Origin of the sequence: Clostridium nigeriense (assembly GCF_050585265.1) — a bacterium.
GTDB lineage: Bacteria > Bacillota > Clostridia > Clostridiales > Clostridiaceae > Clostridium > Clostridium nigeriense_B.
The window spans coordinates 57672-115342 of sequence record NZ_JBNOOE010000002.1 but is presented as its reverse complement, the minus strand read 5'-3'; the positions used below and the strand labels follow the sequence as shown (position 1 = coordinate 115342).

47 protein-coding genes, 8 tRNA genes and 2 riboswitches (2 of these 57 cut by a window edge) are annotated in these 57671 nt (G+C 28.1%); of the genes, 9 read left to right on the top strand and 46 right to left on the bottom strand.

The genetic code is table 11. From position 1 onward, the window contains the following. From ACQPVP_RS02245 to rpsA, 6 genes are all read right to left on the bottom strand, one after another. Positions 1-1371, bottom strand: partial view of a DUF4118 domain-containing protein gene (locus ACQPVP_RS02245; RefSeq protein WP_430846825.1) — the 5' portion only. It extends 1332 nt beyond the left edge of the window; the window shows 1371 of its 2703 coding nt (coding positions 1-1371); its start codon is at positions 1369-1371; the stop codon falls past the left edge of the window. Positions 1372-1386: 15 nt separating this feature from the next. After that, positions 1387-1980: a potassium-transporting ATPase subunit KdpC gene (gene kdpC, locus ACQPVP_RS02240; RefSeq protein ID WP_430846823.1), complete on the bottom strand. Its 594-nt coding sequence runs from the start codon at positions 1978-1980 to the stop codon at positions 1387-1389. Between the two features lie 11 nt (positions 1981-1991). Beyond that, complete coding sequence (gene kdpB, locus ACQPVP_RS02235) at positions 1992-4058, bottom strand: potassium-transporting ATPase subunit KdpB (RefSeq protein ID WP_430846821.1); 2067 nt, start codon at positions 4056-4058, stop codon at positions 1992-1994. Positions 4059-4072: 14 nt separating this feature from the next. Next, a complete protein-coding gene (gene kdpA, locus ACQPVP_RS02230; protein ID WP_430846819.1) occupies positions 4073-5812 on the bottom strand; it encodes a potassium-transporting ATPase subunit KdpA in 1740 nt (579 codons plus the stop codon). Positions 5813-6084: 272 nt separating this feature from the next. Then, a complete protein-coding gene (locus tag ACQPVP_RS02225) occupies positions 6085-6828 on the bottom strand; it encodes a hypothetical protein (protein ID WP_430846817.1) in 744 nt (247 codons plus the stop codon). 199 nt (positions 6829-7027) lie between these two features. Next, positions 7028-8170, bottom strand: coding sequence for a 30S ribosomal protein S1 (gene rpsA, locus ACQPVP_RS02220; protein ID WP_430846815.1), 1143 nt, complete (start codon positions 8168-8170; stop codon positions 7028-7030). A 329-nt stretch (positions 8171-8499) separates the two neighbouring features. Between rpsA and ACQPVP_RS02215 the strand changes: the two genes are divergently transcribed. From ACQPVP_RS02215 to ACQPVP_RS02205, 3 genes are read left to right on the top strand one after another with little or no spacing between them, the layout of a single operon-like run. Then, a complete protein-coding gene (locus tag ACQPVP_RS02215; protein WP_430846813.1) occupies positions 8500-9204 on the top strand; it encodes a hypothetical protein in 705 nt (234 codons plus the stop codon). Between the two features lie 17 nt (positions 9205-9221). Continuing rightward, complete coding sequence (locus ACQPVP_RS02210; RefSeq protein ID WP_430846811.1) at positions 9222-9884, top strand: PspA/IM30 family protein; 663 nt, start codon at positions 9222-9224, stop codon at positions 9882-9884. Positions 9885-9892: 8 nt separating this feature from the next. Then, positions 9893-10540, top strand: coding sequence for a DUF1292 domain-containing protein (locus tag ACQPVP_RS02205; protein ID WP_430846809.1), 648 nt, complete (start codon positions 9893-9895; stop codon positions 10538-10540). An 81-nt stretch (positions 10541-10621) separates the two neighbouring features. Here the strand turns inward: ACQPVP_RS02205 and yaaA are convergent, their stop codons facing one another. The 19 genes from yaaA to ACQPVP_RS02110 form a co-directional block, all read right to left on the bottom strand. Further along, positions 10622-11389 (bottom strand): peroxide stress protein YaaA, encoded by a 768-nt coding sequence (gene yaaA, locus ACQPVP_RS02200; protein ID WP_430846807.1) that lies wholly within the window; start codon positions 11387-11389, stop codon positions 10622-10624. Positions 11390-11414: 25 nt separating this feature from the next. Further along, on the bottom strand, positions 11415-11831 hold the full coding sequence (locus ACQPVP_RS02195; protein ID WP_430846805.1) for a CBS domain-containing protein: 417 nt from the start codon (positions 11829-11831) through the stop codon (positions 11415-11417). A gap of 91 nt (positions 11832-11922) precedes the next feature. Next, positions 11923-12840, bottom strand: a complete 918-nt coding sequence (locus ACQPVP_RS02190) for an exonuclease domain-containing protein (protein ID WP_430846803.1) — start codon at positions 12838-12840, stop codon at positions 11923-11925. A gap of 104 nt (positions 12841-12944) precedes the next feature. Next, positions 12945-14759, bottom strand: a complete 1815-nt coding sequence (locus ACQPVP_RS02185) for a MutS-related protein (protein WP_430846801.1) — start codon at positions 14757-14759, stop codon at positions 12945-12947. A 164-nt stretch (positions 14760-14923) separates the two neighbouring features. Next, positions 14924-15883 carry a metal ABC transporter solute-binding protein, Zn/Mn family gene (locus ACQPVP_RS02180; RefSeq protein WP_430846799.1) on the bottom strand — a complete coding sequence of 320 codons (960 nt, stop codon included), beginning with the start codon at positions 15881-15883 and terminating at the stop codon, positions 14924-14926. A gap of 92 nt (positions 15884-15975) precedes the next feature. Next, positions 15976-18711 (bottom strand): AAA family ATPase, encoded by a 2736-nt coding sequence (locus ACQPVP_RS02175; protein ID WP_430846797.1) that lies wholly within the window; start codon positions 18709-18711, stop codon positions 15976-15978. Continuing rightward, complete coding sequence (locus ACQPVP_RS02170; protein WP_430846795.1) at positions 18698-19828, bottom strand: metallophosphoesterase family protein; 1131 nt, start codon at positions 19826-19828, stop codon at positions 18698-18700. Before ACQPVP_RS02170 ends, ACQPVP_RS02175 begins: the two co-directional genes overlap by 14 nt. 251 nt (positions 19829-20079) lie before the next feature. After that, positions 20080-20904 carry a DUF4097 family beta strand repeat-containing protein gene (locus tag ACQPVP_RS02165; RefSeq protein ID WP_430846793.1) on the bottom strand — a complete coding sequence of 275 codons (825 nt, stop codon included), beginning with the start codon at positions 20902-20904 and terminating at the stop codon, positions 20080-20082. A gap of 11 nt (positions 20905-20915) precedes the next feature. Then, entirely contained in the window at positions 20916-21614 is a 699-nt protein-coding gene (locus tag ACQPVP_RS02160; RefSeq protein WP_430846792.1) for a hypothetical protein, read from the bottom strand. Positions 21615-21631: 17 nt separating this feature from the next. Then, positions 21632-22330 carry an ABC transporter ATP-binding protein gene (locus ACQPVP_RS02155; protein WP_430846790.1) on the bottom strand — a complete coding sequence of 233 codons (699 nt, stop codon included), beginning with the start codon at positions 22328-22330 and terminating at the stop codon, positions 21632-21634. After that, complete coding sequence (locus tag ACQPVP_RS02150; RefSeq protein WP_430846788.1) at positions 22323-22697, bottom strand: GntR family transcriptional regulator; 375 nt, start codon at positions 22695-22697, stop codon at positions 22323-22325. The genes ACQPVP_RS02155 and ACQPVP_RS02150 overlap by 8 nt, the downstream gene beginning before the upstream one ends. A gap of 323 nt (positions 22698-23020) precedes the next feature. Further along, positions 23021-23203, bottom strand: coding sequence for an alpha/beta-type small acid-soluble spore protein (locus ACQPVP_RS02145; protein WP_430841636.1), 183 nt, complete (start codon positions 23201-23203; stop codon positions 23021-23023). Positions 23204-23359: 156 nt separating this feature from the next. Next, on the bottom strand, positions 23360-23974 hold the full coding sequence (gene trhA, locus ACQPVP_RS02140) for a PAQR family membrane homeostasis protein TrhA (protein WP_430847304.1): 615 nt from the start codon (positions 23972-23974) through the stop codon (positions 23360-23362). A gap of 103 nt (positions 23975-24077) precedes the next feature. Beyond that, positions 24078-26126 carry a glucose-specific PTS transporter subunit IIBC gene (gene ptsG, locus ACQPVP_RS02135; RefSeq protein ID WP_430846786.1) on the bottom strand — a complete coding sequence of 683 codons (2049 nt, stop codon included), beginning with the start codon at positions 26124-26126 and terminating at the stop codon, positions 24078-24080. 83 nt (positions 26127-26209) lie between these two features. After that, positions 26210-27061 carry a BglG family transcription antiterminator LicT gene (licT, locus tag ACQPVP_RS02130; RefSeq protein ID WP_430846784.1) on the bottom strand — a complete coding sequence of 284 codons (852 nt, stop codon included), beginning with the start codon at positions 27059-27061 and terminating at the stop codon, positions 26210-26212. Between the two features lie 294 nt (positions 27062-27355). After that, positions 27356-30586 (bottom strand): ligand-binding sensor domain-containing protein, encoded by a 3231-nt coding sequence (locus ACQPVP_RS02125; protein ID WP_430846782.1) that lies wholly within the window; start codon positions 30584-30586, stop codon positions 27356-27358. 155 nt (positions 30587-30741) lie between these two features. Then, positions 30742-30817 (bottom strand) — tRNA-Trp (locus ACQPVP_RS02120). A 269-nt stretch (positions 30818-31086) separates the two neighbouring features. Next, positions 31087-31162 (bottom strand) — tRNA-Trp (locus ACQPVP_RS02115). A 39-nt stretch (positions 31163-31201) separates the two neighbouring features. Continuing rightward, positions 31202-32077 (bottom strand): metal ABC transporter substrate-binding protein, encoded by an 876-nt coding sequence (locus ACQPVP_RS02110; protein ID WP_430846780.1) that lies wholly within the window; start codon positions 32075-32077, stop codon positions 31202-31204. A gap of 188 nt (positions 32078-32265) precedes the next feature. On the opposite strand from ACQPVP_RS02110, the gene tsaE reads away from it, so the two are divergent. From tsaE to rimI, 3 genes are read left to right on the top strand one after another with little or no spacing between them, the layout of a single operon-like run. Continuing rightward, the gene (gene tsaE / locus ACQPVP_RS02105; protein WP_430846778.1) at positions 32266-32727 is read left to right on the top strand and encodes a tRNA (adenosine(37)-N6)-threonylcarbamoyltransferase complex ATPase subunit type 1 TsaE; all 462 of its coding nucleotides are present in this window, start codon (positions 32266-32268) and stop codon (positions 32725-32727) included. Then, a complete protein-coding gene (gene tsaB / locus ACQPVP_RS02100; protein WP_430846776.1) occupies positions 32724-33440 on the top strand; it encodes a tRNA (adenosine(37)-N6)-threonylcarbamoyltransferase complex dimerization subunit type 1 TsaB in 717 nt (238 codons plus the stop codon). Before tsaE ends, tsaB begins: the two co-directional genes overlap by 4 nt. Further along, a complete protein-coding gene (gene rimI / locus ACQPVP_RS02095; protein ID WP_430846774.1) occupies positions 33424-33870 on the top strand; it encodes a ribosomal protein S18-alanine N-acetyltransferase in 447 nt (148 codons plus the stop codon). Before tsaB ends, rimI begins: the two co-directional genes overlap by 17 nt. Positions 33871-33981: 111 nt before the next feature. On the opposite strand, the gene ACQPVP_RS02090 is transcribed toward rimI, so the two are convergent. Continuing rightward, positions 33982-34584, bottom strand: a complete 603-nt coding sequence (locus ACQPVP_RS02090) for an ECF transporter S component (RefSeq protein ID WP_430846772.1) — start codon at positions 34582-34584, stop codon at positions 33982-33984. Positions 34585-34785: 201 nt separating this feature from the next. Next, positions 34786-34904: riboswitch (FMN riboswitch) on the bottom strand. Positions 34905-34954: 50 nt separating this feature from the next. Further along, a complete protein-coding gene (locus ACQPVP_RS02085) occupies positions 34955-37129 on the bottom strand; it encodes a Tex family protein (RefSeq protein ID WP_430846770.1) in 2175 nt (724 codons plus the stop codon). Between the two features lie 557 nt (positions 37130-37686). Here ACQPVP_RS02085 and ACQPVP_RS02080 point away from each other — a divergent pair. After that, positions 37687-39042: a M28 family metallopeptidase gene (locus tag ACQPVP_RS02080; RefSeq protein ID WP_430846768.1), complete on the top strand. Its 1356-nt coding sequence runs from the start codon at positions 37687-37689 to the stop codon at positions 39040-39042. 179 nt (positions 39043-39221) lie between these two features. Here the strand turns inward: ACQPVP_RS02080 and prfB are convergent. The 6 genes from prfB to recD2 form a co-directional block, all read right to left on the bottom strand. Then, positions 39222-40323 (bottom strand): peptide chain release factor 2 gene (gene prfB, locus ACQPVP_RS02075; RefSeq protein ID WP_430846766.1). Its coding sequence is split into 2 segments (ribosomal slippage): positions 39222-40256 and positions 40258-40323, totalling 1101 coding nucleotides; the frame shifts between segments, so codons are not numbered across the junction. A 231-nt stretch (positions 40324-40554) separates the two neighbouring features. Beyond that, on the bottom strand, positions 40555-43068 hold the full coding sequence (gene secA, locus ACQPVP_RS02070; RefSeq protein ID WP_430846764.1) for a preprotein translocase subunit SecA: 2514 nt from the start codon (positions 43066-43068) through the stop codon (positions 40555-40557). 380 nt (positions 43069-43448) lie between these two features. Then, a complete protein-coding gene (gene hpf, locus ACQPVP_RS02065) occupies positions 43449-43994 on the bottom strand; it encodes a ribosome hibernation-promoting factor, HPF/YfiA family (protein WP_430846762.1) in 546 nt (181 codons plus the stop codon). Between the two features lie 427 nt (positions 43995-44421). Continuing rightward, positions 44422-45066: a ComF family protein gene (locus tag ACQPVP_RS02060; RefSeq protein ID WP_430846760.1), complete on the bottom strand. Its 645-nt coding sequence runs from the start codon at positions 45064-45066 to the stop codon at positions 44422-44424. Beyond that, positions 45039-46061, bottom strand: coding sequence for a hypothetical protein (locus ACQPVP_RS02055; RefSeq protein ID WP_430846758.1), 1023 nt, complete (start codon positions 46059-46061; stop codon positions 45039-45041). The genes ACQPVP_RS02060 and ACQPVP_RS02055 overlap by 28 nt, the downstream gene beginning before the upstream one ends. 10 nt (positions 46062-46071) lie before the next feature. Beyond that, positions 46072-48303 (bottom strand): SF1B family DNA helicase RecD2, encoded by a 2232-nt coding sequence (recD2, locus tag ACQPVP_RS02050; protein ID WP_430846756.1) that lies wholly within the window; start codon positions 48301-48303, stop codon positions 46072-46074. A gap of 152 nt (positions 48304-48455) precedes the next feature. On the opposite strand from recD2, the gene nagA reads away from it, so the two are divergent. Beyond that, on the top strand, positions 48456-49586 hold the full coding sequence (gene nagA / locus ACQPVP_RS02045) for an N-acetylglucosamine-6-phosphate deacetylase (protein ID WP_430846754.1): 1131 nt from the start codon (positions 48456-48458) through the stop codon (positions 49584-49586). A 179-nt stretch (positions 49587-49765) separates the two neighbouring features. Here nagA and metK read toward each other — a convergent pair whose 3' ends face one another. From metK to ACQPVP_RS02005, 8 genes are all read right to left on the bottom strand, one after another. Continuing rightward, complete coding sequence (gene metK, locus ACQPVP_RS02040) at positions 49766-50941, bottom strand: methionine adenosyltransferase (protein ID WP_430846752.1); 1176 nt, start codon at positions 50939-50941, stop codon at positions 49766-49768. 97 nt (positions 50942-51038) lie between these two features. Beyond that, positions 51039-51146, bottom strand: a riboswitch (SAM riboswitch). Between the two features lie 138 nt (positions 51147-51284). Further along, a tRNA-Tyr gene (locus ACQPVP_RS02035) sits at positions 51285-51369 on the bottom strand. 5 nt (positions 51370-51374) lie between these two features. Continuing rightward, positions 51375-51449, bottom strand: a tRNA-Thr gene (locus ACQPVP_RS02030). A 6-nt stretch (positions 51450-51455) separates the two neighbouring features. After that, positions 51456-51531, bottom strand: a tRNA-Val gene (locus ACQPVP_RS02025). Positions 51532-51555: 24 nt separating this feature from the next. Next, positions 51556-51640: transfer RNA gene (locus tag ACQPVP_RS02020), tRNA-Tyr, on the bottom strand. Positions 51641-51646: 6 nt separating this feature from the next. Then, positions 51647-51721 (bottom strand) — tRNA-Thr (locus ACQPVP_RS02015). A gap of 23 nt (positions 51722-51744) precedes the next feature. Next, positions 51745-51829, bottom strand: a tRNA-Tyr gene (locus tag ACQPVP_RS02010). A 215-nt stretch (positions 51830-52044) separates the two neighbouring features. Further along, the gene (locus ACQPVP_RS02005) at positions 52045-52473 is read right to left on the bottom strand and encodes a hypothetical protein (protein ID WP_430846750.1); all 429 of its coding nucleotides are present in this window, start codon (positions 52471-52473) and stop codon (positions 52045-52047) included. Between the two features lie 109 nt (positions 52474-52582). On the opposite strand from ACQPVP_RS02005, the gene yyaC reads away from it, so the two are divergent. Continuing rightward, positions 52583-53101: a spore protease YyaC gene (gene yyaC, locus ACQPVP_RS02000; RefSeq protein WP_430846748.1), complete on the top strand. Its 519-nt coding sequence runs from the start codon at positions 52583-52585 to the stop codon at positions 53099-53101. A gap of 49 nt (positions 53102-53150) precedes the next feature. Here the strand turns inward: yyaC and mreB are convergent, their stop codons facing one another. The 5 genes from mreB to murA form a co-directional block, all read right to left on the bottom strand. Continuing rightward, positions 53151-54185: a rod shape-determining protein MreB gene (gene mreB / locus ACQPVP_RS01995; protein WP_430846746.1), complete on the bottom strand. Its 1035-nt coding sequence runs from the start codon at positions 54183-54185 to the stop codon at positions 53151-53153. Positions 54186-54352: 167 nt separating this feature from the next. Continuing rightward, the gene (gene spoIIID, locus ACQPVP_RS01990) at positions 54353-54607 is read right to left on the bottom strand and encodes a sporulation transcriptional regulator SpoIIID (protein ID WP_430841657.1); all 255 of its coding nucleotides are present in this window, start codon (positions 54605-54607) and stop codon (positions 54353-54355) included. 215 nt (positions 54608-54822) lie between these two features. Beyond that, on the bottom strand, positions 54823-55554 hold the full coding sequence (locus ACQPVP_RS01985) for a peptidoglycan DD-metalloendopeptidase family protein (RefSeq protein ID WP_430846744.1): 732 nt from the start codon (positions 55552-55554) through the stop codon (positions 54823-54825). A gap of 202 nt (positions 55555-55756) precedes the next feature. Continuing rightward, positions 55757-56776, bottom strand: a complete 1020-nt coding sequence (gene spoIID, locus ACQPVP_RS01980) for a stage II sporulation protein D (RefSeq protein WP_430846742.1) — start codon at positions 56774-56776, stop codon at positions 55757-55759. Positions 56777-57051: 275 nt separating this feature from the next. Then, a protein-coding gene (murA, locus tag ACQPVP_RS01975) for a UDP-N-acetylglucosamine 1-carboxyvinyltransferase (protein ID WP_430846740.1) crosses the window boundary here: on the bottom strand, positions 57052-57671 show its end. The gene runs 640 nt beyond the window's last position; only the last 620 of its 1260 coding nucleotides appear in the window; the start codon falls outside the window, past its right edge; it ends in the stop codon at positions 57052-57054.

Here is a 57671-nt window from a genome sequence, read left to right as displayed (position 1 = left end):
ATTAAATAGTACTACACTAGCCAAGGAAGCAAAGCCACCATAAATATATCCACTAGTCTTATTTGATATTAATAATACGCCTAGTATAAATACTGTAATTATATTGGATTCACTAAATCCTAAGTTATATAATATTAAACCAATTATTACAGCTCCAAGTAATATACTTAAGGTTTTTATAGTATCTGAAACTGATATATTCATGAATTTCATTTCATATTTTCTTCTATCTATAGTATTTTCATTATCTGGTATAACATATATATCTATATCTGGCGTTAATTCCATAATTCTATCTACATAGCTAAGCTTAGATAATAAAAACTTTTTTCTTCTTTTTGTTCTACCAATTATAATCTTAGACACACCACTTAACTTGGAATATTCAGATACCTGATAAGGTACATCATCTCCATATACAGTTTCTATATTAGCTCCTAATTCCTCTGCTAGCTTCAAGTTTTTTCTTAAACTTTGAATGTTCTTTTCTCCTAAATCTTTAGATGATTTTGTTTCTACAAATAAAGCTGTAAACTTTGCACTAAATGCATCTGCCATTCTGGCAGCAGCTCTTATAACTCTGGCATTAGATGGAGCTGAACTTAAGCATACTAATATATGCTCATTAGTGTGATATATATTTTTACTATAAATCTTGTTAATATTCACTTCCTTATTAACTCTATCTGCAGTTTCTCTTAATGCTATTTCACGTAAAGCTACTAGATTTTCTCTAATAAAGAAGTTATCTAATGCTTTTTTAGCTTGTTCATTTTTATATATCTTTCCTAAATTTAATCTTTTCATTAAATCAGAAGGTTCAATATCTATAAGTTCAACTTGAGATGCATCATTAAAAATTCTATCTGGAACTCTTTCATTTACCACTACATGAGTAATTGATGCAACTATATCATTAAGGCTTTCTATATGCTGTACATTTACTGTTGTGTAAACATCAATACCTGCATTTAAAAGTTCTTCTATATCACTATATCGTTTTTTATGCCTTAGTCCATGAGCATTTGTATGTGCAAGCTCATCTACTAATATTAATTCTGGTTTTCTTTTTAAAGCTCCATCTAAATCAAATTCCTTTAAAACTATTCCTTTATATTCAACTTCTAAATTTCGTAAAACCTCTAATCCATTTAAAAGAGCTAATGTTTCTGGTCTTGCATGAGGTTCTATATATCCAACCACAACATCAATGCCTGCTTTTTTAGCTGAATGAGCAGCATCTAACATTGCATAAGTCTTCCCTACACCAGCAGCATAACCAAAGAATATTTTCAGTTTTCCTTTTTTGTTTTTTTCTTCATTTTCATTTATCTTTCTTAATAAATCATCAGGATTAGGACGATTTTCCATAAACTTAGCACCTCATTATTTTAATATCCCATCTAAAGCTAAATTAACTTCTAAAACATTAACAGTTTCTTCTCCAAATATACCAAAAGCTCTTCCTTTAGTATATTTATCAATAATATTCTCAACTTCTTCATTGCTTATATTACGACTTTTTGCTATTCTATCTACTTGATATTCTGCTGCTTCTAATGAAATATGTGGATCAAGTCCACTTCCTGAAACTGTAACTAAATCTACTGGAATAGCATCATCTTTTTTATCAGGGTTTGACTCTTTAATTTTATTAACTCTTTTCTCCATTATCTTTTCATACTCATCACTTGCTGGACTTAAGTTTGATGGTGTTGAATACATTAGAATTTCTCCATCTTCATTTTTGTAAGTAGTAGTATCTATATTCATAACACGTCCCCACATATATTCATTTCCACTAAACTCTTGTGCTAGTAAAATACTTCCATAGGCTTTACCATCTATTTCTATAATACTACCATTTGCCTTATTCTTAAATAAAATTTGTGAAATTCCTGTTATAAAAATTGGATATATTAAACCACAAATTAAAGTAAAAACTAGTATAAACTTAAATGCCTTTCCAATTATTTTCATGACTATTCCTCCTACACTAAACCAATTGCAGTTATTATAATATCTATAAGTTTAATTGCTATAAATGGAGCTATTATTCCTCCTAATCCATATACTAATAAATTTCTTGATAATAATTTATTAGCTGGGACTTCTCTGTATTTTACACCCTTTAATGCTAGTGGTATAAGTGCTATTATAATTAACGCATTATAAATAACTGCTGATAATATTGCACTTTCAGGACTATTTAACCCCATTACATTTAACTTTTGTAATTCTGGATAAAGTCCAATAAATAAAGGTGGTATTATTGCAAAATATTTTGCTATATCATTCGCAATACTAAATGTAGTTAATGCGCCTCTTGTCATTAAAAGCTGTTTTCCTATTCTAACTATTTCAATAAGTTTAGTAGGTGATGAATCTAAATCTACCATATTACCAGCTTCTTTTGCTGCTTGTGTTCCTGTATTCATGGCAACAGCAACATCTGCTTGTGCTAAGGCTGGTGCATCATTCGTACCATCTCCAGTCATTGCAACTAAGTGACCTTTCTTTTGAAAATCTCTTATCATATTTAGTTTTCCTTCTGGAGTTGCCTCTGCTAAGAAGTCATCAACTCCAGCCTCTGCTGCTATTGCTGCTGCAGTCAACGGATTATCACCTGTAATCATTATTGTTTTAATTCCCATTTTTCTAAGATCTGCAAATTTTTCTTTTACACCCTTTTTAACTATATCCTTTAAATGTATTATCCCTAATACCTTATTATTTTTAGCAACCACTAATGGAGTTCCCCCAATTGTTGCAATTTCCTTAACTTTTTCTTCACATTCTTTAGAGAAATACCCTCCATTTTCTAAAATATAGTTTTTGACTGCATCTGAAGCTCCCTTTCTTATTCCATTACCGTTAAAATCTACTCCGCTCATTCTAGTTTTAGCAGTAAATTCAATAAATTTAGCATTTAAAGTACTCATATCTCTTGCCCTAATTCCAAATTGATTTTTTGCTAAAATTACTATACTTCTTCCCTCTGGAGTTTCATCTGCAATAGAAGATAATTGTGCTGCATCTGCTAATTCTTTTATATCGACTCCATCTACAGGTATAAATTCAGTAGCTTGTCTATTTCCAAGTGTTATAGTTCCTGTCTTATCTAACATTAATATATCTACATCACCAGCAGCCTCAATAGCTCTACCACTCATAGAAAGTACATTTGCTTGATTTAACCTACTCATTCCTGCAATTCCAATGGCAGATAATAACGCTCCTATGGTTGTTGGAGCTAAGCAAACTAATAAAGCTATTAATGAAGTTATAGATGTGCTATTTATCTTACCTGCCTCACTGGAAATAAATTCAGAATAAGTGTATAAGGAAACTGTTACTATAAGAAATATTATTGTCAGAGAAACTAAAAGTATTTCTAAGGCTTTTTCATTTGGTGTTTTCTTTCTAGCTGCCCCCTCTACCATAGCTATCATTTTATCCATAAAACTTTCACCAGGATCGTTGCTTACTTTAATAATTAACCAATCTGATATTACTGTAGTTCCGCCTGTAACTGCACTTCTATCACCACCGCTTTCACGAATAACTGGAGCTGATTCTCCTGTAATTGCACTTTCATCTACAGAAGCTGCTCCATCTATAACATCTCCATCAGCTGGAATTTGTTCTCCTGAAAAGACAATAATAATATCTCCTTTTTTAAGTTCAGTTGAATTTATTTTTTTTATATTTTCTCTTTCTCCTATAGATGGAATCTTATTTGCTAATACATCTTTTTTAGCTGAACGTAATGCATCAGCCTGAGCTTTTCCTCTTCCTTCAGCAATAGCTTCTGCAAAATTTGCAAATATAACTGTAAACCAAAGTAACACTGCTATTTCTAAAATAAAATTTGGTGAATTATCTTTAATTCCTAATAAAGCTAAAAGATATAAAATTGTTGTTAAGATAGAAGCTATATATACTATAAACATTACTGGATTTTCTTTTTGTGTTTTTGGATTTAATTTTATAAATGAATCTTTAATGGCTCTTTTTAATATTTTTTTATCAGATAAAAAACCTTTATTCTCTCTCATTTAACTTCCTCCTTCTATCCTATTGACTGAAAAAATTCTGCTATTGGTCCTAATGCAAGTGCTGGGAAAAAGCTTAAAGCACCTACTAAAAGAACAATAAATATTAATAACCCTATAAATAAAGCATTATGGGTTGGTAATGTTCCTACCCCAACTGCTACTTTTTTCTTTTGAACTAAAGATCCTGTAATAGCAAGAGTTCCTAACATAGGTACAAATCTTACAAATAACATCATTAAACCTAAACTAATATTTATAAAAACTGTATTTGCTTGAAATCCTGCAAAGGATGAACCATTATTTCCACCTGCTGATGAATATGCATACAACATTTCTGAAAAACCATGAGCTCCACTATTAGTAAGGCTATTAGCTACACTTGGTACTAACGAAGCAATTCCACTACCTATTAATGTAGCTATTGGTGTTGCAAGACAAACTAACATAGCCATTTTCATTTCAAAAGGCTCTATTTTCTTTCCTAAATATTCTGGAGTTCTTCCAACCATAAGTCCTGCTATAAAAACTGCTATTATTGCAAAGGCTAACATTCCATACAGTCCACATCCAACTCCCCCAAATATGACTTCTCCTAATTGCATTAATAACATAGTTACCATTCCCCCTAGAGGTGTATAGCTATCATGCATAGAATTAACTGATCCATTAGAAGCTGCAGTTGTAAAGGCTGCCCAAGTTGATGAAGAGGCTATACCAAATCTAGCTTCCTTCCCTTCCATATTACCACCAGCTTGATTTATTGATGATATATTTACAGCTCCATTTTGAGCAAGCTGTGGTGTTCCTTTTGATTCATTTACTGCTATCACTCCAAGTGCTATAATCAGCATTAAAAACATAGAAATAAATATTGCTCTTCCTTGTCTTTTATCCTTTATATTTCTTCCAAAAGTAAAACATAACGCTGCTGGTATTAATAAAATAGATATCATTTCTACTAAATTACTAAAAGGTGTTGGATTTTCAAAAGGATGAGCTGAGTTTACACCAAAAAATCCCCCTCCATTAGTTCCTAATTGTTTAATTGCAATTTGGCTAGCTGCTGGCCCCTGTGGTATAACTTGTTTGGTTATTACTGTTCCATCTTCAAGAGTTATAGGTTGTAATAAATCTACTTCTTTATATGATGAAAAATTTTGCACGACTCCCTGAGAAACTATTAATAATGAAACCACTATTGATAAAGGCATTAAAATATGAACTATACTTCTGGTTGCGTCCACCCAAAAATTACCTATAGTCTTTTCTTTTACTCTAGTAAACCCTCTTATAAGTGCAAATAAAACTGCTATGCCTGTTGCTGCAGATACAAAGTTTTGAACAGTTAATCCAATCATTTGAGTAAGATAACTTAATTGACTTTCTCCTGAATAAGCTTGCCAATTGGTATTACTTACAAAACTAGATGCTGTATTAAAACTTAAATCTAAGCTCATTCCATTAACACCTTCTGGATTTAAAGGAAGAATTCCTTGAAGTATTTGCAATAAAAATAAAATTATAAATCCTATTAAGCTAAAAGCTAATACAGATTTCGCATATTTTTTCCAATCCATCTCTTCATTCTTATCGATATTAATTGTTTTATATATAAAACTTTCTACAGGATTTAATATCCTACTTAAAAATGTTTTCTCACCATTCATTACTTTTCCAATATAATTTCCTAATGGAATAGCTAATATAATTAATATCCCTAAATATAGTGAATACTGTATTATTGAGTTAATCATTCCTTTTCACCTCTTAACAAAATATAAGTTAAATAAACAAATAATGATAAAGCTACTAAACCTATAAGAATAATAATTACTGACATCTTTGTCCCCCCTTATGCCTTAAATTATATTAGGATTAATATTAAGATGGTGTTAGGATTAATTATGATGACATTAAGATTGTATAAAGATTTGAAAAAGTAACTATTATAAAAAGACTCTTTATAATAAAACTATTACAAAGAGCCTTTAAAAGATTTCAAAGTTTGTTTACTCTGAAATATAAATTATTTATTTTTTGAATTATTAGATGATGATTCTTTACTTTTATTATCCAGTATTGAATTCTCAATAATAGTATAAAAAATAACATCTTCTTCATCTATATTTTCATTATTAACTTTAGTTATATTGAATTTTGAAGTTAAACTGAATATATTACCATCTATATCATAAACTTTATCTCCTTTGGAGTTAGTTATAGTATAATCCTTACAAAACATAAAAAATTTTTGTTTCCCACTACCTATCTTTCTTCCTGTTTCATCATAAAAGTACTGCCTACGATTTAATTTCCAAAAATCACTTAGTTTTTCTTCTCCAATATATCCAGTAACATTACCATTAGAATCACTAACTTCAGCCAGCCTATCTAAAGAAATATTAAATAAATTTCCATAAGTAGGTCCTAATCTTTTTATTTGATACTCACTTTTTATTACATTTCCTTTTGAATCTAATAATTCAAGTTTATCTCCAAAAGGAGTGAAAAATCTTCCTCTTACTTCTCCAACCACTACATTATCCACGCTTACATAGTAATGCTTTCTAAAGGAAAAAATTTTTCTCTGTATTTTAATCTCTTTTGCTTCATCTAAAATTTCCTCTAAACTTTGATTTTCTATATCAAATAAATCACTAGATGTCTTTCTAAATAAGCTAAACATTTGTAATGAGTATGCTACTACAATTAAACAAATTATAGAAGTAATAAATTTAAAAAATCTCCTAGGTCTATTACTCCCCCTCATAATAATCCCCCTCATAAATAATATATCAAACTTCATTATGAGTTATATAATACTATATTTTATCATTAATATCAACTTTAATTTAAAAATTTCTATATTCATAAAATATATTTGTAATAATAAAAATATAAGGAACTCAGCATAAAGTGAGTTCCTTAAATAATTCTATATTTAAATTTTTTCATTACTGATTTTTTTCTTAGAATAATCCTTTAAATAAGTCTCCTAATGATACTCCTTCATCTGTATCATTGTATTGTAAATATTCTTTAGATTTCTCTTCAGCATCTTTTATAGTTAATGATATTTTCTTATTAGTCTTATCAACATCTAATACCTTAACTTTTACATTTTGTCCTAAAGTTAATACATCTGATGGCTTTGCTATGTTCTCTTCTGAGATTTCATTTATATGAACTAACCCTTCAACTCCAGGGAATAATTCTACAAAGGCACCAAACTTTAAGAAGTTAACTACCTTTCCATCTAAAACTCCCCCAAGCTTTAAGGCATCTCCATATTTAGTCCAAGGATCTTCATTAATATCTTTTAAGATTAAAGATACTCTTTCATTTTTAGTATCTACTTCTCCAACGAATACTTCAACCTTATCCCCTTCTTTAACTACATCTTCAGCTCTATGAACTCTTCCCCAAGCTAAGTCATTTAAGTGAATTAATCCAGTTACTCCCCCAATATCAACTAGTGCACCAGCTCTAATAATCTTTTTAACAATACCTGATCTCTTTTCACCAGACTTAATTGATTTCCATGATTCTTTTTTATTATTTTCAAATATTTCATCTTCAATTACTCTTCTTGAAGCTACTATTTTTCTTGATTTAAAATCTAATTCAATTATTTTAACTTCTAATTCTTTTCCAATTAAATCAGATAAATTAATTCTTTCTCTTGAAGATAAAGAAGCTGGTATAAATACTCTAATATTTCCATAGTAAGCAACTAATCCACCTTTAACTTCTTCCTTTATATAAACCGTAATAACTTCTTCATTATTAAAAGCCTTTTTAATATCTTCTTTTTCAGTAACCTCTAAAGCTTTTACTCTTGATAATTGAACATATCCTTCTCCGTCATTTGGCGATAAAACATAAACCTTAATTTTATCTCCTATATTAACAACTTCTCTAGGGTCTTTATCCATATTTGTTAGTTCTTCTTTTTCAATAAGTCCATCAAAGGCATAATTAATATTAACCATAACTTCTTTATCATTAACATCAATAACTTCTCCGTCTAATATATCTCCAGTTCTTATTCTCTTAACATCAAAGTCCTTTAATAAGTCTCCCATAGTTCCTTCAAAATTCTGATTTGTCATGTATTTCACTCCTTAAAATATGTTGTGCTCTACTTTAATTTTAGTTGAATGTGATATTGATTACAAGTTTTTATAATATTAACTTTATATTAATTATTAGTAAAATTAATTGTGTTATAATTATTATATTAAATAGATACAAGATATGAGTTATATAATACCTTATTATAATGTAATTATAATAAGTAAATAAGAGATATATTACGATATGTATAGTAATTATTAGTTACTTATGTAATTTTTAATTTTTTTACTAACTTTTAACCATAAATGAATTTTGAATATTTTATATTTTTTATATAAAATAAATTTATAATCTTTTCTTGGAGGTGAACCTTATAAAAAGAAATAACAGTAAAAAAATAATATTTAGTGTATTTTTAACCTTTATTTTTTTAACTTCTAGTTTTCTTATAGATACAGTTCCTATTTTTGATACAATTACTCATGGTGAAACTATAGTATCAGCTAAAACTAAAACATCAAGTGGTTTTAAAAGTTCTAGCGGATTCAAGAGTTCTAGTAGTTCTAAAAGCTCTAGTAGCTTTAAATCAAGTGGTGGAAAATCAAATGTTTATAAGTCTTCTAGTAGTTTTAAAAGCGGATCCTATAGCAGTGGCAGCTCTAGTTCTTCAAATAGCTCTAGTAGTTCCAATAGCTCAAAGAGTCAAAGTAACTCTAGTAACTCTAGTAGTAATTCTGGAAGTTTTAAAAGTGGATCATATAGTAGTGATGTAGATAAAGGTAAATCTGGAACATCAAAGGGATTTTCTTCTGGTTCTTATAGCACTACAGATAAAAATAATACAACTCAAGATAAAGATTACAACAATGAACCAAATAGCTATGACAATTATGACAATAGTGGTGGATTCTCATTAGGAGATATCTTATATGGATTATCATCTATGCGAAGCTTTGGCTTTAGTATGGGGGGTGGAGGTATATCCTTTGGCTCCATATTAATAATGGCAATAGTATTTGTAATTATAATGGCTATAATAAAAATTTATTTGAAAAATAGAAAATATTAATTTAGGAGGATACTTATATGGGTATATTTACAAGAATGTCAAACATGTTAAAATCAAAAGTTAATTCAACTTTAGATGAAATGGAAAATCCAATAGAATTATTAGATCAAAAAATTAGAGATATGGAAAAGCAATTAAATTCTGCAAAATTAAACTCTGCTCAAATAATCGGGAATGCTCACGAAATAAAAAAGCAAATGGATGCTTGTGAAGTAGAAGTTAAGGATTTTGAAGATAAGGTAAAATTAGCTTTATCTAAAAATAATGAAGACCTAGCTAAAAGAGCTTTAGCAAGAAAAATAGAGTCTGAGAAGAAGTTAGAAAGCTTAAAGACTAGTTATGAAAATGCAAGACATCAAGCCGATACAATTAAGAAAAACCTTGCTGCTTTAGAAGCGGAAATAAATAAAACTAGAAGCTATAGAGATGAAGCTGCTGCTAGATACAGTAATGCTAAAGCTAGTCAAAAAGTGAACGAAGTTCTTGCAAATGTTCAAACTAAATCAAATTCTATTGAAATAGATAGTATAGAAAGAAAAATTCAAAAACACGAAGCTTTAGCTCATGGTTTAAACGAACTTAGAGATGTAAATACATTTGAAAGTGAATTTGAAGCTTTAGATACTGTTGATTTAGACTTAGAGCTTGAAAAGTATAAAAATAATAATAATAATAATTAGGTGATTAAATGTCTAATACTATAGATTTTATAAATACTGAAAGGGACACTATTGGAAAGACTTATACTGAAATTACTTATGCAATAAGTGAGGTTTCTCCCTTTCTTGATTCAAATATATTAAAAAGAAGAAAGTATTATTCGAAACTTCCTATATTAAAAAAATATATAGAAATGCTTAATGATGCTGAGTATTCTAGTAAAAATAAAAAATTTAATTTTTTTAAAAAAGATGATAGCATATTAAAGTTAGAACAATATAAAAGTGATAATTCAGAGGATTTTATTCAATTCGAAAATTGTTCCAAATGTTCTTGTCTTAATTGCATAAAAGAATGTGATTTTAAAAGTTGCAGCGGATGTAAAGTTAATTCATATATAAAATCTTGTGATAAATCTAAGTTAAATGTTCGTTTTCACAAAAACTTTATTTTAGATTTAACTAATAATAATACTGGAAAATCTAGCAGATATAAAGTGCTTGCAACACTTGAAAACTGTGTTGAAGATAAGCTTTATATAGCTCTTGAAAATTTACTAGATAGTAATGATAAGCTTCTTCTATACTATTATCCTGGAATTTCATCTGATGATTTTGGTGAAATTACAGACGAGGAAGAATTCAATCTTATAGTTGAAACTTATGAGCAAGCATAATGTGCTTCACACAATAGAAAATATATACTAGATAATTCATAAATAATAATAAAATGGTTGCCCCAAAAGGCAACCATTTTATTATTCCTTTATAAATACTAATTCCTTTTCTGTAGACATATCTTCATTAAATAAGTATCCATCTATATCTAGCTTCTTAATATCTTCAATATCTTCAATTTCATTTTGTATTATATATCTAGTCATAACCCCTCTAGCCTTTTTAGCATTGAAGGTTATAATCTTGTATTCTTCGCCTCTTAACTCTTTAAATATAGGAGTTACTACATTTACCTTATTACTTTTTATTAAACCTTCTATAGATTTAAAATATTCATATGATGCTAAATTAATTATGGTCTTATTTTTATGAGACTTTAATTCTTCTATTAAGCTTTCTTCTAATGTAGTATCCCAAAATTCATAAAGATCTTTTAATCCATTTACTTTTAACTTAGTTCCCATTTCAAGTCTGTATTCATTAATTCCATCAAAAGGTCTTAAAACTCCATATAATCCTGATAATATTCTTAAATGCTCGTTAGCATAGAAAAGTTCTGAATGTGATAAGCTTCCTACATCCATCCCCCTATAAACATCACCTCTAAAAGCAAGAATTGCTTGCTTTGAAGTATCTAGACTTTTAGTCCATTTTTGAAATCTATCTCTGTTTAATGTAGCTAATTTTGTACTTATTTTCATAAGCTTCTCTAAAGAATAACTATCGTAATTAACAATTTCATCTATTATTTCCTGCGACTTATCTAAGAATCTAGGTTCACTCATAGGTAAGTTACTATCTTTTTCTTCAAAATCTAATGTTTTTGCAGGAGAAATAACTACTAACATAATAATCCTCCTTTTATCTTATATTTTATACTATTTCTTTCTTTTTCATTTCACTATAACAATAATTAATTATATCACTTCTCTTAATTATTCCAATAAAAATTCCTTCATCATCTACAACCGGTACAAAATTTTGACTAGTAGCTAAAGATATTAAACTTTCAACGTCAGCACTTATTGAAACACTTTTATGCTTTCTTTTTCTTGATATATCATTTACTCTTACATTTTCAGTATTTCTAAAGTTTAAATCAGGAGTGTTTTTAAGCTTCCAAAGTAAATCTCCTTCAGTTAAAGTTCCAACATATTTACCGTCTTTATCTATTAATGGAATAGCTGTATATCCATGATGCTCCATTTTCTCAATAACTTGTCTCATAGTAGAATCTAGATATTCATATATCACCTCATTTTTAGGTGTTAAAAAAAATGCTATATTCATAATGTCTCTTTCCCCCATACTTCAATTATAAATCAAGTCACATCTATATTTTATCATATCTAGAATGTAATTGTTTTAGAATATAATAATTTTAATACTTAATTAATTTATTATCCATTTTTTTGATTTTATAACTATAATTCATATATTCTATTTCGTCTATTATGGTTGAAACTTCATTATATACTTCTTCTCCACTGAAAGTTTTCTTAACTATAACTTCATTTATTACTTTGTTATCACATTTTGGGCATTTACCAAGAGATAAAAATCTCCATTTCATTGGAATAAAACCGTATTCTAAATCTATTTTTATATTGCATTTTGGACATTTACAACTTATTTTTTCCTTATCCAATTTATATTCGCTTAAATTCTTAACTTCTACTGCTGGCATATTATATATATCCTTAATAATATAATTCTTTAATACTCTAGAATTATATATTCTCCTAAATACTTCTGCTGTATAAACTGCATCATTTAATGCATCATGTAACTTACTATTGTCAACTTTTATCTTTAATTCTTCTAATGCATTTTTTAAACTTAGAGATTTTTTCTTACCTAGAATCTTAGTAGAATATTCTTGTAAATCTAAATAATTTTTTAACCAGCTTAAATTTTCATATTTATGATATATTGCATTACTTATTATCTCAATAATATCGTCCTTTGCCCAAGAACATATTATATCACCATCATCAATAATCTTTGATAACTCATCCATACCTTCTGGAAATGGTAATCCATTTCCTAAATCCTGTTCTGTAATATTTGTTATTTCTGATATTTTAGGATTTAAAACTGGAATAACTGATGGCTTAATATACGTTTTAAATTCTTTTAATGGCTTCATGTAATTATCTAATTTTATAGCACCTATTTCTATTATTTCATTATCTAAATCAATACTTTCAAGGTTTGGATAATCCTTAAGTATATTAGGATAATATTTATGTATGCCTTCTAAATTATTAAACTCTAAATCAATTATTATAAATGACATTTCATACCTCTCACTACTTTATTCTCTTAAATATATTATGCCATTTTTTATGAAACTTTTCACTACTATTGTTGTAAATAATAGTCAAAAAGAAAAAAACTCCCCTAGGAGTTTTCATCAAAGTTTATTCCTGCAAGCTTCATTAAATGAACTGCATTTTGTGTTTTACTCTTTCCTTCTCTAAGTTTATAATCAAACTTAATCTTACCATCCTCATAGTATTCTTGGAAATTGTAGTTTTTAATCCAATGTCTACTTTGTTCTAAATCACAAAGCTCTAAATCATGGGTTGAAACTAATCCCATAGATCCATTCTTAACAAGCTGATTTATAAGAACCTTAGCACCTTCATGTCTATCTCTTGAATTAGTTCCTTTAAATATCTCATCTAATAAGAAAAATACCTTTTCTCCTTTTTTAGCAGCTTCAATTAATATTTTTATTCTCAAAATCTCCGCATAGAAAGATGAAATACTTTCTTCTAAATTATCTTTAGTTCTCATACATGTATAAATACTAAAAATACTACAACTAAAGCTTTTAGCACAAACTGGAGCCCCAATATAACTTAATAGTAAATTTATACCTATTGTTCTTAAAAAAGTGCTCTTACCTGACATATTTGATCCTGTAATTAAAGCTACCTTTCTTATAATTCCTTCTTTTTTATTTAATTCAAAACTATTGGAAACTGCCTTTATTCCAAGCATAGGATGGGCAACTTCTATTCCCTCTACCTTATCATCATTATATATTTCTGGATAGCACCAACTATCAAAATCAAATGCTAAATTAGAAATACTAGCTAAGGCTTCAATTTCTCCCATAACCTCAAGCCATCCTTTTAATTTACTCCCATTTAAGTTTCTCCATTCTTCTAGATTTCTTAAAATAAAAGTATCTGACAATATAGTTACATTTAAAAGTAAATAGTATGCATTTCCAGTACTATCTCCTAACCAATCTACTAATGACTTCAAAGCTTGCATTTCTTTAATAGCACTTTTATTACCATCTACAAGCTTTGCTTTTAAATCTTTTAATAATTCTGACTTGAATTCTTCTTCATTCATTAAGTTTAGTAAATTTGTATATGCCTCTATATCTTTTTTATGACTATCAAATAGTGAAATTACTTCTGATAAATCTTTAGTAAGAACTTTAACTACTACGTAATTAATCATAAATACTAATATTAAATATGTTATAGGTAAAATTCTAAGAGTAACTAATACTATTGATATAATAGTAAGAGCTATAAATAAATATGGAACAATTTTAAATATAGGTTTAATTTCTCCCTTAGAATTTGCCCACTCTAATAATTTATCTATATCCTTTAAACCGCTTTTCTTAAGTGTTGACTTTACTTCTAGTTCTTGTCTCCACTTAACTTTTTCTCCTAATTCCTTAATAGCTTCTTGCTTCTTTACTATTTCATCTTTACTAGGTATATCTTTTAAGGAAAGTATCTCACTTAACTTTTCTCTACCAAATTTAGTTTTAGTGGAATTTATCATTTGAAATAAGGAATTTCTACCAAATATGTCTAAGTCACTTGTAAATGGATGTTTTTCATCTAAAAACTCTTCTCCCTTATCTTCTACATTTTTAAAATTCCCATTAATTCTATCTATTCCTCTTTTGTTAATTGAAATAATTAATTGTGATTCTTTTTTATCTCTTATCTTTTTATTATGAAAAATAGCAATAATAAGAAAAAAAGCTAAACCTATTACTATAGATAAAATTAATAAAAGTATATTTTCTGTTTTAAAGAAATAATATCCCGTAGCTATAACTGCTAAAACTATTCCTAATCTTATAACTGAAATTATATTAATAATTTTATTTAAGTCTTTTATTCTATCTTCATTTTTAGAAATTTCATCTTCATAAAACTTTAATGACCTATTCATATACACACCACCTTACTTAGTTATTTTACCATTAAAACCAATAAAGAAATATACTATTTATTGCTAAAAAAAATTAAGAATGAAAATTTATTGTTAAAGTCTCATTATATTGAAAACTTCTATATAAATTTTTCATTCTTAACTTACAAAAATTATTTATTATTTTATTTACTTAACTCATTATAGATAGTTTCTAAGTTATACTTCATTCCATCTAAATAACTCATATTATCTTCCTTAGTTTCAAGACTATAAATTTTTACTACTTGTGCTCCAACTTCCTTAGCTAAAGTCTCTGCTTCCTTTTCACTTGCAGTAGATTCACTAAATACTGTTTTTACTCCATTTTCTTTACAATAGTTTATTAATGCTTCTAAATTTTTAGGTGTTAATTCTCCCTCACCGAAAACATCAGCTATACTTTTTTGAGTTAGTCCAAAATCTCTGCATAGGTATCCAAAGGCAGCATGTCCAGTAACAAAATCCTTATTAGTTAGATTTTTAAACTTATTTGCATATTCGTCGTATAAAGTATTAAAATCATTCTTTAATTCTTCAAAATTTGCTTCATAATAATCCTTATTATCTGGATCTACTTCAACCAAAGCATTTTTTATGTTTTCTGCTTCTATAATAGCATCAGTTAAGCTTAACCAAGTATGTGGATCTTTTCCTCCATGATTGTGATCATGGTCATCTTCTTCGTTATCATGGTCATCTTCTTCATGATCATGGTCATCAAGTTCTTCTTCTGACACGCTAATTGCATCTATGCCTTGACTTGCTTCTACGACCTTTACATCTTTTCCTTCAACAGTTCCTAAAACAGAATCTATCCATTCTTCCATCCCAAGTCCATTATAAACAAATATATCTGAACTTATTAAATTATTTAAATCCTTTGGCTTTGGATCAAAACTATGAGCATCACTACCATCAGGTATTATTGAAAATACATCTACTTTATCTCCACCTATAGCTTCTGCAAAATCCTTTAATGGACTAATAGTAACGCCTACTCTTAGTTTTTCTCCTTTCTCCTCTTCTGAATCCTTGCTTACACAACCTGAAAAAGATACTAATATACCTAATATAAGTCCAAGACTTATTAATTTTTTCTTCATTATTACACCTCGTTTTTGCAAATGATTTGCATTATTCATAGGTATTATTTTATAGTTTGTAATTTATCTTGTCAATACTATTATTAACATTATTACAAATTTATATAATTAAAATCTATATTTTTATTATTAAACATATTTTTTTCTCTTAATTGGCATGTAAAAATAAGCAGTTGCCTAAAATCACTTCTTATTAATAATTCCAAGGCTTTCTCTGTTCTAACATCATCATATTGAACAAATGCATCATCTAATATAACTGGAAACTCCATCCCCCTATAAATCATATTTATAAAAGCTAACCTTAAAGATAAATACAATTGATCATTTGCTCCATTACTTAATATAGCTCCAGGAAGAATCTCTTTTCCTTTCCTTACCTTCATATCATAAGAATCAGACACCATGACATCATCATATTCCTTATTAGTTAAATCTTTAAAATAATATATTACAGTTGAATTTAATATATTCCCAAAGTTTCCTCTAACTTCTCTAATAGCCTCATTCATATTATCTATAGCAATTTCTGTTGCCTTTAGAAGAAGTTCAAGTTTACTTATTTTTTCTTTAACAAATTCAATCTCCTCTTCTATTTGAGGAATAGTTCTCTTACCTATAAATCTATTATTTAAATGATTTTCTACATCTTTAATTTCTTTTTCAACTTCTATTAATTCATGAGACTTTAAAGAAACTTGATTATCTATTTCTTCTTCTGAGGAATAACTATAATTAATATTTTCATTAATTATATCTTTTAATTCTTCCTTTATAGCTTCTATATCTTTATCCTTAGTTAAAGCCTTATATGCTCCTTCTATATTTTCTAAAGTCTTTAGAATTTCATCTTTTTGCTTAATTTTTTCCTTAATCTCAAATAATTTTTCTTCTAATTCATAAAGATCAATATCCTGTAGACCTATAAATTCTAATTTTTCTCTTATCCTCCTTTCTCTAATTTTTAATTCATTATTTAACTTTTCTATAGATTTTTCTTCCTTTTCAATATCTATTTTTAAAGCTAAAACTTCATTATTAATTTCTTCATACCTTGAAAGCATTAATAAAACATTATTAATTTCTTCACTATTAGCTAAATTTAAAATCCTATTTATACATTCTTCATTAACCCTATAAGTTTCTTTAACTACATCAATATTTAAAAACTTTATTTGTGCTTCTTTTTCTGATATTTTCATATTCTGTTTATCTACATAACTATTAAAATCATCAAAAAGCTTTAATTTTCTTATAAAATCCTCATAAGATTTGGCTTCAACTAATTTAGTATGTTTAAATATTTCTTTTTCTATATTCCTTATTTCTTCCTCTAAATCTTCTATATTTATTGAAGATTTGCTTCCACTTCCTATTTCAATTTTTAATGATATAGTTTTATATGCTAATAAAAAAGCTACTGCTGCTACGACTGCAATCACCAGTAAAGCTTCTTTATATAATACAATTGATGCTAATAGTACAATGAAAGATATACTAGAAATAATGCTAAAGAACTTAAACTTCTTCTCTAATTCCTTAATTTCTATCTGAGATTTATTTGAATATCCTTCTGCTCTAAATTTTAGCTCCTTTAATTTATCTTCGTATTTTGTTAATAATATACCTATTTCTTCCCTTATATCTTTAAAATTTATTGCACTACCTATGAATTTCTCCTTTTTAGAAATATCATCTTTAATTAATGATATATCTCTAGTTAATCCCTCATAAGTATTGATTTTTTCAATTAAGCTTTCTCTTTCCATTACCGCTTTTATAAATCTATTTTTTTCTTCACTAGATAAATTTTCAATAAAAAGTAACTCCTCATAGTTTTCTCTTTTAGATAAGTAAATTTCCCTACTTTTATTTAAACTTTTTTCTTCTTCAGACTTCATATCTAAAAGACTAAAATAAAGTGAGTTTTCATCTTTAATATCATTTAATAAAACTTCATCTATAATTCCATTCCTTGAGGATATACTTTCTTCAATATACCTTTCCTTTTTCTTTAGCTCCTCCCTCTTTCTTAGATATTCAGTTATTTCTTCATATTCTTTTTGAAGCTTAGATTTCTTTAAATATTTTTTATAAATATCTAAGTTCTTAATTTCTGTTCTTAACTCACTACTCTTTTCTCTTAGGGATATTAAATCCTGTTCTTTATCTATATTTTCTTCTGATAATTTATATCCTTCATATCTTTCTTGATTTAAATCATCAAGTTTATTTATTAATATATCTAATTCTCCTGTCTTTCTAGGTGTAGTTATAGACTTTTTAATTCCTTCTAGTTTTTCTAAGGATTTCTGTATAGATACAGTTTCATTATCACTATTAAGAAGGTTCGCTGCCTTATCTATAATCTCTTCTTCCTTATCTTTAGATATTGCTACCCCTAGCTGGTTTATAAATAATGTCTTAAAAAATGTAGCTGCATTAACATTAAAAAAGTACCTTCCTGGTTCATCCTTAGGTATTTCTAATACTTCTTCTCCAGTTTCTGCATCCAAGATTTCTGACGTATCTTCCTTTCTAGTGGCTCCGAAACTTCTTCTAATTATATAACTTCTAGAATTATGAGTAACATAAAGCTCTCCCCTTATTTTTTCCCCATCTATTGGAGTAAATCTCAATCTATCATTACTCTTTATATCCTTAGTTCTCTTAGAACTCATGCCATATAGCCAGATTCTAATAAAGTTTTGTATTGTACTTTTACCTTTTTCATTTTCTCCATATATTAAATTAACTTTATCTTCTAATTCAATTACCTTATCCTTTAGACCTGCAAAGGAAATTATATTAATTTTATTTATAATCATTTAAATTCACTTCCTCGTAGGATAAACATTGTATTCCTAATTTTAAAGCCATTTTCAAAAGCTCTTTATTACAATCTTCCTCTTCCATTTTTTCTAATAGTTTTTTTGCATAAACCCCTTTAATTGAGTAATCCTTTGATATTTTATCAAAGTCTAATTTTACTTCTGTTTTATCAATAACCTTTACAAAATAGAAGTCATCTTTCACTTTATCTAAAATTACCTCTTCTTTAAGGTTTATAAAGGGCTCTATTTCTCCTTTTAATATGATCTTATATAAATTATTTTTTCTTTCTTCCTCATTGAGAGATGATATTATCTTTATTTTAATATCTTCATAACTTACTGAATTGCTTATATCTATTTCTTTTACATAATAATTTCTTTTTGAAGTTCTATGAAAACTTAAATCAACAGCACCTTTAGATATTTCCCCGATTATAATTCCTTTATTATCTAATTCATCAAATCCTCTTCCTTGTGGACAACCAGCATAAGCATAATATGTATTATTTTCTCTTAATATCCCACTAAAATTATGTCTATGACCAATAGCTATATAATCCAATCCACTACTACCTATATCTTTTAAAGTAATTGGATTATAATCATTTCCTTCATCAGTATTAGAAATGTCACCATGAATTGTCATAATATTAATATAATCAGTATTAGCAGTGATATTCTTTAACATACTCTTCCTTACATGATATTCATTAAAAGCTGCTCCAAATACTACTGTTTTTAATTCCTCTATAACTACAGATTCTAAATTTCCTTTAAAGATATAAACATTATCTGGCCAATTTATCATCTTATAAAAAGATTTTTCATTATAAGGATCATGATTTCCAGGTGATATAAATACTCTTATATTATTAATTCTCTCTAATTGATTCTTAATAAAAATTAAAGTCTTTTTATTAACAGTTAAATTGTCAAAGATATCCCCAGTTAATAATAATATATCAACAGAATTTTCCATAGCCATGTCTATTATCTTACTAAAAACCTCTAATAACTCTTCTTTGCTTATTAACGCTATATTTTTACTTAAATCTTTAAAAGGAGTATCAAAATGTAAATCTCCTGCTTGTAATATCTTAATTTTTTTCATATTATCACCTTTATCACTTTGCGAACTTTTGTTCTATTTTATCATTTTTCAATTGCTTATACAACAACAAAGTGTGATATGTAAGGTTGATTATTCCGTCACTTTGCCCCAAGTCATCTTCCCTTACATATCACACTTTAAAATTAGATTTCATAATTATTCATTTCATTCAGAATTATGAAATTTACTCTATTTATTTTTAATTCATTTAACTACCTTCTCTTTTCAAATCGCATTCTATACTGAAAAAATTAATTAGTAACTTCTATTGATCCCATACCTACTGTAATATCAAAATTATATTTTGTTTCACTTGCTGTTTTGGCACTTATCTTAGTATCTCCAAAGCCAGAATCAGAGTTTATATTTATTGGCGCATTAACAGGAATTTTTATAGTTGTACTTCCCATACCACCATCTAATTTTAAATTACCATTTATGTCTCCTAAAGCAATATTTATCTCACCCATTCCACCTTCTACAGTAATATCTCCTGTTTTCTTTTCAGTTTCTAAAGAAACTTCTCCAACTCCACTTTTTAAAACTAATTTATTAAAGGATACTTCTTCTAATGATAATGAACCAACTCCACCGTTTATTACTATATTATTCAATTCTAAGTCATGAATTTCACATTCAGCAACTCCAAAGTTAAACTCTAAATCTCCATTAAAATTTCTTGGAATCTTTATTTCTAATTCACTAGAATTATCACTATTTATATTTATATCTTGTTTTGAATCTTCATTTATTATAAGTTTTTCAGATCTTTTTTTTGTATTTATCCCTCTAGAATACTTACTCAACCACCCAGATATCTCTAAATTCTCTCCATCATAATACTCAATATCAACATTACTTACATCTATATTAATATCTAAACTTGTAATTCCATCTATTGATTCTGATATATTTACATTTTCTGAAGAATAACTGGAATCATTTGAATCATCATCATTATTAAAAATCCATGTTCCCCAATTATTATTTCTACTTTCAACTCCGAACTTTATACCACATCCTGAAAGCATAGTAGTTAGTGTTAAAGCCATTATTACCTTAAAAGTTTTTTTCATTTTATTCCCCCCTAAATTATATCTAATTTTCTCTCTAAATGATAAATCGCTATATATACAAGAAAAATAATCCACCCTAAGCTTAAAATAGAATAAATTATATCAAATTTCATAAAACTCCCTATTTGAATATAGAAATATGGAAAGAAATTAGTAACTAATTGAATAATTTGTTCTACTACCCCAGATATTACAGATCCACCAATTACAACTGCTACTAAGCTTAATGCTATATTTTTTATATAAGATACGAATATTACAATAAAAGATATTACTATAACATATGCAATTATAGTACCATACATAATTGTAGTAGATGATAGTCTTATTAACTCTACCAAAGAATTTCCTGAAAGTAATGAAAGTATATATGTGACAATAACTATAGCCCCTTGTATTATAATAAATTCTAAAATCTTAGCTATAAAAAACTCAGATGATTTAACTGGAAGTGTAAATAATAATCTTCCCTTTTCCTTAGAAATTTGTCTTACAAATCTTATTATTGATGCAATAAAATTTAGCCCTAAAAAAGTAGAAATAAAAGCTATATCTAATAATGACATAAGCTCACTTATCATTGGTATTCTAATAAAAGTTGCAAGAGTATTAATAACTAAAAGAGTAAATCCAATTATATATAATATCTTACTACTCCCTGTATGATATTTACCCAAATTATATTTTAAAATCTTAATAACATTATTCATAATTTTCCACCCCACTATTATTCAGCAAATATTTTTCTATATATTTCATCAATAGATGCACTATACTTTTCTCTTAATTCTTCAGCATCCCCAGACTCTATAACTTTACCATCACCTAAAAATAATACTTCATCAAATATTCTTTCAAGTTCACCTATATAATGAGTTGTTATAATCATTGAGCTATCTTCAGATAAATTTTCTAAAATTGCATCTAGTATCTTTTCTCTTGAAACAGGATCAACTCCTGAAATAGGTTCATCTAACAAGAAAAGTTTTGCTTTTCTACTTAATGTTAAAGATAAATTAAACTTCTCCATCATTCCCTTTGATAAATCTTTTATTTTTGAATCTCTATCTAAATTCATAAATTCTAAATAACTATCCATTTTATCTTTATCAAAATCCTTAAAAAAGTCAGAATATAGACTTATGGCATCTCTAATTCTCATAGACCTATGAAATATATTTATATCTTGTAAATAAGATATATCACCTTTAGTTACATATCCTATATTGCTTCCATCTAACTTTATTTCCCCATTATCTATTCTTAAAAATCCCTCTATAACATTTAATAAAGTAGTTTTTCCTTGTCCATTAGGCCCCATAATACCTAGAACTTTTCCCTTTTCTAAATTAAAACTTACTCCTCTTAATATCTCTTTTCCTTTTATACTTTTATATAGGTTTCTTACCTCTAATATATTATTCATTTTCCCCCTCCTTATATCTCTCTGATATAATTGCTAATATACTTTCTTTTTTAAAACCCAGTGCTTTTGAGTCCTCAATAAATTTATCTATAGTTTCATTAAACAATTCTTTTCTTAAAGCAGTAATTTTTTCTTCATCTTCTGTTACAAATTTTCCAATACCCCTTTGAGTATATATTAGCCCTTGATTTTCAAGTTCAGAGTAAACCTTTTGAATAGTATTCGGATTAACTTTTATCTCACTTGCACATTCTCTAACAGACAAAATCCTTTCTCCCCCTTTTAATTCTCCAGAAACTATTTTCTTTTTCATATACGCAATTATTTGAAGATATATAGGTTCCTTTGAATTTAATTCAATCCCCATAATTTTATCTCCTTTCTATACAGTACTAGTGTATTAATTAAATAGTACACTAGTGCATTTAAATTTGCTATTTTTATTTTTCTTTATTTATCTTTATTATCTCAAATTAAACTTATATTTCTTTACTTTCCTCAATAATACTTTTACTTATATGCTAATATGTTTATAAAATTCCCCCAAAGTAAAAAGAAAGAAACCCATTGAAATAAAAATTAAATTTTCATTTCAATTAGGTTTCTCCCTTTTTAGAACGGTGCAACTACTATATTCTTTGGCGGTATATCCATCCTGTTTGTCTTACCTTTAGTTGTTCGTTGCTGTGGCTACTTTATTGAATGTTCGTATTGTTCCACCATTCTTTTTACCATTTCGCCACCAACGGAACCACATTGTTTTGAAGTCAAGTTTCCATTATAATCACTAAATGGAACTCCTAACTCTGATGCAACCTCATTTTTAAATTTACTTAATCCATTTTTTGCTTCTGGAACTAATGTTTTTGCCATTTGTAATTCCTCCTTCGGCTGTTGGTTTTGTAAACTCGCTTTTAAATGGAACTCTCTCTCATTTTAAAGCTTTAATGTTTACACTATTATCTTAACCATAGCTGGTCTTTATATTCCTAGAAATTCATGGTTAAGTTACTACTTTTTTTTATTTTTTTAAGATATATAAAATATTCCTAATAATATTGCAACATAATGCAAAGCACTTCCAGCCATTACAAATAGATGCCAAATAAAATGATTATATGGCATTTTATCTACTGCAAAAAAAATACATCCCACAGTATATGCAATTCCTCCTAAAACCACAAACATTAATATATTTGAAGGTACTAAAAGTAATACTGTTTTTATATTTATTACAATTGCCCATCCTAATAATATATATAATATAGTTGAAAAAGCTCCGAACCTATCTACCCAAAAAGCTTTAAAAACCATCCCTAAAGCTGCAATTACCCAGATAGCTATAAGTATATTAATAGATTTTCTATCAGTATTCATCAAAATTAAAATTATAGGTGTATATGTTCCAGCTATCAATAAATAAATAGATGAATGATCTAGTATCCTTAATATTTTTTTTGCTAACTTTCCAGGAATACTATGATACAGTGTAGATCCTAAATATAATATTATTAATGAAATACAGTAAATCCAAACTCCTAAAATTGCATAATTATTTTTTGTTTTTGTTGCAGCTATAATTAAAAATATACTACCTATAATTGATAGTATGGCTCCTACTCCATGAGTTACAGCATTTGCAATTTCTTCTCCCTTAGTATAAAAATTATAAACTACTTCTTCCTTTTTAATACTAAATCACCTCCTGGTTGATTTCTGTAATAATTATTACTCTATCTTTATTATATTATTCTTTTAATACCTTGTGTATATTAACCTTATTTTTTTCGCCAGCCTCTACTTCTGTTTTATTCTCAAAGAATATATATTTATCCTTTTCTAACCCTTTAAATATAATTGGAGTTATTGGGGATTTAGCCTTTTCTCTTAAAACCTCTAAAGGAAATTCAATTAATAAATCCCCTTCATTTACTATATCTCCCTCTTCAACAAAGGATAAAAAACCTTCTCCTCTTAATTTAAGACTATCTATTCCAATATGCATTAAAATATCATAGCCCTCTAAGGTTCTAATAGTAATAGAATGTCTTTCTTTAGATAAAGTAAGTACCATTCCTTTTACTGGAGACCTCAACAATTTATCAGTTGGATTAATAGCAAATCCATCACCAATTAATTTCATAGAAAATATTTCATCTGGTACTTCTTCAAGTCTTAACAACTTACCTGAAATAGGTATGTCTATTGAATATTCAGTATTAATTCCCCTTGTTATTTCTTCAACTTTCTTTTTCTTCTTTAGTACTATTTCTTTTCCATCAATAATATGTTTAATTTGATCTTTAAGAATATCCGATTGTGGTCCAAATATAGCTTGAATATTATTCCCTATTATCATTAAATCAACAGCACCTAAATATTTTAATTTTTCTTTATTTACTTTTGAAAAATTTTTAACTGTTACTCTTAATCTAGTTATACAAGAATCTAAGTACTTAATATTTCTAGCACCACCAAAGGCATCTAAAATTTCGTAAGCAATATTCTCATTAGAAATGTCAATATCTATTTTAGCTTCTTCCCCTTCTCTTCCTGGTGTTTTCAAATCAAACTTTCTTATAAAATATCTAAATCCAAAGTAATATATTATAGAAAAGGCTATTCCTACTATAATAGCCCACCACCAGCTAGTTCTATTTGGTATAACTCCAAAGAGTATAAAATCTATTAATCCTCCTGAAAATGTTAATCCTACTTTCACATTTAAAATTTGCATTACCATAAATGATAAACCTGCAAAAATACAGTGAATACCAAATAAAACAGGAGCTACAAATAAAAACAAAAATTCAACTGGTTCTGTAATTCCAGTTAAGAAAGAAGTTAATGCACCTGAAAATAAAATACCGGCTACTAATTTCTTTTTGCCTTCATCTGCTTCATGATACATAGCAAGAGCTGCTGCTGGAACACCAAACATCATAAAAGGAAACTTTCCTGTCATGAATGTACCTGCAGTAAATGGAACTCCATCTTTAAGCTGAGAAAAGAATATTGATTGATCTCCTATTACTAATTGACCTGCTGAGTTAATATATTCTCCAAATTGATACCAAAATGGTGCATACCAAATATGATGCAATCCAAAAGGAACTAGCGCTCTCTCTATAGTACCAAATATAAATGCTGCTAAAGTTTCGCTTGTACTTATCATACTCCTTGAAAATTCTAATAAGAATTTTTGAATAAAAGGCCAAACTAAAGCCATTATAACTCCTAAAAAAACTCCAGATAAAGCTGCTACAATTGGAACAAATCTTTTTCCTGAAAAAAATCCTAAATATTCAGGAAGCTTTATATTATGAAATTTATCAAATATTATAGCTGATATAACCCCAATAAGAATTCCTCCAAAAACTCCAGTATGTAATGTTGGTATTCCAAGAACCATTGTATACATTGGATTTCTTTCAACTTGAGTTAAGTCTATGCCTACTATTACCCCTAATGTAATATTCATAATTAAGAAACCCACTATAGCAGCTAATGCGGCAACTCCATCTCCTGATGACATTCCAATAGCTACTCCTACAGCAAATAATAATGGTAAGTTATCAAATATAATACTTCCTGCGGAAGATACTATATTAGCTATTAATTGAAATCTTTCTCCAGCTAAAATAGGAAAAGTATTTAATATATCTTGGTTGCTAAATAGTGTTCCAAGCCCCATTAATAAACCGGCAACTGGTAATAATGCTATAGGTAATGTTAAAGCTTTACCTATTCTTTGTAAAACTCCAAAAGACTTTTTTAATAATGTACCGATATCCATTTGTCCTCCAATATCCTCAAAATAGGCTTTAATTTAAATAAAGACTTAAGCTAAATAAACTTAAGTCTAGTAAAAAAATACTTCTAGATTTTACTATTTCTTAATACAGAAATAACTCTATGAATATGCATAGTTAAGTAAACTATTTCATCTTTATTTACTATATAATCATAATTTCCTTCAATATATGACTTTACTCTTTGAGCACAATCATAAGCTTCTGGATAGCTTTTTTTAGCTAAATCTATAAATTCACTATCAGTACTTCTATTTTGATTGTTAGTTACTACTCTCTTTGCAAAATACTTTAAATGAGTTAATAATCTATCATAATTTAAATCTTCCTCATTAAATTCTACTGAGTAATAATATCTAATAATATTTAAAATACCCTTAATTATATTAGTTGCAATTACAGATTCTTTTGAAGTTTCTTGATAACTTGCATTTACTAAATGTAGTGCAATAAAAGCTGCTTCATCCTCCGGTAAATTTATCTTAAGCCGTTTATTTATATGTTCTACAGCCCATAAAGCTACAGAAAATTCTTCTCTATGTATCCTTCTAATTTCATCCAATAGATCATTTTTTATTTGAATATTATTTTTATACCTTTTTATTGCAAATGCTATATGATCAGCTAAAGAAATATATATTTGCTTATCTAGCTTTCTATTTAGCTTCTTAGATGCATAAGTGATGATTTCATGTGCTAATTGAAATATTCCATCTGGTATTTGATTTATTAGCTTTTTAAGCTTATTTCCCATCCCCTTATCATCTACAACAAATATTTTTTCAATTTTATCTTCCTCTATTTCCTGACCAACCTTCTTATTAAAGGCAATTCCTGACCCCATTATAATTACTTCTTTTTTAGTATTAGGATCTATTGATACAACTACATTATTGTTCAATACTTTTTCTACTATCATCTTAACAATTCTCCTTACCTTGGAAAATAAAAAAGTACTTCTATATAATTTTGCTTATTCCGTCGCTCCGCTCCAAGTCATCACAAAATTAATAGAAGCACTTCAAAGCTGATGGAAGGAAATTATAAAACGTTATTAACAGGGTAACATTTTTATAATTTCCTAAAGAATAAAAAACCTAAATTGGAGTAGATTATCTATTCCAATTTAGGTATTACCTGCACTCCAGTAACAATCCATATACTTAGTAAATATATAATATCATTGTAAATAACTACTGTCAACAGTTACAGTCTACTCATGTTTAACAGGTAAAACTATTATAAACCTACTTCCATTATTAATTTCACTTTCAACATAAATTCTACCATTATGAAGTGTAACTAGCTGTTTAGTTAAAGTTAAACCAAGTCCACTTCCACCATACTCTTCTGATACATTTGCATAAGCTTGACCAAATCTATCAAAAATAGCTTCATGATACTTTCTATCTATTCCAATTCCATTATCTTCAACAGATATTCTAACATAATCTCCAAGATCAACTATTTTAACTTCTATTTTACCTCCACTTTCGGTAAATTTTATAGCATTAGCAACTAAGTTTACTACACATTTTTCTATTTCGGAAGCATCACATTCTATAACCTTCTCTTCTATTTCTGGATCTACAATTAACTCTATTCCCTTAGATTCAACAAGATCCTTCATTGATAATGCTATCTCTTCAACTAGATAAACTATATCATTCTCTTCTATTCGTAATTTGTAAGAACCAGATTCTATTTTAGATGTATCTATTATATTGTTAATTAGATTTAATAATCTACCTGAGTTTCTTCTTAAGGTACCCATATAATAATCTAATTTTTCCTTAGATAAATTGCTTTCATCCTCATTTAATTTAGATATAAGTTGTTCTACAGAAATAATAACATTTAGCGGAGTTCTAAGTTCATGTGATAAATTTACAAAATAATTATTTTTATACTTTTCATTTTTTATTAATTTATCATATAAATCTTTATTTTCCTTTAACTTATTGTTTAATTCAGTAGTCCTTTGATCAACTAAGCTATCTAATAATTTTACTCTATTCCATATGATATAGATTACTATAAATATCAGCAATGCATAAATCATATAGGCTACTGGACTTTTTAAAGGTGCTACTCCAACTGTAAATTTTATACTTGTCTCTTCACTCCATTCCCCAGTAGAATTCCTGGCTTTTACCAAAAATGTATAATCTCCAGCTTCTAAATTAGTATAATTAGCATAATTTCTATTTTCTGAGAAAAACCAATCACTATCTAATCCAACTAATTTATATGCATATTGAATTTTCTTAACATTTCTATAATCAGGCATAAAAAAGTTAAACCTTATATTATTATTCTTATAACTTATTGAAATATTATCTAAATCTAATATTTCATTTTCGTCACTATATACACTATCTACTACAACATTAGGTATAAAGCTCTTATCTTTTAAATCTTTAGGATAAAATGCAGTAAATCCATTAATACCTCCGAAGAACATCTCTCCATCTTCTGATTTATAATATGAATACCCATTAAATTCATTTCCTTGTAATCCATCTGTAACATCATAATTTATAAACTTATTATTACTTATATCGTATTTAGATATTCCATAGTTAGTACTTATCCATAAATCATTTTCTTCATCTATTAAAATTCCATAAATAAAGTTATTAGATAATCCATCACTTTCTGTATATCTTGTAAAAGTTTCATCTTCTCTATTAAACTTATTTAATCCATATTGAGTTCCTATCCAAATATTATTTTCTTCATCAACTGCAATAGATTTTATTATATTAAAACTTATACTATTTTCATTATCTTCATCATTTCTATATGTAGTTACTTCATTGGTATGCTTATTTAGCTTAATTAATCCTCCATCTATTGAAGAACCTATCCATATTATTCCTTCCTTATCTTCAGCTATATCTGAAAAAATAGTTTCAGATATGCCACTCTTTAAAAATAATTCTTTATAAGATTTAAATGTGTCTTTTCTGTCAAAACTAAAAATTCCATCTCTAGTAGCTATCCATAGAATTCCATCACTATCTATATATAATCCTCTAACATCATTAGAACTTAAAGATTTATCATTTTCAATGAAATACTTTATGAATTTATTGGTATTTTTATCGTATTTTGTAAGCCCATTTTCAGTAGCAATCCAAATTTCATTGTCAATTCCTGTAATATCTCTTATATTATCATTACTTAAGGAATTATCATTATCAGAACTTTTATACTGATATATGGCATTATTTTCTCTATCTATTACGTTTAAACCATCATGAACTGTTCCAACCCACAAAAGCCCATCTTTATCTTTATATATTCCTGCCATCATGTCATCGCTTATTGAATTTCTATCAAAAGGATCCTTTTTATAATTTATAAAAGAGTCTTGGATATTAAATATACTTATTCCATCATAAGTTCCAACCCAAATTGAACCTGAATTATCTTCAAATAAGCTTAATACATTATTACTCACTAAACTTTGAGTATCATATATTTTAGATGTATAATTAGTAAAAGTATTACTTTTCTCATCCAGTCTACTTAAGCCATTATTAGTAGCTATCCAAATAATATCATTGCTATCTTTTAATATATATCTAATTGAATTTCCAGCTATAGATTTATCATTCTCTGGATCATTAACATAAAAATCCATAATGTTAACATCAATATTTAATTTATTTAATCCACCACTATCTGTACCTATCCATAAATTATTTAAATCATCTACATAAAGTTTATATATAAAATTATCAGTAATAGAATTACTTAATCCATCTGCATAATAATTAGTTATTTCATTAGTTTTTCTATTAACTTTATTTAATCCTTCTTCTGTACCTATCCATAAGTCTTTATTTTTATCTTCTACTATACTATATATAAACTGACTAGTTAAATTATTGTCTCCATAATTATTATCATAAACTCTTATAAAGTTATTATTTTTTCTATCATATAAATTTAGTCCCTCTGTAGTCGCTATATATATATTATTATCTGAGTCTATTAAAATTTCAGTAATATTATGATCAGACAAATTACATCCATTTACTCCAGGAAAATAAACTTCTACTTCTTTAGTTGTAGTATTAATTTTATTTAATCCTCTAGATGTTCCAACCCATATATCTCCATACTCATCTTCAGTTACAGCTGTAATATAGTTTCCACTTATACTATTACTCTCATCTTTCCTATACCTATAAATTTCAAATTCTCTTCCATTATATCTGTTTAGTCCATCTGATGTAGCTATCCACATATACCCCTTACTATCTTGAAATAAATATTGAGCTGTGGCCTGTGACATTCCATCTTCTATAGTTATTCTTTTAAAATTAATATTATTTTTATTGTTAACTATAGCATTAGTTTTTATACAAATAATATTACTTATAAATACAGCAATTAACAAACTAATAAATATTTTCTTTGTTATACTATTCATATTTTTCCTCTCATAAACTATCAAATAATAATGATTTATATTTGTGCTTAATAATTTTCAATCTGAATAAATACTAAAATATTTTAAATAAACTATCCAATATTTTAAATAAATAAAAGGCTAAAAACTCTACGTTTTTAGCCTTTTATTTAGCATGGCAGGGGCAGTAGGAATCGAACCCACAACCAACGGTTTTGGAGACCGCTACTCTACCAATTGAGCTATACCCCTTTGACAAAATTTATTCTATCATGTTATTTTTACTCTTGTCAATAAAAACTTAATTACATAATAACATAAACAAGTAAAATAGTATCATATATTTTTAAAAATACTTATATATAATTTTGCTTATTCCGTCGTAAGCTCCAAGTCATCACAAAATTAATAGAAACACTTCAAAGCTGGAGGAATGAAATTATAAAAAAGTTATTCACAGGGTAACATCTTTATAATTTCCTAAATAGTAAAAAAACCAGTAATTTAAAATTACTGGTTTTTGGCAGGGGCAGTAGGAATCGAACCCACAACCAACGGTTTTGGAGACCGCTACTCTACCAATTGAGCTATACCCCTTTGCAACAATAACTATTATATCTTATGTATAGATAAAAATCAACTATTATTATTTTTAATTTTTATAGCCTCAATTATATCTGTAACATTTTTACTTAAAATATCTGTATCTTCATCATAGCTTAGCCCAACATAAGTATATTCACTTTTCATTTTATTCTTTAAGTCATCTAGATTTTCATTATCTTTATCATAAATAAATATAACTTTATCTATTTCATCTTTACTAATTTCTTCTTTATTATTTTTAATCTTAGTTGCTTGAATTCCTAAATCTCTAAATAAGTAATCAAACTTATCTGTATTAGTTACTATACTATAATCTTTATAAGAACTCATCTCTTCCTTTGATTTGCTTAAGAATTCATCTAACTCTTTAACTAAATTATTATAATTCTCTTCATAATAATTTCTATTTTTTATGTCTCTTTCTTGTAAAGCTGTTTTTATATTATATAAAGCTATTTTATATTCATTAAAACCTAATAAATAGTATGGATTTTCTTGATATTGTTCAGATGAATTTCTTGTAATAGTCCTTATTCCTCTACTCATATTAATAATTCCTACACTTGAGTTTTTAGAACTATCTACAACATCATTTATCCAAGGTTCATAACCTAGACCATTGTATATAAATAAATCCATATTTAATATATTTTCTATAACTTTGTCATTTGTCTTAAATTCACTAACTTCTTTTTCGTTATTAAATAAATACTCTACATTATGCCTATTACCTACTAAAGCCTTCGTCATCTTATAGGATTCCTTATTCACAGTTAATATGTTTAAATAAATCTCCTTTTCTTCATCAAATTCATCTGTTGGATTTGCCATTGGATTATAAGAAAAGGTTAATCCTAAAAATAAAATAGAAGTAAAAATAACTAATCCATATGTTAACTTCTTCATAATACTTTCCTCCAGGAAGCATAAATAATATTTCTATCTTTATAATATCTTATCATTTATAAGAAATAATTACAAATGTATTACAGTTTGAAAAAATATGAACTATATATCTATGTTTTAACTTTCTTTTTTTCTTCATTTTGGATAGAATATATATTAATATATAGTATTTAGAAAGGAGATTCCATATGCATTTTTATGTTAAAGATATAGAAGAAACTACTAAACTTGGCTATGCTATTGGTAAACTATTGAAACCTGGTGATATTGTATGTTTAACTGGAGACTTAGGAACTGGAAAAACTCATATAACAAAAGGAATAGCCAAGGGTTTGGATATAGATGATCATATAACTAGTCCAACTTTTACTATAGTTAATGAGTACGATTCTGGGAGATTAAAATTATATCATTTTGACGTATATAGAGTAAGTGATCCTGATGAAATTTATGCTATAGGTTTCGATGATTATATATTTTCAGATGGAGTATCTATAATTGAATGGGCTAATTACATAGAAGAAATATTACCTGATGAATATATTCATATTCTAATAGAAAAAGATTTATCTAAAGGTGAAAATTTTAGAAAAATATCTATCACTCCTTATGGAGATAGATACAATTATATAAAGGAGTTAAGCTTATGATAGTTTTAAGTATAGATTCAGCCTCAAAAGTTGCTACTGCTGCTCTTTTAGACGAAAATAATTTAATAGCAGAATATACAATAAATAATAAATTAGAACACTCAACTTTAATTATGGATATGGTTGATAAGTTGTTAAAGGATTCAAGCCTAGACATAGATGATGTAGATGGTTTTGTTGTTTCAAAAGGTCCTGGCTCTTTTACAGGATTAAGAATAGGTATGGCTACAGTTAAAGGCTTAAGCCTTGGTTCAAATAAGCCTTATGTAAGTATATCTAGTTTAGATGCTCTTGCTTATTCTTTAGTTAATTTTGATGGAATCATCTGTCCTATGATGGATGCATTAAGAAATAGTGTTTATACTTGTCTTTATAAAGGAAATAATGGTAATTTAGAGAAATTAATTGATTACTCAGCTTTAGAATTAGATGAATTAATTGAAATACTAAAAGAAAAAGGAGAAAAAGTTATTTTTACTGGAGATGCAGTAAACAAGCATAAGGATTATTTATCAGAAAATTTCCCTAATGCAATCTTTGCTCCAAATCATCTTAATATCATAAGAGCCTCTTCCTTAGGAGAATTAGGAATTAAAATGCTATTAAATAATGAATGTGATGACTTAAACTCTGCTCCATTTTATTTAAAAAAACCTCAAGCTCAAAGAGAATTAGAAAAAAGGTTAGCATTAAAAAATGAAAATAACTTATAATTTAATGACTGATAAAGATATTAATGGAGTTTTTAACATCTCAAACTCTTGCTTTTCCATGCCTTGGAGTATGGAATCAATTAAAAGTGAGTTAAATAATCCCTTAGCAAAATATATTGTTGCAAGAAATGAAGATTCAAACTTAGTTGTTGGTTTTGTAGGTATATGGATAGTTGTAGGTGAAGGAAGTATCACTAATATAGCTGTTCATCCTGATTATAGAAAACAAGGAATTGGTGCTAAATTGCTTGATTCCTTAATTAATCTATGTACTGATTTAAATTGTTCATTAATAAATTTAGAGGTTCGAGCTTCAAACTATGCTGCTCAAAACCTCTATAAAAAATATGGATTTATCGTTGATGGACTTAGAAAAGGCTATTATGAAGATAACAAAGAAGATGCTATATTAATGACTAAAAATTTATAATAAAAAAAGGAAATTATAAAAGGTTATTCCCATGATAACCTTTTTATAATTTCCTAAAAAAATAAAAAAGATAGAAATTTAATTCCTATCTTTTAAAATCTTAACTATCTATTAAATTGAACCTAGGTTCTCTTTTCTTCTACTATCAAAATTTGAATCTACTTTAAAAATAGCTAATGAAACTTTCTTATATAGTGCATAAGTTATTCCACATACCATTATAGCCTTTATTCCATTGAAAGGTACCAAACCTATAGTCACGTATTGTACTATTTCATCAGCTGCCATCTGCATTCCATATGCAGGCAATAAGAAATACACATTTGCTATAATTCCCATAACTTCTATACATATAGTTCCTAATAACATTCCAAGTAAAGCTGTTTTCTTACTCTTATTTCTGTGATAAACCCATGCTGCTGGAGCAACTAGAGAAACCCCTACTATAAAGTTAGCTATTTCTCCAACAAAATATGTCCCTGTCCCCTTAACTATTAAAATTAATAAGTTTTTTAGTAATTCAATTACAATACCCGCCATTGGTCCAAAAGCAAAAGCTCCCATAAGTGCTGGAATATCACTTAAGTCAATTTTTAACCATGGGAATGGTAAAAAAGGTATTGGAAAATCGAAATACATAAGTACCACTGCTATGGCACCCAAAAGTGAAATTTTAATAAATTTGTTTAAGTTTTTGTTTTGTTGATTATTCATTTTTTCTCCTCCCAAAAGCTATCTCTGGGGCATGGGGTAGTTACTTGCTAATGATATTAATTTAACAAATTTTCTTAGAATCTTATAACTTTTTCTTTTCTTAATTAAATAAAAAAACCCTGACGTATATTTACATCAGGGCTAATAATCATAAGTAATAAGATTTGCTAAGTTAAATTACATACTAAGCAATACCTAACACCTTACCTTCTTTCATCCAGACTATACTGTCGGCCTCGGAGTTTCACCGAATCATGCTAAAACTTTAGCTCGCGGGCTATACCGCCGGTGGGGAATTACGCCCCGCCCTGAAGATAATTTATTCATGATTTTATTATATTCCTCTTTTTAATTTTTTACAAGTAATTTTTTAACAATCTTCTTCTTTTATCCCTTTCATAGATAAAGATATTCTATTTCTTTTACCATCTACTTCAAGTATCTTTACTTTTACTATATCTCCTACTTTAACAATATCTAATGGATGCTTTACAAATCTATCTGCCATTTGGCTTTTGTGCACCAATCCATCTTGATGAACTCCAATATCAACAAAGGCTCCAAAGTCTGATACATTTCTTACAGTCCCCATAAGAACCATGCCTTCACTTAAATCTTTTAAATCTATTACCCCTGTTTTTAAGATAGGTTTTGGCATTTCCTCCCTAATATCTCTTCCAGGCTTTTTAAGTTCTTTAATAATATCTTCTAAAGTAAGCTCACCTATTTCTAATTCTTTAGAAATATTTTTAATGCCTTTTTCTTTCACTCGTTCATCAATATCATTAAGATTGTTTTCTTTTAGATCACTATTACTATAACCAAGTAGTGCTATTAAGTTTCTTGCAGCTTCATAAGACTCTGGATGCACTGAAGTATTGTCTAATGGTTCATTGCTCTCCATAACCCTTAAGAATCCAGCACATTGCTCGTAAGCCTTTTGCCCAAGCCTCTTAACCTTTAAAAGTTCCTTTCTACTTTTAAATCCTCCAACTTCGTTTCTGTAAATAACTATATTATTTGCAATACTTGAATTAATACCTGCTATATAAGTAAGTAATGATGGTGTTGCAGTGTTTAAATCAACTCCTACCTTATTTACAGAGTCTTCAACTACACCAGTTAAAGATTCATCTAATCTCTTAGGTGTAACATCATGCTGATATTGTCCAACCCCTAAAGCCTTTGGATCTATTTTAACTAATTCTGCCATAGGATCTTGTAATCTTCTACCTATTGATATAGCCCCTCTAACTGTAACATCTAAATCAGGATACTCCTTAGTTGCAAGTTCAGATGCCGAATAAACAGATGCACCAGCTTCTGAAACTATAACATATGCCACTTCTTTTCCACTTTCTTTCTTAATTTCTGAAATAACTTCTGAAATAACTTCTTCTGACTCTCTAGATGCAGTTCCATTTCCTAAGGAAATAACTTCAACATTATGTTTGTTAATTAACTTTATTAATACTTCTTTAGTTTCCTTAACTCTATTTTGAGGAGCTGTTGGGTATACAGTTGTATTTTCTAAAAATCTCCCTGTATTATCTAATACAGCAATTTTGCAACCAGTTCTAAACCCAGGGTCATATCCCATAACTACCTTTCCTTTAATAGGTGGTTGCATTAATAAGGCTTTTAAGTTTTCCTTAAAAATCTTTATTGCTCCTTCTTCACCTTTATCTGTAAGCTCATTTCTAACTTCTCTTTCAATAGATGGGTATATAAGTCTCTTTAATGAGTCTTTTATTGATGACTTTAAATATTCATCAGTTATATTATTATTTTTTAATATTTCATTTTCTAAATAATTAATTATCTTATCTTCATTTACATTTATTTTAACAGTTAGGACTTTCTCTTTTTCCCCTCTATTTATAGCTAAAATTCTATGAGGTGGTATTTTGGATACCTCTTCACTATGTTCATAATACATCTCAAAAGGTGTATGTTCTTCACTTTCTCCTTTTGATTCAATCTTACCTTCTTTAAATACTAAATTTCTTATCCATTTTCTATATTTAGCCTCATCAGATATTTGTTCAGCCAATATATCTAAAGCTCCATTTATAGCTTCTTCATATGAATTCACATTTTTTTCTTCATTTATAAATTTTGAAGCCTCTTCTTTTATATCTCCTTTAAAATCTCCAGATATTATAATATCTGCAAGTGGTTTTAAGCCCTTTTCTAAAGCTATTGTTGCTCTAGTTCTCTTTTTTTGTTTGTAAGGTCTATAAATATCTTCCACCTCTGTTAAAGTCATAGCTTTTTCTAAAGACTTTTGAATCTCCTCTGTTAGCTTTCCTTGTTCATCTATAAGTCTTAAAACATCTTCTTTTCTTTCCTTCAAATTTCTAAGATAAATTAATCTTTCTTGAAATTTTCTTAAAACTTCATCGCTTAATGCTCCTGTTTGTTCCTTTCTATACCTGGAAATAAATGGAACTGTATTTCCATCATCAAGTAATGAAATAACATTATTAACTTGACTTAGACTTATACCAAGTTCCCCTGATAACCTACCTACTATATCAACCATAAGCTTCCTCCTAATAAAAATTTACGTAATGATATTATTATAATACAAATTTCATTTTTTATAAAATTATCAGCTTGATATTATGTAAAACTAAGTATATAATTATAATTGTAAAAATTTTACAATAGGGTGATGTATATGAATAAACTTTCAATATTTATAAATAAGATAATTAATATTCTCCTTGTTTTCTTTATTGTTTTTATTATTTTAAATCAATATTATATTATTGAGTTCTCTAATACTTTTAAATATATATTATACTTCTTAACCTTAATTTTAATATTAATTTCTTCTACTAAAGAAATAATTATAAGTAAATCTGGGTTAACTAAATTTATAAATTGTATAGTACTCTTTAGCTTCATAGTTGGTGGTGTTTTTTCAATTATCACTAATCAAATAAATGTATTTATTTATATATGCATGTTATTTTCACTAATTCTTAGTTTCATTGACCTTGTTTATAAAAGAGCTTAAGTATTAAATATAATACTTGTTATATTTTAAAACCTTAATTAATAGTATTAAGTATAACTATTTTTTGAGGTATTTTTATGAAAAAAAAATTAATTTATTCAGTTTCTTTAATATCTACTATATTATTATTATCTCTATCAATATTTTCAAATTTTACATATTCACCTTTTAATGCTGATAATGTAAAGAAAAGCATAGCAATATTATCTTCTGATACCTATGGAGGTAGACTAGCTGGTAGCAATGAAAATTTATTAGTAGAAGAATTAATTAGAAAAAACTTTCAAGATAATAAGCTCCTTCCACTAAATGAAACTTATAAAGAGAGCTTCAAAGTTACTTCTCCTGTAAATAACAATACTTCTCCTTATTTAAAGATATCTTATGATGATGGATTTGAAGAAAATTTAAAATACGGTGTTGATTTTAAAGAAGATATGATTAATTTTAAAAATAGTAACTTAACATTTTCAAAGGAAAATAAAGTTAGTGTTTTTTCTAATTATATTGAAGTGGCTACAGATAAAGGAAATTGCCTATTTTACCTAGCACCTAATAATAATTTTTCTTTTAGAAGTTCTTTTATAAGTAATTTTCCTTATAATATGATGGTATTAATAAATACTGATACCTACAATAAGATTTTAGATTCTTTAAGAGATGGTGCTACAATTTCAATTAACATCCCTTTTTCTACTGAAGAAAAAGAAATTTCAAATGTCGTTGGAGTTATTGAAGGAACCTCTAACTCTCTTCCTCCATTAGTTTTAACAGCTCACTTTGATCATTTAGGAACTGATGCACTTAAAAATACTTATGGTGGTGCACTTGATAATTCATCTGGTACATCATTTTTATTGGAGCTAGAAAGGTCTTTATCAACTTACGGAAAACCAAAGAGAGATATAATTTTCGTGGCTTTGAATGCAGAAGAGTTTGGTCTTCTAGGGTCTAAAGACTTTGCCGAAAAAAATTTAGATAAATTAAAAGGTGCCGAAGTAATAAATTTTGATATGATTGGAAGTGAAGGCTTTCCCCTTACATTAATGGTTGGAACAGCATATAAAGATAAGTCTTCAGATCTACTTAAATCAATAGAAAAAATTGCTAAAGCCAATAACGTTGAGACTGTTGTCCAATATGAAAATTCTAGTGATCATGCAAGTTTCAATGATTTAGGAATTGAAGCCCTAAGCTTTTGTCATGCTGATTTAAGTAAAATCCATACTCCTAACGATAAAGTTGAGTATATTAGTTTAGATGCTATTGATAGTGCCTATTCTGTAATAGAGGATAAAATTTTTGATTCTTCATATAGTTTAGTTACAAAATTCTTCTATGGCAAAATATCTCTATTCATATTATCTATATTATTTGGATTCTTAGCATCTGCACCTTTTGTTAATTATTTTAAAAAAAGAAAAATAAAATAAAATTTCATGTTTAATTTTAGAAAGCACAATTTTAAATAAAGAATTAATAATTAAAAATTTAGGATGTTTTGCACAACAAAACTTAAATTCAGTTTGTGCAAAACATCCCTTATTAAAATCCTTTAGGATTTTTTCCTTAATTATACATTATCCATTATAAAAATGCTAGCATTTTTATACTATTGTTTGCTTCTTAAATATGCAGTTATAAAGCTATCTATTTCTCCATTCATAACTGCATTTAAGTTTGCTGTTTCTTCTCCTGTTCTATGGTCTTTAACCATATTATATGGATGGAATACATATGATCTTATCTGACTGCCCCATCCCATATCCTTAAGTTCTCCAGTTAAATCTTCAATTTTCTCTTTATGAGCCCTTTCTTTTAATTCTATAAGCTTTGACTTCAGCATTGACATTGCTGTATCTCTATTAGAAAATTGACTTCTCTCACTTTGGCATTGAACTACAATTCCAGTTGGAATATGTGTTATTCTTATGGCCGATTCTGTTTTATTAACATGCTGACCGCCAGCTCCACTTGCTCTATAAGTATCTATTTTTAAATCTTCACTTCTTATATCAATATCTTGATCCTTAGTAAGTTCAGGTAAAACTTCAACAGATGCAAAAGAAGTTTGTCTTTTTCCATTTGCATTAAATGGAGATATTCTTACTAATCTATGAACTCCTTTTTCTGCTTTTAAATATCCATAGGCAAATTCTCCCTTAACTTTTAAAGTAACACTCTTTATTCCTGCTTCATCACCCTCAAGGTAGTCTATGGTTTCAACTGAAAATCCTTTCTTTTCACACCACCTAGTATACATTCTAAGTAGCATTTCAGTCCAATCATTAGCATCACTACCGCCAACTCCTGCATGTAAAGTTAAAATAGCATCATTTCTATCGTATTCGCCAGATAATAAAAGTTCTATTCTATATTCCTCTACATCCTTTTCTATTGATTTAATTTCCCTTATAACTTCATTAATTGAATCATCGTCATTTTCTTCAACTAAATCAGACAGTATTTCTACATCTTCGACTCTATTAACTAGATTATCAAAACTATCTATTTTATCTTTTATTCTTTTACTTTCTTTAGTAACTTCTTCTGCTTTTTTTATATCATCCCAAAAGCCTGGTTCTTGCATTTTAAGTTCTAATTCCTGTAATTGTTTTTCTAATGCTTCCTTGTCAAAGAGAAGCCCTCATTTCTTCTATAAACTTTTTAATATCTGTAAGCTTAGCTAATTCTGCTTCTAGCTTAATTATCATAACATCACACCTTTTTCAATTGATAACTTATAATGAATAATTAATAATTATTTATGAAATTTGAGGCTGTCTCATTAAGAAATTTATATACAATATATTTTTTAATAATTACAATATATTGTGGTATTTCTTTTTAATGAGACAACCCCTTTAATTTTACTGTAATTTGGAACAAATTACTTCTTTAATTCTTCATTATTCATTCTTAATTTTTCATTGTACTACAGCACCTTATGCTTCTCTTCCACAACAGTTCTTATACTTCTTTCCACTTCCACATGGACATAGATCATTTCTACCTACTTTGTTTTCATTTCTAACTGGTTGCTTTTTAGTATCTCCTTCATCTCCGCCATGGCTTGCTGAAGTTTCTTCTGCAACTCTTTCTCTTTCAACTGTCTTTTGAATTTGAATATGATATAAGAACTTAACTGTATCTATCTTTATTCCTTGAATCATTTCTTCAAACATAGCACTACCTTCCATTTGATATGCTTGAATTGGATCCATTTGCTTGTAGGCTCTAAGTCCAATACCTTGTTTTAAATGGTCCATATTATCAATATGATCCATCCACTTTTGGTCAACTACTCTTAAAAGAATAACTCTTTCTATTTCTCTAAAATGTTCTTCACCAAATTCTTCTTCTTTTTCATGGTAAACATTCATTAATATGTCTAATAATTTTTCTATAATTTTATCATTAGATAAATCTATTATATCTTCTACCTTAACAATTTTATGAGGTAAACATATATCTTCTAAATATTGAATTAATTTTTCTACTTCACCTTCAAAATTATCATTTACATTTTCTAAGTGAGCTTTAACCGCATCAGAAACTATATCCTTAACCATTTGTTGAATTTGATCTTTTAAATCTTTTCCTTCAAGAACTTCAGATCTTTGTTTGTAAATAACTTCCCTTTGCATATTCATAACATCATCATAACCAATAAGGTTCTTTCTGATATCAAAGTTATTACCTTCAACCTTCTTTTGAGCATTTTCAATAGCCTTACTTACCATCTTATGATCAATAGCTTCATCATCTTCTAATCCTAATTTATCCATTAAGCCTTGAATTCTCTCTGATCCAAATATTCTCATTAAATCATCTTCTAGAGAAATATAGAATACAGATTCACCAGCATCTCCTTGACGACCAGATCTACCTCTTAATTGGTTATCTATTCTTCTAGATTCATGTCTTTCTGTACCTATTATCTTTAATCCGCCAACTTCTTTAACGCCTTCACCTAACTTAATATCTGTACCTCTACCAGCCATATTAGTAGCTATAGTTACACTTCCTAATTCTCCGGCATGAGATATAATTTCTGCTTCTTGTTCATGGTATTTAGCATTTAAAACTTTGTGCTTTATTCCTCTTTTCTTTAATAGAGCAGATAAGTATTCTGATTTTTCTATACTTACTGTACCAACTAAAACTGGTTGACCCTTTTTATTACATTCTATTATATCTTCTATAATAGCATTATATTTTCCATTAGTATTTTTATAGATTAGATCACTCTTATCTAATCTAGCTATATCTTTATTAGTAGGAACAACTATAACATCTAAAGCATAAATTTCTCTAAATTCATTTTCTTCTGTTAAAGCAGTACCTGTCATACCTGATAACTTACTATACATTCTAAAATAGTTTTGGAATGTTATAGTTGCTAATGTTTTTGATTCTCTTTCTATTTTTACTCCTTCTTTAGCTTCTATAGCTTGGTGAAGTCCATCTGAATATCTTCTTCCTTCCATAAGTCTACCTGTAAATTCGTCAACTATAATTACTTGACCATCTTTAACCATGTAGTCCTTATCTCTCTTCATTCCATAGTTAGCTTTTAATGCTTGAGTAATGTAGTGTTGTAATTCTAAATGTTCTGCATCAGCATAGTTATCTATTCCAAAAGCTTTTTCTGCCTTAGCAACCCCATCATCAGTTAACATAACTGAATTAGCTTTTTCATCTATTGTGTAATCTTTTTCTTCCAATAACTGTTTTACAAAATTATCTGCAACATTGTAGAACTTTGTTGATTTTTCTCCAGCACCTGAAATTATAAGAGGTGTTCTAGCTTCATCTATAAGAATAGAGTCAACTTCATCCACAACTGCAAAGTTTAATTTTCTTTGAACCTTTTCTTCTTTATAGATTACCATATTATCTCTTAAGTAATCAAAACCGAACTCATTATTAGTACCATAAGTTATATCTGCTGCATAAGCTGCTCTTCTTTCATTAGAATTTAAGCCATGAACTATACAACCAGTAGTTAAACCAAGGAAATTATATAATTGTCCCATCCACTCAACGTCTCTTGTTGCTAAGTAGTCATTAACTGTTATTAAGTGAACTCCTTCACCAGTTAATGCATTTAAATATAATGGAAGTGTTGCAACTAATGTCTTACCTTCACCAGTTTTCATTTCTGCAATTCTACCTTGGTGTAAAACCATACCACCAATAAGTTGAACTCTATAATGCTTCATTCCTAAAACTCTCCATGCAGCTTCTCTACAAACTGCAAAAGCTTCAGGTAGTATATCATCTAAAGTTTCACCATTTTTAAGTCTATTTTTAAATTCATCAGTCTTAGCTCTAAGTTCATCATCTGATAATTTTTGCATATCCTCATCTAATTCTTCTATTTTATCTGCAATCTTTACTAATTTCTTTACTTCTCTCTCACTATATGAGCCAAATATTTTTTCCAAAAATCCCATACTAATTTTCCTTCCAACTATATATTTTCTTAATTTTTCGATTATCAAATTTCATTTATAAATTATACCATTTTATTAACAATTAATTCAACAAATATGTTGTTTTTTAATAAAAAAGAAGTAAATATGTTATATTAGTCACTCCGTCGCAAGCTCTAAGTCGCTCTAACACAACATATTTACTTCTATAAACTCAAAGTGATAATTCACACTTTTTCGGAATTATGATATTTTTCCCGTCACTTCGTTCTAAATCATCACAAATTAATATATGCAATTAAAAGCTAAAGGAAGGAAGGGATAAAAAGAAAGTGATTTAAAACTATTTCTAGTTTTAACCACTTTCAAAATTTATTTCATGATTTTTTATTATATATATTTTAGATGTAATCTGGTTCTAATAAACCATAGTCCCCATCTTTTCTCTTATATAAAACATTAACTTTATTCTTTTCAGCATCTTGGAATACGAAAAAATTATGTCCTACTAATTCCATTTGAAGTATGGCCTCTTCTACTGACATAGGTTTCATATTAAACTTTTTGAATTTTACGACCTTTCCATTTTCTTCATCTAAGATATCTACATTATCTTTAAAACCAAATTCATCTATTTCTGTAAACCTTACAGATTCATTATTTTTTCTAGATAATTTAGTTTTTTGTTTTCTAATTTGTCTTTCTAATTTATTTACTACTAAATCAATTGACTTATACATATCTTCTGTCGCTTCTTCTGCTCTAAGTATAACCCCATTAAAAGGTATTGTAACTTCAACCTTTTGCTTATTTTTTTGGACTGATAAGGTAGCTTTCGCCTCCACATCTGGATTAAAGTACCTCTTAACTTTCGACAGCTTTTTTTCTATCATATCCTTTAAAGCTGGTGTCGCTGTAGTATTTTTTGCTATTACTGAAACTCTCATAAAAGTTCATCCCCTCTCTATAAGCTTAAACAGTAGAATTATTTTGTTTATGTCTATATTATACCACGAAGTAATAGTTTTAACAATATCAATTTACATAATAATCTGAAAATTCAATCTGCTATTATGCTTTATTTACTAAAGATCAAAGATAGCATTTTTATCTTATTTAAAGCAAAAAAATAGCCATTAGTACTACTAATAGCTACTGAATGTAAAAATAGCTGACCTGGACTTTGACCCCACACTCGCCTACTGGAGCTTTTGCTACTAGGAATTAACCCCTCACTACTAACCCTCTCAATTTCTTGGTAGGACTTACTTCTACACCGCACCATGCTCATTAGGAATTTTTCCAAACTTACGTGGATCGTTTTGCCTGCGACTGGCATCGACTTTCATCCACAGACCTATCTTTACTCTATTATTATATATAACTTTTAGCAACTGTCAATATTTTTATTTCAGATGCTCCATTTTCTCTCAATAATTTTTCACATTCATATAAAGTAGCACCCGTAGTAACAACATCATCTATAATTAATACCCTTTTATTTTTGATGTTTTTGTTTGTTTTTAAGCTAAAGGCACCTTTTATATTCTTAAATCTATCTTCCTTTGATAATAGTTTTTGTTCCTTTATGTTTTTAGCCTTAACTAAGTCTTTGCATATTTTTAATTTTAGACTTTTATTAATTTCTTTAGCTAAATACTCACATTGATTAAATCCTCTTTCTTTTAATGCTTTTTTACTACTTGGAATAAACATTATACAGTCTATTTCTATATTTTTATTTTTAATTACATCATTTAATAATTCAGCTAATATTTTTCCTGCAACAAAATTTTGTTTATATTTAAATTCCAATACAAGCTTTTTTAGTACACCATTATAATATCCATAAGAAAGAAATTCTTCATCTTCTTTAACTTTTTGTATCTTACTTTTACATAAAGGACATAAACCTACAAATTCACTTTCGCAAACAATACAATTATTTTTAGGTGGATAAATTATATCTAAAAATTCATCTTTTAAAGTAATTAATAACTCAACAATCCTTTTTCCCATATATTTTTATTATAACTCCTCGCCATATCCTTTGCTAAGTCCATATCTTCTGATATATCCTTACCAACTAATAGTACCTCACCCCTATATTTATTTTTAATGTTCTTTCCAACATCTGCACAAAAATAAATTATTTTTTTATAATTATAGAAGCCTTCATCAGCAAATAATACCACAATATCAATGTCTTCATCACCTTTGGAATACTCTCTTATATTATTAGTAATTATAAAAGCACTTTTATTTTTAATCTTATATACCTGCTCTATATCCTTTAAGGTATTGTTTTTTAAATGCTTTATTATTTTTATATCCTTGATTTTTAGTTCATTAGTATAATAATTAAATACCTTATTTATTTTTTCCTCATTTGGAACATAAATTATTACCTTCTTATTATTACTTTTAAACCACATTAAGTAATCATATAAAGTATACGGCATATCCTCATCTAATTTGACTCTAGTAGTTATTATTCTAGGCTCAACAAACACTTCTCTTCTAATTAAATCTGCTATATCTAAAGTTGTTCCCATATTTATTATCTTCTCTATTGAATAAGAAATAATTCTTTTTGAGTAAAGATACGTATACTCTATTACCTCTCTTATTTCTTCTTTTGATAAAGTTGAATACTTACTTATGTCATCTATTATACAAAGATCATAGTATCCCTTTATATTTCGTATATTTTTGAAGTTTATAAAAACTAAATTATCATTTGATTCTTTCTCTTCCATATAAGAGTACTTAAAATTCAAATTATCTTTTTTTAATGATTCTAGAATTTCTTTATTGTAATCTTCTCCATTCCAAACATATAAAATCTTATTATTTTTTTTAATCAGTGTCTTAATTATATTTATAAAAATTAAAGATGTATTATACGGATTTGTTATTATACTTAAAACTTTTGATTGCTTGTTATACCACTTACTTATTTTAGATTCACAATTACTAAACTCTTTTAGGTTTATTAATTTATTATCTAACATTGAAATTCTCCTATTCACTAAATATTTCATTATTAGTAATATCTACAATCCTATTTTTCAAGGAAGAGTATCTACTTACACTCTTATCATTAGTAATCATATATTGTAATGCCTTTGGAATTCCTACAACAACTACTAGTTCTTTTGCCCTAGTAATAGCTGTATATAATAAATTTTTATTCATTAAAAGTGGTGAACCCTTAAAGGCTGGGGTAATAATTACTTTAAACTCACTACCTTGGCTTTTGTGAATAGTTATTGCATAAGCTAGTTCTAATTCATCTAAATAAATGTAATCATAAACTACCTTTCTTTCATCATCAAATATTATAGTTAAGGTTTTTTCTTCATCATTTATACTTTCTATAAAACCCATATCTCCATTAAATACTCCTACCCCTTCATTATCTCCATCTCCATTTATCCTAACCCATTTTAAAGAATAATTATTTTTTATTTGCATTACCTTATCGCCTTCTCTAAAGATAACATCTTTCAATTCCTTTTCTCTTTTAGATGGCGATTTTGGATTTAATACTTCTTGAAGCTCATTATTTAAATTTTGCACTCCAAGAATCCCTTTTCTTGTAGGAGTTAATATTTGAATATCCCTATATTTATCCCATTTTGTATTGAATTTAGGAAGTCTTCTATTTATTAAATCTATTATAGTATTAAGAATTTCGCTAACATCCTCTTTATTTTCAAAAAAGAAATCCCCATCTCTTCTATTTAATATTGGCATTTCTCCATTATTTATTTTATGAGCATTCGTTACTATTAAACTTTCTTTACCTTGTCTAAAAATATCTTTTAATCTAACAACCTTAATAAATTTGCTTTCTATTAAATCTTTTAATACATTTCCTGCTCCTACCGAAGGAAGCTGATCTACATCTCCAACTATAATTACTCTAGTTCCTAATTTTATCGCCTTAAGCAAACTATTCATAAGCATTATATCTATCATAGAAGCTTCATCTATAATGATTACATCAGCCTCTACTGGTTCACTTTCCCCTAACTTATAATACGACTTTCCTTCTTCACTAACTCCCATTTCAAGTAATCTATGTATAGTTTTAGCTTCTCTACCTGTTGATTCACTCATCCTCTTTGCAGCTCTACCAGTAGGTGCTCCTAATACAACCTTCATATTATTATTTTCATAAATTTCTATTATAGCCTTGATTATAGTAGTTTTACCTGTTCCAGGACCACCTGTAATTATCTCTATTCCATTATCAAATGCACCTACTATAGCCTCCCTCTGGGATGGAGCAAAAGTTATATTATGTTTTTTCTCGAAAACTCCTATTTCAAATTCAATATCTGAATTTATACTTCTAAAATTCTCCATACTTAGAGTTATTATTCTATTAGTAACTCCCAATTCACAATAATAATATGGTAATGCAAAAACAGAATCTGCTCCATCTATCTTTTCTACTTTAACTTTTGAATCTAAAGATAAATTATATAAACTTTCTTCTACCATTTGTGCAGAAGCTCCTAATATCTTACTTGCTTCCTTAATTAATTCATCCTTTGGCATGAAAGTATTACCCGCTGCAGAAAATTGATTTAATATATATCTAATTCCACTTTGTATTCTAAAAGGAGAAGTTGGTTCAATGCCAAGACTTTTTGCTATTCTATCAGCAGTTATAAATCCAATACCTGAAATCTCATCTGAAAGGATATAAGGATTTTCTAATATTATTTCCTTAGCATCAGTACCAAAAGTTTTGTATATTTTTATACATTGATTTGTACTCATCCCGTGGCCTTGGAAAAACATAATTATATCTTTTAGATCTCTTTGCTCTATATAAGATTCCTTAATAATTTCAAATTTTTTCTCTCCTATGCCTTCTACTAATTTAATTTTTTCTATATTTGTATCTAAAACTTCTAAAGTATTTTCCTTGAATCTCTCAACTAACCTTTTAGCTGTAATCGGCCCTATGCCCCTTATTATTCCAGTTGCCAGATATCTTTCAATTCCCTTTATTGAACTTGGAAGTATTTCTTCATATTCTTCTATATTAAATTGTCGTCCAAATTGTTTGTGAATAACCCATTGTCCTTTTAATCTAACATGTTGCCCTTCTTTCATAAAAGGAACTACTCCAACTGCATTTATAAATTCCTTTTCCATTCTTATCTTAGATACTATATAACCAGTATCTTCACTTTTAAATACAATAGATTCAACTATTCCATTTATGCAATCTTCCATGTTACCTTCTCCAAACCTTAATATATTTTAATCATACTATTTTTATTATATAATATATCTTATAGAATACATAATAAATACTATTATTTTTTAATACTATTATTTTCAATATGATATAATAAGTATATATAATAAAACATGGAGGTGTTTAAATGTTAATTAAAAATTGTAATATTGTATATCTTGATAAAATTGAAAAGGGGTCAGTTTTAGTTGAGAATGGGAAAATAAAAGAAATTAACCCAAGTGATGTCTCTTATGAAAACGTAATAGATGCTGAAGGTTTATACCTATCTCCCGGCTTTATAGATGTTCATATCCATGGTGCTGGTGGCCATGATACTATGGATGGAACTTTTGAAGCTATCAATGAAATCTCAAAGGTAATAGTAAAACACGGAACTACATCTTTTACACCAACTACTATGACTGTTGCTGTTGAAGATATACGTAAATCAATGGAAGTAATTAAAGAAGCTAAAATAAATGGTACTGATGGAGCTATAGTTTTAGGTGCTCACTTAGAAGGCCCTTTCATTAGTCCAAAAGCTATCGGTGCTCAAAATCCTAATTATTTAATAGCACCAACAATAGAAAATTATAATGCTATGGTTGGAGATGCTGAAGATGCAGTAGTATCAATCACAATTGCTCCTGAAGTTCCTGGTGCAAAGGAATTAATTAAAGAATTATCTCAAAGAGGAATAGTTTGTTCTATAGGGCATACTAAAGCTACTTATGAGGAAGCCATGGAAGGAATTAAATGTGGTTGTGGTCACTCAACTCATCTTTTCAATGCTATGACTCCTTTTGCTCATAGAGAACCTGGTGTTGTAGGAGCAATATTTGATAGTGATATTACTACTGAAACTATTTCAGATGGAATACATGTATCGTATCCTTCTCTTAGAATAGCTTATAAACAAAAGACTTCTGATAAAGTACTTTTAGTTACAGATGCTATGATGGCTTGTGCAATGCCTGATGGTATGTATGCATTAGGCGGACAAGATGTTATTGTTAAGGATGGCGCTGCTAGATTATTAAGTGGAAGTTTAGCTGGTTCAATTCTTACTTTAGATAAGGCTGTTAAAAATGTTTATAAAAATGTTGGTCTTCCATTATATGAAGCTGTAAAAATGGCTACTTACAATGCAGCTAGACATTGTAAGGTTGAAGATAGAAAAGGTCTTATAAAAGAAGGCTACGACGCAGATTTATTACTATTCGATGAAGATGTTAATATTAAAACCGTAATAGTAAACGGAAAAATATTAGTGTAAAATAAAAAAGTACTTCTATATAAATTTGCTTATTCCGTCGCAAGCTCCAAGTCATCTCAAAGTTAATAGAAGCACTTCAAAGCTGAAGAAAGGAAATTATAAAAAGTTATTCATAGGGTAACATCTTTATAATTTCCTAAAGAAGTAAAAAAGCTGAGAAAACTCAGCTTTTTTTTATTTTATAAATATTTCTTTATTTCTTCTACCTTATTTAATTGTTCCCAAGGTAGATTTAAATCATTTCTGCCAAAATGTCCATAAGCAGCAGTTTGTTTATATATAGGTCTTCTTAAATCTAAATCTCTTATTATAGCACCTGGTCTTAAATCAAATACCTTTTCCACTATTGAAACTATTTCTTCTTCAGACTTTTTACCTGTTCCAAATGTTTCTATCTCAATGGATACTGGTTTAGCAACACCAATTGCATAAGCTAATTGAATTTCTAACTTATCAGCCACACCTGCTGCAACTAAATTTTTAGCTACCCATCTAGCTGCATAAGCTGCTGATCTATCAACCTTAGTTGGATCTTTTCCTGAGAAAGCACCACCACCGTGTCTTCCATATCCACCATAAGTGTCAACAATTATTTTTCTTCCAGTTAATCCACTATCTCCTTGTGGTCCACCTACAACAAATCTTCCTGTTGGATTTATAAAATACTTAGTGTTTTCATCTAATAGTTCAGCTGGAACTACTGCCTTAATTACATGTTCCATTAAATCTTCTCTAATTTGCTTTTGAGAAATTTCTTCACTATGTTGTGTTGAAATAACTATAGCATCTATTCTCACAACTTTATTATCATCATACTCAACTGTAACTTGAGTTTTTCCATCTGGCCTTAAATATGGTAAAGTTCCATTTTTTCTAACTTCTGATAATCTTCTTGATAATCTATGAGCCATAGCTATTGGTAATGGCATAAATTCTTCTGTTTCATTAGTTGCAAAACCAAACATCATACCTTGGTCTCCAGCCCCAACAGCCTCAACATCATCCTTCTCACCTGCTCTAGATTCTAAAGCTTCGTCTACTCCCATAGCTATATCACCTGATTGCTCATCTATAGAAGTTAAAACAGAACATGTCTCACAATCAAAGCCATACTTAGCTCTATCATAACCTATTTCCTTAATTGTTTCTCTTACTAACTTTGGAATATCAACATAACATTTAGTTGATATCTCCCCCATAACTAAAACCATTCCTGTAGTAACAGCAGTTTCACATGCAACTCTTGCCATAGGATCCTTTGATAAAATACTATCTAATACAGCATCTGAAATTTGGTCACAAATTTTATCTGGATGTCCTTCTGTAACTGATTCTGAAGTAAATAATCTTCTCATATTAATATCTCCTTTCATTTATTTGATATTAATTCTAAAAAACTTATATAAATAAAAAAATCTCTTCGATAAGAAGAGATTACAAAAATCTTTATCTTTCTTATCTTGCAAAATTACATTGCTGGAATTGGCACCACACTCAAATGAATATAGTAGGTTGCCGGGTTTCACAGGGCCCTTTTCCCTCCACCTCTCTTGATAAGAACTAATATCAAATTTTACTTTTAATATTCTATCATATCTTTTTATATTAGTCAATAACTATCATAAAACGCTATATAAATTCATGTTTTAATATTAATTATGAAAAAAAGACAAGAAGTAAATCTACTTCTTGTCTTTATGGTGGGGGAGGACGGATTCGAACCATCGAAACGAAACGTAACAGATTTACAGTCTGCCCCCTTTGGCCACTCGGGAACTCCCCCTTATATGGAGCTGGCAATAGGAATCGAACCTACAACCTGCTGATTACAAGTCAGCTGCTCTACCGTTGAGCCATGCCAGCATATTATGGTGGAAACAACAGGGATCGAACCTGTGACCCTCTGCTTGTAAGGCAGATGCTCTCCCAGCTGAGCTATGCTTCCATATTTTTAATACTTTTTATAAAATGGTGGGGGAGGACGGATTCGAACCATCGAAACGAAACGTAACAGATTTACAGTCTGCCCCCTTTGGCCACTCGGGAACTCCCCCATTTTATGGAGCTGGCAATAGGAATCGAACCTACAACCTGCTGATTACAAGTCAGCTGCTCTACCGTTGAGCCATGCCAGCATATCAATTAAATAAATTTTATATGGTGGGGGAGGACGGATTCGAACCATCGAAACGAAACGTAACAGATTTACAGTCTGCCCCCTTTGGCCACTCGGGAACTCCCCCATATCTAATTTATTTAACTCTCTTTAACTTCAGTTAAGTAAACTTAACTTCCTCAACTGACAATGACTAGTATATATTTATTATTTCCTAATTTCAAGTGTAATTTTAGCCTATTTATAGGGATTATATTTATTATATTCTATAATACTTCTATTTCCTTTGTTTTAATACTAATATCTTTTTTATTTTAAATTTATTTATTAAATTTAAAATTATTATAAAACACTTGAATCTATTTGACCTTCTATTACATTTTTAAATATTTCATAATCAGAAGCAGACATTCTTTTTTTAACTAATTCTACTCCTGATTTTATTTTTTCAGCATTATTCTTATCAGAAAAATAATCATTAACTTTTATCAAGTCTACTACTGATAAATTTTTCAAAAGAGAATTAAGCCTTTCTTTCTTATCACTTTCCAGATAATTAAACATATTATTTAAACTAATTTCTTTTGGTAAAACCAATACATCTAATTTATTTTCATTATTTAATACTTCCATGTTGTTTTTATCAATATTTTCTATAGCATTTTCACTTAAAACATCTTGACTATTTAATGGTTCCCAAATTAAGAAAAAATATATTGGTATACTGGCACCAATTATTATTGTACATAGATATATTAATGCTCTTTTCATAAATTTCATCTCCTTTATTAAATTAATTACCCTTTTATATTTTTTTATACATTTAATTATAATAATATTTTTTAAAGCATATATTGGTATAATTAGGGGGTGATTTTTAGTGAAGCATAAAATACACTATGACGATAATGATGCTCATATTGAAATTTCAAAAAGAATAAAAAAATATATAAAAAATGATACTATAATAATTTGTGTAGGTACTGATAAATGTATTGGAGATTGCCTAGGTCCACTAGTAGGAAGTTTTTTAATAGAAAATAATTTTCAACTCCCAGTATTCGGGACTTTAGAATCACCAATCCACGCTTTGAATATCGAAGAGAAACTTAATTACATTAATAAACTTCATCCCAATTCTAATATAATAGCCATTGATGCTTGCCTAGGTGATGAAAATTCAATAGGAGAAATACATACTAGAGATTACCCAATTCATCCAGGAAAAGGTGTTGGCAAAAGTTTGCCAGAAGTTGGGCATCAATCAATCATAGGAATAATAGATTCTAGTGATAATGCTATTTTCTTTACCAATAGAAGTATTCGTCTATACTTAGTTATGAAAATGGCAAAAATAATCTCAAAAGCTCTTATATATTCATACAATTTAAATATATAAAAAAGGAGCTATCTCGCTCCTCTTTTATATATTATGTAGAAATCAATTCTTATTCAATTAAGCTAATTTCATTATCTATCATATTTATTTCTAATTTATCTAAATATCCTAAAACCTTTCCTGTTCCTTCTGCTACTGCTTCTACAGAATTCTCTGCAATCTCAACACTTACTCCAGTTTCATGCTCAATCAACTTGTCTAATCCATATAATAAAGAGCCTCCACCAGTCATTAATATTCCCTTTTCGATAATGTCTGCAGCAAGTTCAGGTGGTGTTTTTTCCAATACTAATTTTACACTTTCTACAATTAGAGAAACTGATTCCTTTAAAGCTTCATTTATTTCATCTGAGCTAATAGTAATTTCGTCAGGAAGACCAGTAATTAAATTTCTTCCTTTTACAGTTGAACTTACATTTCTTAAACCCTTAAAGGCTGAACCAATCTCAATCTTTAATTCTTCTGCTGTTTTTTCACCTATCATTATTTTATATTTATTTCTAACAAATTTAATTATAGCATCATCAAAAGAATCACCCGCTACTTTAATAGATGATCTTACAACGACTCCTCCTAAAGATATTATAGCAATATCAGTTGTTCCTCCACCGATATCTACAACCATAGATCCATCAGCTTTAGTTATATCTAATCCTGCTCCAATAGCAGCTGCTAATGGTTCTTCTATTAAATGAACTTTTTTTGCGCCAGAATTTCTAGCAGCATCTATTACTGCTCTCTTTTCAACTTCAGTTGCTTGAGATGGAACACAAACCATTACCTTAGGAGCTATAATCTTACTTTTTCCGTATGCTTTTTTTAAAAATTCTTTTAACATTTTTTCAGTTACATCATAATCTGATATAACCCCATCTCTTAGAGGTCTTACTGCTACTATATTTCCAGGAGTTCTTCCTATCATTTTTCTAGCTTCTTCACCGACAGCAAGTACCTTATTAGTATTTTTATTTATTGCTACAACTGATGGTTCTTTAAGTATAACTCCTTTACCTTTAGCATAAACTAAAACTGTAGCAGTACCTAAGTCAATCCCTAAATCGCCCCTATTTCTCCAAAACCACATTCCTTGTTCACTCCTACTCTCTCTCTATATATAACCATTATTAATACAATATTCTAAATATCCATTTTACAATATTTGGCCTATTTCTAATTATATATGGAATATGGCGAACCTTCAATATATTTGTATTCATTTTCGTATTTAACTGAATATTAATTTAATCTCTTTTATTGACCAGCAGTTTTATACTTAATTTTAGTGGCATTTCCACCTCTTATGTGTCTTTCTGCCTTATTTAATTCTAATATTGAATGTGTTTCCTTCGCTATTGCTGGATTTATCTTAGGTAATCTTTCTGTCATATCTTTATGAATTGTACTTTTACTTACACCGAATACTTTTGCAGTCTTTCTTATAGTATCCTTTGACTCTATTATATACTTCGCAACTTCTAAAACTCTTTCTTCTATATAATCCTTCAAAAATATTACCTCCTTTTAAATTGAATAAGTCTTTTTATTATGGGCTGCCACACAAAAAGCCATAATTAAGAATTAAAAATTAAAAATGAAGAATTATTGATGCAATTCTTTCAAAATTACTTAAATCAATTTATCTTCAAAACTCCTTTTGGAGTTTTTTAATTAATTTTTCATTATTCACTCTTAATTTTTCATTGTGCGACAGCTCCTTTTAATTACTCTTCACTAAATGTAAAATACGTTGTTGGATCTAAGTCCTTACCATCTGAATCTTGTAATTGAAGATTTAGATGTTCTCCAAACTCATTGTTAGTAAATATTTTTGAAGTATCTCCAACTGTACCTATAACAGTTTCTTCAGTTACTCTATCTCCAACATTTACTCTAATATCATTTGATAAGTTGGCATATTTTGTATATAAACCATTTGCATGAGCAATAACTACATAACTACCTTCTTCTACTTTAGTTGAAACTTCTTTAACTTCACCCACCGCAGCTGCTTTAACTTCAGTTCCTACAGTGGCAGAAATATCAATTCCTCTAATATTTCTACTAGTTCCATCAGTCATCACTTGAGGTTTAGGATATGTATATCCCCTTGAAACAACTCCTTCTATAGGATTAGCAAATACCACTTGAGTATTTGTTCCTGTTGAAACATTAACATCCTCTTCTGAAGAAGCTACTTCATTTTCCTCTTGTGCTAATTCATCACCTTCATTACTTTCGACTCTTTCAGCATTTTGCTTTTTAGCCTCAGAAGTCTCTTCATCAATATTTAAAGTAAACTCATTTTTTTCTTTATTACTTTCTCCTAATGACTTATTCTTCTTAGTAGTAACAACTGCGATAGTAGCAATCACACATAAACAAAGGAATAATACTAAATAAAAGCCCTCCTTTCTAAAAAAGTCTTTTACCTTATCTTTTTTGTTTTGATGCATATCAACACCTCCTTTTTGTATTCTTGCCCTTTGTAGTAAATTAATACAATTCAAAGAAGATTTGTTTGCATCATTTTTTTACATTTATCGACAACTTTTCATCATTTTATAAGTATATAAAACTTTTCCAATTACTCCTTTCATACTTTCCTGGGCACAAAAAAAGAAGCTCAGACTATCCTGAACTTCAGTATTAATAAATTCATTCTTTAAATTTCAATTCTTTAAGCTCAATACCTGTATAATAATGCTTTAGTATTTCTTCGTAGTTTGATCCATTCTTAGCCATTATATTAGCTCCCCACTGACTCATGCCAACTCCATGTCCATACCCCTTGCATTTAAAAACTATTTCATCATTATTTATACTATATTCAAAATTAGTTGAACTTAATCCAAAAGCTAATCTGAAATCTGTTCCCTTTACAGTTGTTTTACCAAATCTTATTTCCTTTATTCCTCCAGCATTACTCCTATCTAATATTTCAATATTCCCTTCTAAATTATCAGCAATTAGCTCTGCCTCTGGATATTCTCCATTTATTTTTTCTACAAATTCACTTATTTTAAAAGGAAATTCAGATTCATATTTAGGTGCCACATCTTCCCCTTTACTTTCAGTTGATACTAAATATGGAATATCACCAGAAAAAACATCTATAGAATTTTCAGTCATTCCAGAACTAGTTGAAAAAAATTGAGGATATAAAACTAATTCATTATTATATGCCAATATCTTTCCTTGCGTTTCTTCAACTGCCTTTGATATCTTATCCCAATTTTCATTTGCATTAGTTTCCCATTTTTCAATTCTACTTTCTTTACTTATATATACTTGACAATGAGTTGTATCACATACATCCCCACCTTCGGCTAAATCACATGGCTTAAGCCTCTTTGCAGCTACATATGTTCTAGCTGCTACAGCCTGAGCTTTTAATGCCTCATCACTAAAACTAGCAGGCATTTCTCCTGAGACAACACTTTTTACATATTCTTCTATTGGAACTTCTACAATTTTATTTTCACTAGTAATATGAACTTTTATAACTTCATTTCCTTCTAAGCTTATAAAATTATTATTTTCTTCTACAGTAGGTGGAATAACTTCTTCACTTATGGCTTTTGCAGGCATTGATTTGATAATAAATGTTGGTGCAATAATCATAAATAATAATATTAATAAACTAAAAAATATAGTAGATGCAAATTCTCTTCTCATCTTAGTACCTCCATTTTAGTAATACATTTAAATATATGATGAGAATTTATAATTATACTTTATTTTTTATTTTTTATGTTAAGCCATAAATTCTTTATAAAAGTAAAAGGAGCTGTCGTACAAACAACCCTAATTAAGAATTACTAAAATTAATTTCTTTTCAAAACTCCTTCTGGAGTTTTTTCATTAATTTTCATTATTTATTCTTAATTTTTCATTGTGCGATAGCTCCTTTTACTAGGTTAATCTAATAATTATATTTAATTAAAATTCCATTATTCTTCAACCCTATATATATTGGCTCCTAATCTCCTAAATTTTTCTTCAATATCAACATATCCTCTGTCTATATGATATATTTCGCTTATTTCAGTTTTCCCTTGAGCTACTAATCCTGCTAATATCATTGCTGCTCCAGCTCTTAAATCTGTAGCCTTTACATCACATCCAGTTAAAGTTCCAACACCATCTATTATTGCAGTTCTTCCATCTATTTTTATATTTGCACCCATTCTAACTAACTCAGCAACATGCATAAATCTATTTTCAAATACAGTTTCTGTTATAATACTTGAACCCTTTGTTACTGCTAATAAAGCCATCATCTGAGGTTGCATATCTGTTGGAAAGCCTGGGTAAGGAAGTGTTTTTATATCAACTGGAGATTTAAAACTAGTTCCATCTACTAGAATTACATCTTCCCCAATATTATTAAAGCTAACTCCACATTCCTTTAATTTTTCTATTGTTGGTCTTAAATGATCTTCATTTGCTCCGTTTATAGTAATCTTACTATTTGTGATAGCTGCTGCTACCATAAATGTTCCTGCTTCAACTCTATCATAAATTGGCTTGTAAGTTGTTCCCTTCAAAGACTCTACACCCTCAATAGTTA

What these genes read in the sequence shown, in the direction of transcription:
- ACQPVP_RS02225 (WP_430846817.1), bottom strand. Translation starts at nt 6,828, where the DNA reads ATGAGGGGGAGTAATAGACCTAGGAGATTTTTTAAATTTATTACTTCT.
- tsaE (WP_430846778.1), top strand. Translation starts at nt 32,266, where the DNA reads ATGCATTTTTATGTTAAAGATATAGAAGAAACTACTAAACTTGGCTAT.
- kdpA (WP_430846819.1), bottom strand. Translation starts at nt 5,812, where the DNA reads ATGATTAACTCAATAATACAGTATTCACTATATTTAGGGATATTAATT.
- ACQPVP_RS02165 (WP_430846793.1), bottom strand. Translation starts at nt 20,904, where the DNA reads ATGAAAAAAACTTTTAAGGTAATAATGGCTTTAACACTAACTACTATG.
- ACQPVP_RS02145 (WP_430841636.1), bottom strand. Translation starts at nt 23,203, where the DNA reads ATGGCAAAAACATTAGTTCCAGAAGCAAAAAATGGATTAAGTAAATTT.
- secA (WP_430846764.1), bottom strand. Translation starts at nt 43,068, where the DNA reads ATGGGATTTTTGGAAAAAATATTTGGCTCATATAGTGAGAGAGAAGTA.
- ACQPVP_RS02080 (WP_430846768.1), top strand. Translation starts at nt 37,687, where the DNA reads ATGAAAAAAAAATTAATTTATTCAGTTTCTTTAATATCTACTATATTA.
- ACQPVP_RS02175 (WP_430846797.1), bottom strand. Translation starts at nt 18,711, where the DNA reads ATGATTATAAATAAAATTAATATAATTTCCTTTGCAGGTCTAAAGGAT.
- mreB (WP_430846746.1), bottom strand. Translation starts at nt 54,185, where the DNA reads ATGTGGTTTTGGAGAAATAGGGGCGATTTAGGGATTGACTTAGGTACT.
- tsaB (WP_430846776.1), top strand. Translation starts at nt 32,724, where the DNA reads ATGATAGTTTTAAGTATAGATTCAGCCTCAAAAGTTGCTACTGCTGCT.
- hpf (WP_430846762.1), bottom strand. Translation starts at nt 43,994, where the DNA reads ATGAGAGTTTCAGTAATAGCAAAAAATACTACAGCGACACCAGCTTTA.
- ACQPVP_RS02090 (WP_430846772.1), bottom strand. Translation starts at nt 34,584, where the DNA reads ATGAATAATCAACAAAACAAAAACTTAAACAAATTTATTAAAATTTCA.
- ACQPVP_RS02125 (WP_430846782.1), bottom strand. Translation starts at nt 30,586, where the DNA reads ATGAATAGTATAACAAAGAAAATATTTATTAGTTTGTTAATTGCTGTA.
- ACQPVP_RS02150 (WP_430846788.1), bottom strand. Translation starts at nt 22,697, where the DNA reads ATGGGGATTGAATTAAATTCAAAGGAACCTATATATCTTCAAATAATT.
- ACQPVP_RS02005 (WP_430846750.1), bottom strand. Translation starts at nt 52,473, where the DNA reads ATGAAAAGAGCATTAATATATCTATGTACAATAATAATTGGTGCCAGT.
- ACQPVP_RS01985 (WP_430846744.1), bottom strand. Translation starts at nt 55,554, where the DNA reads ATGCATCAAAACAAAAAAGATAAGGTAAAAGACTTTTTTAGAAAGGAG.
- ACQPVP_RS02195 (WP_430846805.1), bottom strand. Translation starts at nt 11,831, where the DNA reads ATGAATATAGCATTTTTTTTAACACCTAAAAATGAGGTGATATATGAA.
- spoIID (WP_430846742.1), bottom strand. Translation starts at nt 56,776, where the DNA reads ATGAGAAGAGAATTTGCATCTACTATATTTTTTAGTTTATTAATATTA.
- licT (WP_430846784.1), bottom strand. Translation starts at nt 27,061, where the DNA reads ATGATAGTAGAAAAAGTATTGAACAATAATGTAGTTGTATCAATAGAT.
- ACQPVP_RS02055 (WP_430846758.1), bottom strand. Translation starts at nt 46,061, where the DNA reads ATGTTAGATAATAAATTAATAAACCTAAAAGAGTTTAGTAATTGTGAA.
- recD2 (WP_430846756.1), bottom strand. Translation starts at nt 48,303, where the DNA reads ATGGAAGATTGCATAAATGGAATAGTTGAATCTATTGTATTTAAAAGT.
- ptsG (WP_430846786.1), bottom strand. Translation starts at nt 26,126, where the DNA reads ATGGATATCGGTACATTATTAAAAAAGTCTTTTGGAGTTTTACAAAGA.
- ACQPVP_RS02085 (WP_430846770.1), bottom strand. Translation starts at nt 37,129, where the DNA reads ATGGTTGATATAGTAGGTAGGTTATCAGGGGAACTTGGTATAAGTCTA.
- ACQPVP_RS02155 (WP_430846790.1), bottom strand. Translation starts at nt 22,330, where the DNA reads ATGAATAATATATTAGAGGTAAGAAACCTATATAAAAGTATAAAAGGA.
- ACQPVP_RS02210 (WP_430846811.1), top strand. Translation starts at nt 9,222, where the DNA reads ATGGGTATATTTACAAGAATGTCAAACATGTTAAAATCAAAAGTTAAT.
- ACQPVP_RS02185 (WP_430846801.1), bottom strand. Translation starts at nt 14,759, where the DNA reads ATGAATAGGTCATTAAAGTTTTATGAAGATGAAATTTCTAAAAATGAA.
- ACQPVP_RS02060 (WP_430846760.1), bottom strand. Translation starts at nt 45,066, where the DNA reads ATGGGAAAAAGGATTGTTGAGTTATTAATTACTTTAAAAGATGAATTT.
- ACQPVP_RS02160 (WP_430846792.1), bottom strand. Translation starts at nt 21,614, where the DNA reads ATGAATAATGTTATTAAGATTTTAAAATATAATTTGGGTAAATATCAT.
- rpsA (WP_430846815.1), bottom strand. Translation starts at nt 8,170, where the DNA reads ATGACAAATCAGAATTTTGAAGGAACTATGGGAGACTTATTAAAGGAC.
- ACQPVP_RS02180 (WP_430846799.1), bottom strand. Translation starts at nt 15,883, where the DNA reads ATGAAGAAAAAATTAATAAGTCTTGGACTTATATTAGGTATATTAGTA.
- ACQPVP_RS02205 (WP_430846809.1), top strand. Translation starts at nt 9,893, where the DNA reads ATGTCTAATACTATAGATTTTATAAATACTGAAAGGGACACTATTGGA.
- nagA (WP_430846754.1), top strand. Translation starts at nt 48,456, where the DNA reads ATGTTAATTAAAAATTGTAATATTGTATATCTTGATAAAATTGAAAAG.
- ACQPVP_RS02190 (WP_430846803.1), bottom strand. Translation starts at nt 12,840, where the DNA reads ATGTCATTTATAATAATTGATTTAGAGTTTAATAATTTAGAAGGCATA.
- yaaA (WP_430846807.1), bottom strand. Translation starts at nt 11,389, where the DNA reads ATGTTAGTAGTTATTTCTCCTGCAAAAACATTAGATTTTGAAGAAAAA.
- ACQPVP_RS02170 (WP_430846795.1), bottom strand. Translation starts at nt 19,828, where the DNA reads ATGAAAAAAATTAAGATATTACAAGCAGGAGATTTACATTTTGATACT.
- kdpC (WP_430846823.1), bottom strand. Translation starts at nt 1,980, where the DNA reads ATGAAAATAATTGGAAAGGCATTTAAGTTTATACTAGTTTTTACTTTA.
- kdpB (WP_430846821.1), bottom strand. Translation starts at nt 4,058, where the DNA reads ATGAGAGAGAATAAAGGTTTTTTATCTGATAAAAAAATATTAAAAAGA.
- rimI (WP_430846774.1), top strand. Translation starts at nt 33,424, where the DNA reads ATGAAAATAACTTATAATTTAATGACTGATAAAGATATTAATGGAGTT.
- metK (WP_430846752.1), bottom strand. Translation starts at nt 50,941, where the DNA reads ATGAGAAGATTATTTACTTCAGAATCAGTTACAGAAGGACATCCAGAT.
- ACQPVP_RS02110 (WP_430846780.1), bottom strand. Translation starts at nt 32,077, where the DNA reads ATGAAGAAGTTAACATATGGATTAGTTATTTTTACTTCTATTTTATTT.